Origin of the sequence: Massilia yuzhufengensis (genome assembly GCF_900112225.1) — a bacterium.
GTDB lineage: Bacteria > Pseudomonadota > Gammaproteobacteria > Burkholderiales > Burkholderiaceae_D > Telluria > Telluria yuzhufengensis.
This window is the reverse complement of the sequence record NZ_FOLD01000026.1, coordinates 1-56,839: the sequence shown is the minus strand read 5'-3', so window position 1 is coordinate 56,839 and position 56,839 is coordinate 1. Positions and strand designations below refer to the sequence as shown.

Sequence of the window (56,839 nt, the reverse complement as noted above, 5' to 3'; positions counted from 1 at the left end):
CCCGCGGCGATGACTCGAGCCAACGATGACGCAACGAACTTGGGTTCCGGCCTTCGCCAGAAGTCGTTGTCTCCAGTGGAGACAACGACGGTTTTCAGGCTGACTACTCCGGAAAAACCGCCATCTCAAAAACTGTCATACAAATCAAGGATGCGCATACCACGCCAGCACCTGTTCAACCGCTTCCGCAGCCGTCATTGCCGAGGTATCGAGCAAATGCGCATCCGCTGCCGGGACCAGCGGGGCGATCGCGCGCTTGGTGTCGCGCTCGTCTCGCTCCTTCAAATCCGACAGGAGATCGTCCATATTAGCAGAAATCCCTTTGTCAATCAATTGCTTATATCGGCGCCCAGCGCGTGCTTCCACGCTTGCGGTCAAGAAAACTTTTAATTTTGCGCCGGGAAAGATCACCGTGCCCATATCGCGTCCGTCGGCCACCAGGCCGGGGGTTTCGCGAAAGCCCAGCTGCAGGCCGTACAGCGCCTGGCGCACGGTCGGCAGCGCGGCGATCTTCGATGCCATATTGCCTACTTCCTCGGCCCGGATCGCCGCGGTGACGTTCTCGTTGTTCAGGAAAATATCGCCGCCCACGAAGCGGGCCGGCAGGTGCTCGGCCAGCTTGGCGATGCCGTGCTCGTCGCGCAATTCGAGCCCGCGGCGCAGCGCCTGCAGCGCCGTCAGGCGATACAGCGCGCCCGAATCGAGCAGGTGAAAGCCGAGGCGCTCGGCGACCTTGGCCGCGACCGTGCCCTTGCCGGAGGCGGTGGGTCCATCGATGGCAATGACGGGAATAGGATTGTTCGGCATAGCACCCTTCTTCTTAAAACAGCTCGTTCTTGGCAATACCGGCAAACGCCTCGAAGTACTCCGGGAAGGTCTTGGCCACGCACTTCGGGTCGTTGATGCGCATCGCGTTGCCGCGCCTTGCCTTGCCGTCCAGCGAAGCCAGCGAGAAGCACATCGCCATGCGGTGATCGTCGTAGGTGTCGATGGTGGCGGGTTTGAGCTGCTCGGGCGGGGTGATGCGGATGTAGTCCGGCCCCTCCTCCACCTCGGCGCCGACCTTGCGCAGTTCGGTCGCCATGGCGGCCAGGCGGTCGGTTTCCTTCACGCGCCAGCTGGCGATGTTGCGCAGCGTGCTCGGGCCGTCCGCATACAGCGCGGCCACCGCGATGGTCATCGCCGCATCGGGAATATGGTTGAAGTCCGCATCGATGGCTTTCAACACGCCATTCGAGCGCGCCTCGATCCAGTTGTCGCCGCGCGTGACGATGGCGCCCATGCGCTCCAATGCATCGGCAAAGCGCACGTCGCCCTGGATGCTGTTCTCGCCCACGCCCTCCACCCGCACCGGGCCGCCGGCAATCGCGCCGGCCGCCAGGAAGTAGGACGCCGATGAGGCGTCGCCCTCGACGTGGATGCTGCCTGGCGACGTATAGCGCTGGCCCGGCTGCACGGTAAACGACGCCCAGCCGTTCTGCTCCACCGTCACGCCGAAGCGGCGCATCAGGTTCAGGGTGATCTCGATATAGGGCTTGGAAATGAGTTCGCCGACCACGTCGATCGACACCGCGTGGCTCGTCGCCATCAGCGGCGCGGCCATCAGCAAGGCGGTGAGGAACTGGCTCGACACATTGCCGCGCACCGCCATGCGGCTGGCGGCGATGCGGCCTCGGCGGATGCGCAGCGGCGGGAAGCCCGGCTCGCCCGTGTAGTCGATTTGCGCGCCGACTTCATTGAGCGCCTCGACCAGGTCGCCGATCGGGCGCTCATGCATGCGCGAGACGCCATGCAGGGTGTAGTCGCCGCCGATCACGGCCAGCGCTGCGGTGAGCGGGCGGATCGCGGTGCCGGCGTTGCCCATGAAGAGGTCGGCCTCGTGCACCGGCAGCACGCCGCCGTTGCCGTGGACGACCACGGTGCGTTCGTCGATCTCGTCCCATTTGATGCCCAGCGAGCGCAGCGCGCCCAGCATCACCATGGTGTCGTCCGAGGCCAGCAGGTCGTGGATCGTGGTCGCGCCTTCGGACAGCGCTGCCAGCAGCAGCGTGCGGTTAGAGATGCTCTTGGAGCCCGGCAGGCGCACCGATCCTTCCACGTGGATCACGGGTTCGAGGTCGATGTGTTCGGGGTAGTGTGTAGACTGCGTCATTCTGTGTCCTGGTGGAGCTGGGGCGGCGAGCCGGCCTCGATGGCCTCGATCCATTCGCGCCGCGCGCGCTGCGCGTTCGCATAAACGGTTTCGAGGCCGTGGCCGTCGGCTGCGGCGAGCGTCGCCCGCAATGTCGTTAATTGTGCCAGATATGCATCGAGCTCGGTGAGCAGGGCATCGCGGTTGGCCAGGCTGATGTCGCGCCACATTTCGGGCGAGGAGCCGGCGATGCGCGTGAAGTCGCGAAAGCCGCTGGCGGCGTACTGGAACAGCAGGCCGGCGTGCGGCTTGGCGGCGATGTCGTCCACCAGCGCATAGGCCAGCAGGTGCGGCAGGTGGCTCACGGCCGCGAATACGCGGTCGTGGTCAGCTGGGCTCAGCTTGTGGATGAGCGAACCGCACAGGCGCCAGGCGGCGGCCACGCGCTCCACCGCGGCCGGGTCGTTTTCCGGCAGCGGGGTCAATACGGTCTTCTTGCCGCGGTACAGGCCGGCCATGGCGGCGTCCGGCCCGTTCGATTCGCTGCCCGCGATCGGGTGGCCGGGCACGAACTGCCCGATCCGCCCGCCCAGCGCCGCGCGCGCCGCGGCGACCACGTCGCTCTTGGTGCTGCCGGCGTCGGTGATGATGGTGTTTGACTCCAGGTGCGGCAGGAGCGACTCCAGGATGGCCCCGGTCTGGCCCACGGGCGCGGCCAGCAGCACCAGGTCGGCGCCGCACATCGCTTCTTGCGCGGAGGTGCAGATCTCGTCCACGATGCCCAGTTCGAGCGCCCTTTCCATCGCTTGCGCCGAACGGCCCAGGCCCGCCACGCTGCGTACCGCGCCGGCCTGCTTGAGCGCCAGCGCGAACGAGCCGCCGATCAGGCCGACGCCGACGATGACGAGGCGGCCGATCATCTAGCCGAGCACCTTTTTCAATGCCTCGATGAAGGTCGCGTTTTCCTGCGGCAGGCCGATCGAGATGCGCAGCCATTGCGGCAAGCCGTAGTTGCCAACCGGGCGCACGATCACGCCCTGCTTGAGCAGCGCCAGGTTGACGCGCGCGCCGGCCTGCTCGTCGTCGCCCACCTTGACCAGCACGAAGTTGCCGAACGAGGGCACGTACTGCAGGCCGAGTTCCTCGAAGGCCGCGATCATCTGGCGGTAGCCGGCGGCGTTGTTTTGCGCGCCCTTGTCCAGGAAGGCCTTGTCGTTCAGCGCAGCAATCGCCGCCGCCTGCGCCAGCGAATTGACGTTGAAGGGCTGGCGGATGCGGTTCATCAGGTCGGTCACCGCCGGCTGGGCGATGGCGAAGCCCACGCGCAGGCCGGCCAGGCCGTAGGCCTTGGAGAAGGTGCGCGAAACCACCAGGTTCGGGTACTTGCGCACCCACTGGCTCGACTCGAACTGGTGCTCCGGCGCCAGGTATTCGTTGTAGGCCTCGTCCAGCACCACGACCACGTTGGCCGGCACTTTCTGCAGGAAGGCTTCGATCTTCGCGGCCGGGATGAAGGTGCCGGTCGGGTTGTTCGGGTTGGCCACGAACACCAGGCGGGTATCCGCATCGATGGCGGCGGCCATGGCGTCGAGGTCGTGGCCGTAGTCCTGGGCCGGAACGACAATGGCGCGCCCGCCCACGCCCTGCGTGGCCAGCGCGTACACGGCGAACGAGTACTGCGAGTACACCACGGCTTCGCCGCGCTGCACGAAGGCGTGCGCGGCGATTTCCAGGATGTCGTTGCTGCCGTTGCCGAGCGTGATCCATTCGGCGGGTACGTCGTAGCGTGCGGACAGCGCGGCTTTCAGTTCGAAGCCGTTGGCGTCCGGGTAGCGGCCAAGGTCGGCGGCGGCCTGGGCCATGGCGGCGCGGCTCGATTCGGGCACCCCGAACGGGTTCTCGTTCGAGGCCAGCTTGACGATCTTGGCTTCGTCGAGGCCGAATTCGCGGGCGACTTCAGCGATGGGTTTGCCGGCCTGGTATGGGGCGATGGCGCGGACGTAATCTGGACCGAGTTGCGACATGGAGGTTCTCGAATAAAAGTGGAGGGAGTCAGAGGCTTTGCGGGTAGGAACCGAGCACCTTGAAGAAGGCGGCGTTGTCTTTCAGTTCCTCGAGGGCGCGCGCGACGTTGGCGTCGACCACATGGCCTTCGATATCGACATAGAAGTAGTATTCCCAGGTACCGATGCGGGCCGGGCGCGACTCGAAACGCGTCATCGACACGTCGTGCCTGGCCAGCGGCGCCAGCAGGTTGTAGACGGCGCCGGCCTTGTTCGGCACGGCCAGCACGATCGAGGTGTGGTCGCGCCCCGATGGCCCCGTATGCAGGCTGCCGATCACGGCAAAACGGGTGCGGTTGTGCGGGTCGTCCTGGATGTGGGCCTGGACCACGCCGAGCTGGTACTGCTCGCCCGCCATCTCGCTGGCGATCGCCGCCACCGTCGGATCCTGGCTGGCCAGCACGGCCGCTTCGGCGTTCGAGGCCACGGCGCGCCGTTCGACGCCCGGATGGTGCAGGTTGAGCCAGACCTGGCACTGGGCCAGCGCCTGCGAATGCGCGCACACCACCGTGACACCGTCCATCGAGCCGGTTTTCGTCATCAGGCTGTGGTGGACCGGGATCGAGATCTCGCCGCTGATGACGGTGGTGGTGGCCAGCATCAGGTCGAGGGTGCGGTTGATCGCGCCTTCTGACGAGTTTTCCACCGGGACCACGCCGAAGTCGGCGGTGCCGGCCTCGGTGGCGCGGAACACTTCGTCGATCGACACGCAGGGCAGCGCCTCGATGGCGGTGCCGAACTGCTGGAACACTGCCTGCTCGCTGAAGGTGCCGGACGGGCCCAGATAGGCCACCGTGACGCGCTTTTCCAGCGCGCGGCAGGACGACATGATCTCGCGGAAGATGGTCTGGACGTCGCGGTCTTTCAGCGGACCGGGATTGCGCTCGGCGACGCCGCGCAGCACCTGGGCTTCGCGCTCGGGGCGGAATACCGGGGCATTGGTTTCGGCTTTCACATGGCCGACCTGCTGGGCGACCTGGCCGCGCCGGCTCAGGAGGTCGAGGATTTGCGCGTCGATCGCATCGATCTGTTCGCGCAGGGGCTGGAGTTTGTCGGACATATTCTGTTAACCAAAAATCGGGCGTTGGCAAATTCGCGGTGGTGCATGCACCGGTTGGACGCGCGGTCGGCGGAGCCGACCACCCTACAAGAACCGGGCATCCCGGCGTTGCAAGTTTAACGTCCTGCGAATTCGTTCAAATAATCGACGAGGGCTTGCACACCCTCGAGCGGCATCGCGTTGTAGATCGATGCCCGCATGCCGCCGACGGACTTGTGGCCCTTCAGTTGCAGCAGCCCGCGCGCTTTCGCGCCGGCCAGGAATTTGTCGTTCTGGGATTCGTCGCGCAGGAAGAACGGTACGTTCATGCGCGAACGGTATTCATGCGCGACGCGGTTCTCGTAGAAGTCGTCGGCATCGAGCGCCGCGTACAGCAGGCGCGCTTTTTCAATATTGATCTTTTCCATCGCCGCCACGCCGCCCAGCTTCTTGAGGTGGGCGAACACCAGCCCGGCGATATAGATCGCATAGGTCGGCGGCGTGTTGTACATCGATTCGTGCTCGGCCACGGTCTTGAAGTGGAAGGCCGAGGGGCAGATCGGCAGCGCGTCGTCCAGCAGGGTGTCGCGCACGATCACCAAGGTCAGGCCCGCCGGGCCGATGTTCTTCTGGGCGCCGGCGAAGATCACGCCGTACTTCGACACGTCGATGGTGCGCGACAGGATGTGCGAGGACATGTCGGCCACGATCGGCACCCGCGCATCGATGTCGGGGACGAAGTTGTACTCGACCCCGTCGATGGTTTCGTTGGTGCAGATGTGCAGGTAGGCCGCGCCCGAACTGAGGTTCCACGAGGCCTGCTGCGGCACGGCGGTGAAGCCGCCCGCTTCGCCCGACGCCACCACGTTGACGTTGGCGTAGCGCTTGGCTTCCTTGATCGACTTGCCCGACCAGGAACCGGTGTGCACGAAGTCGATCGTGGCCGGCTGGGCGCAGCATCCGGCCAGGTTCATCGGGATGATGGCGTTCTGGCCCAGGCCCCCGCCCTGCATGAACAGGATCTTGTAGTTCGGCGGGACCGCCAGCAGCTCGCGCAGGTCGGCTTCGGCCTGCTGGTAGATCGAGATGAATTCCGGACCGCGGTGGCTCATCTCCATGACCGACATGCCGCTGCCATGCCAGTCGAGCATCTCGGCGGCTGCCTGCTCCAGCACTTCCTTCGGCAGGACGGCCGGGCCGGCCGAGAAATTGAAGATCGGTGTTGCTTGTGCCATCCGGCGGTCCTTTCTGTGTCCTTACGGTTTCTGCACGTCCTGCATCAGGTCCTGCATCAGCTTGCCGAGGCGCGGCGTGACGACGCGCTGGCCGATGGCCATGCCTTCGGCCGACAGCTTCGGCGACAGCGCCATCATCTTGCGGCCGATCGGGCTCTTGTAGAAAGCGGTGAGCTGCTTGATTTCGTCGACCGTGTAGTTGTTGGTATACAGCGGCACCATTTCGGTGATCATTTCATCGATCAGGGCCGGGTCGTTGAAGATCTTGCCGACGGTCTGGGCCACTTGCGGCAGCGCCTTCTCGGCCTTGGCGATGGCTTCCTTCTTCTGCTCGGCATTGAGCTTCGGGTCGGCCTGGATCAGGCCCACCATCTGCTGGCGCATGATCGACGGCATCGCCTTCTGCATTTCGGCGTACATGGCGAGCATGTTCTTGCGCATTTCCATCGCATCGAGCATGGCCTTGACGGCGGCCGTGGCCTGCGGGTCGGCTGCGGGCGCGGCCAGGGCGAACGAAGGCAGCACGGCAAAGGCGGCGGCAGCGGTAAGGGCGACGACAAACTTCTTCATTGGTTTTCCATGCGGGCCGGCAGGCCCGTTGACAGGTGATAAAAAACGGGCCGCATCGAGGCGGCCCGCTGTGCTTCTTACTCAGGCGCCTGTTCGAGCTCGACTTCTTCGAGGTCGGTCTCGACGATGCGCTGCAGGCCGGACAGCTTGGTGCCGTCTTCGACGGCGATCAGGGTCACGCCCTGGGTCGCGCGGCCCATCTCGCGGATCTCGGACACGCGGGTGCGGATCAACACGCCGCCGGTCGTGATCAGCATGATCTCGTCGGTCGTGTCGACCAGGGTCGCGGCCACCACCTTGCCGTTACGCTCGCTCGTCTGGATCGCGATCATGCCCTTGGTGCCGCGGCCGTGGCGGGTGTACTCCGTAATCGGGGTACGCTTGCCGAAGCCGTTCTCGGTGGCCGTGAGCACCGACTGCTGCTCGTTCTCGGCCACCAACAGTGCGATGACTTGCTGGCCCTCTTCCAGGTTCATGCCACGCACGCCGCGCGCGGTACGGCCCATCGGGCGCACGTCGTTCTCGTCGAAGCGCACCGCCTTGCCGCCGTCCGAGAACAGCATCACGTCATGCTGGCCATCGGTCAGTGCGGCGCCGATCAGGAAGTCGCCATCGTCCAGGTCGACCGCGATGATGCCCGCCTTGCGCGGGTTGCTGAAGTCCTTCAGCGGCGTCTTCTTCACGGTGCCGAGCGAAGTCGACATGAACACGTAGTGGTCTTCCGGGAAGGTCCGGTTCACGCCCGACAGCGGCAGGATGACGGTGATCTTCTCGTTATCCTGCAGCGGGAACATGTTGACGATTGGCTTACCGCGCGAGTTGCGCGAACCCTGCGGCACTTCCCACACCTTGAGCCAGTACATGCGGCCGCGGTTCGAGAAGCACAGCATGTAGTCGTGCGTATTGGCGATGAACAGCTGGTCGATCCAGTCTTCGTCCTTGGTCGCCATGGCCTGCTTGCCGCGGCCGCCGCGCTTCTGGGCGCGGTATTCGGCGATCGGCTGCGATTTCATGTAGCCGGTGTGCGACAGGGTGACCACCATGTCCTGCGGGGTGATCAGGTCTTCGGTATCGAGGTCGCTGGCATTGTGTTCGATGACCGAGCGGCGGGTGTCCTTGCCGTTGTCGGCGTAGTCGGTCTTGATCTGCACCATCTCGTCGCTGATGATGGTGGTCACGCGTTCCGGGCGCGACAGGATGTCGAGCAGGTCGGCGATGTGCGACATGACTTCTTTGTACTCGTTGACGATCTTGTCCTGCTCCAGGCCCGTGAGGCGCTGGAGGCGCATCTGCAGGATTTCCTGGGCCTGTTCGTCGGACAGCTTGTACAGGCCGTCGGCCTGCATGCCGTAGTGCTTCGGCAGGTGTTCCGGACGGAAGGCGTCGATGCCGCCGATGGTATTGCCTTCGGCGGTACGCAACAGCATCTCGCGGACCAGGGACGAATCCCAGGCCTTCTGCATCAGCTCCACTTTCGCGATCGGCGGCGTCGGCGCGGCCTTGATGATCGCGATGAAGTCGTCGATGTTCGCCAGCGCGACGGCCAGGCCTTCGAGCATGTGGCCGCGCTCGCGCGCCTTGCGCAGTTCGAACACGGTGCGGCGCGTGACCACTTCGCGGCGGTGCGACAGGAAGCACTCGAGCATCTGCTTGAGGTTCAGCAGCTTCGGCTGGCCATTGACCAGCGCCACCATGTTCATGCCGAAGGTGTCTTGCAGCTGGGTCTGCTTGTACAGGTTGTTCAGCACCACTTCCGGCACTTCACCGCGCTTGAGCTCGATGACCACGCGCATGCCGGACTTGTCCGACTCGTCGCGGATGTCGCTGATGCCTTCGAGCTTCTTGTCGCGCACGTTCTCGGCGATGCGCTCGAGCAGCGACTTCTTGTTGACCTGGTAGGGCAGCTCGTCGATGATGATCGCGATGCGGCCGCCGTCCTTGCCATACTCTTCGAAGTGGGTCTTGGCGCGCATCACCACGCGGCCGCGGCCGGTGCGGTAACCATCGCGCACGCCCGAGACACCATAGATGATGCCGGCGGTCGGGAAGTCCGGCGCCGGAATCAGCTCGATCAGTTCGTCGATCGTGCAGTCCGGGTTCTTCAGCAGGTGCTGGGCGCCGTTGATTACTTCCGAGATATTGTGCGGCGGGATGTTCGTCGCCATGCCCACCGCGATGCCGGACGAGCCGTTGATCAGCAGGTTGGGGATCTTGGTCGGCAGGACCGTCGGTTCTTTTTCCTTGCCATCATAGTTCGGCTGGAAGTCGACGGTGTCCTTGTCGATGTCGGCCAGCAGTTCACTGGCGATCTTGTCCAAGCGGCACTCGGTGTAACGCATCGCCGCGGCGCTGTCGCCGTCGATCGAGCCGAAGTTGCCCTGGCCATCGACCAGCGTGTAGCGCAGCGAGAAGTCCTGGGCCATGCGCACCAGCGTGTCGTAGATCGACGCGTCGCCGTGCGGGTGGTACTTACCCATGGTATCGCCGACCACGCGCGCGCATTTCACGTACGGGCGGTTGAAGTTGTAATTACTCTCGTGCATCGAGTACAGCACGCGGCGGTGCACCGGCTTGAGGCCGTCGCGCACGTCCGGCAGAGCACGGCCCACGATCACGCTCATCGCGTAGTCGAGGTAGCTCTTGCGCATTTCTTCTTCGAGGGAAATGGGAACTGTTTCTTTTGCGAATTGATCCATTGGGCGGGTCGACTGCTTTCAGGCTAATGGTTATGAGTTGCAACGGACGATTCTACCATGTGCCGTTATCGTCAGCACAATTCCTCGGCAGGGGCGGGACAGTTCCAGCATTGTCGATGCCGCACCAGTACGCTTGCCCAAATGTTGCGACAAAACAACGTTGCAAGAAATATGCATTGTGTTTGATTTAGGTGCAGTCGTGCGTTTTTGGTGCATGTGGCAAAATGGACAGGAAATTAATTGCTTGTTTCACAATGCGAAACTGACATCAGAGAACGCTGTGTTAGTATCTTGACCACAACACCCGGTGTCGGCTCGCGCGGTATTCACCCGAAAAGGAAAAAAGAACATGAATAAACTGGCTACCCTCCTGCTTGCTGCTTCGGCTGCTTTCGCCGGCAACGCATTTGCCCAGACCGATGCACCGTATGCGCCGCTGACCACGGACATCCAGGCACGCACCCCGTACAGCGCCTACGTGCAGGACAGCCGCGGCGTGATCGCCCGCAATCCTTTCGGCCTGTGCTGGCGCACCGGTTACTGGACCCCGGCTGACGCCGTCCCAGGCTGCGACGCGCCAATCTGCGTCGCACCAGAGAAACTGGAAAACGGCAAGTGCGTCGCCCCACCGCCACCACCGCCGCCACCGGTCGTCGAAGCCGCTCCGGCACCTGCACCAGCACCGGCGCCAGTGCCGACCTCGGAAAAAGTGTCGTACTCGGCTGACGCCTTCTTCGACTTCGACAAGGCCGTGCTCAAGCCAGCCGGCAAGGCAGCGCTGGACGACCTGAGCTCGAAACTGGGCGACATGAACCTGGAAGTCATCATCGCCGTCGGCCACACCGACTCGATCGGCACCGATGCCTACAACCAGAAACTGTCGATCCGCCGCGCCGAAGCCGTCAAGACCTACCTGAAGGGCAAGGGCGTGGAAGAAAACCGCATCTACACCGAAGGCAAGGGCGAGAAGCAGCCTGAAGCGGACAACAAGACTTCCGCCGGCCGCGCCAAGAACCGCCGCGTGGAAATCGAAGTCGTCGGTACCCGTACCGTCAACAAGTAATCCTCGCGATTGCTGATGAAACCCCGCTGCGGCGGGGTTTTTTTTCGGCTCTCGCAGGCGTGCGTCACCGGCGCGCTTGCAAAATTAGGCTCCGGCCTTCGCCGGAGCGACTTTGTTTGAGTTATCGACTCTTTAACCAAGGTCGCACCGGCGCAGGCCAGTGCCCGAGTGCAGCTCGCAAAACCCACACAAATTTTCCGTGCGGCACCCCGTCCGCCCCCCCATTTCCAGTATGATTCCGATTATGACTACGAACGCAGACCCATTAGAAATCCAGAAATTCAGCGAACTCGCCCACCGCTGGTGGGACCCGACGTCGGAATTCCGTCCGCTGCACGAAATCAACCCGCTGCGCCTCGAGTGGATCAACGCCCGCGCCCCGCTGCTGGGCAAGAACGTGATCGATATCGGCTGCGGCGGCGGCGTGCTGTCCGAATCCATGGCGCGCAAGGGGGCGAAAGTCACCGGCATCGACCTGTCCAAAAAGGCCCTGAAAGTGGCCGACCTGCACAGCCTGGAATCGGGCGTGGAAGTGCGCTACAAGCTCATCGCGGCCGAAGACATGGCCAATGAAGAAGCGGGCCAGTACGACGTGGTCACCTGCATGGAAATGCTCGAGCACGTGCCGGACCCGGCCTCGATCGTGCTGGCCGCCGCCAAGCTGGTGAAACCGGGCGGCCACGTATTCTTCTCCACGCTCAACCGCAACGCCAAGGCCTACCTGTTCGCCGTGATCGGCGCGGAATACCTGCTGCGCATGCTGCCGCGCGGGACCCACGACTATGGCAAATTCATCACCCCGGCCGAACTGTCGCAATTTGCGCGCCTCGCCGGCATGCAGGTCGACGGCCTCAAAGGCCTGACTTACAATCCGCTCACCAAGATTTACTCGCTCAACAACGACACCGATGTGAACTACATGGTTGCGTGCAGTAAACCGCTCTAATCCCGCCCTGACCTGAACGTTTCCATGACTCTCCCGACCGTCCTGCCGGCACCGCGTGCCATCCTGTTCGACCTCGATGGCACGCTGGCCGACACCGCGCCCGACCTCGCGGCTGCCGTCAACTGGCTGCGCACCGAGCGCGGCCTGCCGCCGACCCCGTATTCGGTGCTGCGCCCCACCGCTTCCGCCGGCGCGCGCGGCATGATCGGCGCCGCCTTCGGCCTGGCGCCGGGCGACGAAGGTTACGAAGAGCTGCGCCTGCAGTGGTTCGACCGCTACCAGGAAACCATGGCCGTGCACAGCTCGCTGTTCGGCGGCGTGACCGAACTGCTGCTGGGGATCGAACAGGCCGGCATGAGCTGGGGCATCGTCACCAACAAGCCGGCCCGCTTCACCGACCCGCTGATCCCGCAGATCGGCCTGTCGCATGCGGGCTGCGTGATCTCGGGCGACACCACCACCCACCCGAAGCCGCACCCGGAACCGCTGCTGGAAGGCGCGCGCCGCCTCGGCATCGACCCGGCCCAGTGCTGGTACGTGGGCGACGACAAGCGCGACGTCGAAGCCGGCCACGCGGCGGGCATGGTCACGGTGGCCTGCAACTGGGGCTATTGTGGCGCGATCGAACCGTCCACCTGGGGCGCCGAGTACCTGCTCGACACCCCGACCGACCTGCTGCAGACCCTGCGCGAGGTGGTGGAAGCGGCGCGCACGGCCGAACGCGCGGCCTGAGTTTCCCCGCAGGCGGGCCGCTCGGCCCGCTTGGTCTTCCTTACATCTCATTACGACTGATACAGGCTTCGGTCTAGCTCCCGGATGTGCCTGCGAGTAATCTACTCCCATACGACAACCACACGTCATCGGAGCAGATCATGGAAACCACCCAACGCCTCAACCGCATTCATCCCCTGATGGCCGCCGCCGCAGCATCGGTCGTGATCGTCAGCCTGACCGGCGCGGCCGCGATTACCGGCCTGCTGCCCACCTCGAAGAGCGCATCGGACCCGCTGGCCGCGGCTTCCCCTTACGGCCTGCAGCAGCCCGGCATGGTGCCGATGACCAATGCCCAGGGCCAGGTGGTGATGGTGCCCGCCGCCGCCGTGCAGGGCCAGGCCGGCATGATGCCGCTGTCGGCCACCCCGGTCACGCCGCAGATGGCGATGCAACTGGCCGCCGGCCCGCAGCAACTGGCCCAGCCGGTCGCCTATGCGCAACCCGCGGCCCAGCCGGCGCCGGTGGTGGTGAAGGAAATCATTCGTGAAAAGCCGGTGGTCCGCGTGGTCGAGAAGACCCGCGTGGTCTACCGCGACCGCAAGGTCAGCGAGCCGCGCCACTACGCGCATGCCCCGGCCCCGGCGCCGGCACAGCCGAACTATGTCGGCATCGGCACCGGCGCGGTGATCGGCGGCCTGCTCGGGAACCAGGTGGGCGGCGGCAACGGCAAGAAGCTCGCCACCGTGGCCGGCATCATCGGCGGCGGCATGCTCGGCAACGAGATCGCCAACCGCAACCGCTAAGCAGTCACAGCACGCTTCCCCGGAACCGCAGGCGCTGTCAGCCTGCGGTTTTTTTTAAAAAAATGCAGACGATGATGTCGCTCGGGAACACGCGCAGCACGGGAATCGCGCACATGATGGCGACGTACTGCACCCACAGCGACAGCAGCGGCACATTGCCGGCGCACTTGAGCCGCTCGCGCAAGCCCTTGGCGCGCAGGGCTGGCAACTCGGCGCTGTCGACCAGCTCGAAGCCGCGGTTGGCCACCAGCTTGGACAGGTTGTCGGGGCTGAAGTAATGCACGTGCGGCGACGGCAGGTCTTTCTGCCACAGGCGCTCGAAGGGCGTGCGCCAGCCCACCCGGGCGATGAGTTTGGACAGGCGGTAGAAGAAGCCGCGGCTGCTCGGCAGGTTGAGGATCAGGATGCCGTCGGGATTGAGGCGCTGGCGGCATGCTTCCAGCGCGCTGCCGATGTCGGGAATGTGTTCGATCACGTCGTTGAAGACGATGACGTCGAAGCACTCGCCTTCCTTGAGCACGTCGGGGAAGAAGCCGGCCCGCACCGGCAGGCCGCGCGCCGCGGCGCGCGAGCCGACCACGGCGTCTGGCTCGACCCCGAGCACGTCGAAATCGTCGCGCGCCGTCTCCAGGAACCAGCCATGGGCGCTGCCCACGTCGAGCAGGCTGCGCCCACCGGGCCGCGCATGCCGCTTGGCATACTGGACGATGGCGCGGAAGTTCTCGAGCCGCAGGGCCTTGAGGCCGGCTTCGCGCTCGGCCTCGTTGACGGCCGGCCCGGTGTGTTCGTTGATGGCGACGGACAGCGCCGCGCTTTCATAGTGGCATGCAGGACAGGTCGCGTGCCACGATGCGAGCCCCGCCGTTTTAGTATTACCGCAGACGATACAGACCATTGCCATTCCTTGTCGAGAAGCCGGGTTGCAGAGACTGTAACGGGCCATCATATTGTAGTTTCGTCATCCTGTGAGCATAAATCCGGACGACTTGACACCGGGCGCAAACTGCGCTGCGCCGCCTGCACGCGGCAGCGAATTGGAGTACAATAAAACCGCTGGGGGCGACCTGGTTTCGACGTGGGTTGCAAAGCAGCGCAGGGCATACCGAGGACTGGTTACCTCGTAAATACATCCAGAAACACATAACTGCAAACGATAACTCGTACGCACTCGCAGCTTAATTGCTGCTAGCTCTACAACACCTCGCCCCTGGGGTGGCCGCAAGGCAGTAGAGTCATTTACAGGGGCTCGCAGTAGGCCGGGTTACTTGGTCGACTGTTAAATAATAGGTAACTCGCTTGGTCAAAGGGTGCACATCCCCGTTGGCTTGGTTAAATTAATTGATAGTGCTAAGTATGTAGAACTGTCTGTAGAGTGCTTGCGGACGAGGGTTCGATTCCCTCCGCCTCCACCAGTATTCAAAAACAAAGCCCTCCAGGCGCAAGCCTGGAGGGCTTTGTTTTTGAATACTGTGTTGGGCTCCGGGAATCGTGTCCTCGTCCGGTACGGACGAGGGGCGGAGCCGGGGTTTCGCGCCGCACCGCGGCGCGCCGGCGTAGCGGCCTTGCGCTTGCAAGCGCAAGGCCTCTCCGATTCGCCCATTCAAGCAAGCGCGCAGCGCTTGTGCTTGCCTCTGCGGACCCGGACGCCAGGCGCAAGCCTAGAGGGCTTTGTTTTTGAATACTGTGTTGGGCTCCGGGAATCGTGTCCTCGTCCGGTACGGACGAGGGGCGGAGCCGGGGTTTCGCGCCGCACCGCGGCGCGCCGGCGTAGCGGCCTTGCGCTTGCAAGCGCAAGGCCTCTCCGATTCGCCCATTCAAGCAAGCGCGCAGCGCTTGTGCTTGCCTCTGCGGACCCGGACGCCAGGCGCAAGCTTGGAGGGCTTTGTTTTTGAATACTGTGTTGGGCTCCGGGAATCGTGTCCTCGTCCGGTACGGACGAGGGGCGGAGCCGGGGTTTCGCGCTGCACCGCGGCGCGCCGGCGTAGCGGCCTTGCGCTTGCAAGCGCAAGGCCTCTCCGATTCACCCATTCAAGCAAGCGCGCAGCGCTTGTGCATGCAAGTCACCCAGGCAGCGTAGAACGCAGCATTCGTGGAAAATCCGGAGTTCCTTGTCGCCTTTGAGCAAACGCCTTGGTATCAGTTCACCGCTGCATCGCGTTGCTCACGGAGTATCGGTCCGTCGACCCAGGGGTCGCCTCGGATCCCGTGAAAATGTAAGCACGCTTTGTACCCCTGTTCCATGTCAAGTAACGGCCGTGCCCAGCAAGGAGCACTTGCCTCGCCATCGCGCCACAATATATACTTCATATACGTAACATATACGGAGTATAAAATGGGCATTGTAAACATCGAAGACGACCTCCACGACCAGCTGCGCAAGGCAAGCACGGTCTCCTACCGCTCGATCAACGGCCAGGCCGCGTTCTGGATCAAGATCGGCCTGCTGTGCGAACTCAATCCAAAGCTCAGCTACAGCGAGCTCATCGCACAAGAACTGCGGGAGGCCGGAGTCGAAGCCAAGGCACTTCGGACGGCAGCCTAGCCATGACCAAGCGCCCCGAAGAAATCGTCCTCATGGCCGAGGCCGGCAAGCTGCTGGCCGACGTATTCGGCCACCTGGATAAACAGCCCCTCATCGGCATGTCGACCATGGCGGTCAACAACCTGGTCGACCGCTTCATCGTCGACGCGCTCGAGGCACGCCCGGCCAGCAAGGGGCAATACGGCTACGCCTACGCCCTGAACTCTTCGCGCAACAGCGTGGTATGCCACGGCGTTCCGTCCGATGCCGAACTGCTGCAAGACGGCGACATCGTCAACTTCGATATCACGCTGGAAAAGAACGGCTACATCGCCGACTCCAGCAAGACCTATCTGGTTGGCGCAGTGTCGACCGAGGCCAAGCGGCTGGTGCAAGTCACCTACGAAGCCATGTGGAAAGGCATCAAGGCCGTGCGCCCGGGTGCGAGGCTGGGCGACGTCGGCCACGCGATCGAACGGCATGCGCGCAAGAATGGCTACTCGGTCGTCAGGGAATACTGCGGCCACGGCATTGGCCGTGAAATGCACGAGCCGCCGCAAGTGCTCCACTGGGGCAAGCCGCAAACCGGCCTGATGCTGCGCGAAGGCATGGTGTTTACGATCGAACCGATGCTCAACCAGGGCCGCAACGCGGTCGAGACCCAGGACGATGGCTGGACCGTCGTCACCTGCGACGGCAAGCTTTCCGCCCAGTTCGAGCACACGGTGGCCGTGACCCGGCACGGCGTGCGCGTACTGACCCTGCGTCCTGACGAAAAAATGCCGGCCTGAGCCGGCGCGCCATCTGTCAGGACGTCGGCCCCGGATCCGCCCCCGCCTGCTGCATCACCTGCAACTCCTTCAGCAGCGCGTCATTGAACGCGGGGATATCGTCCGGCGTGCGGCTCGTGATCAGCTTGCCGTCGACCACCACCTCGTCGTCGGTCCATTCCGCCCCCGCATCGACCAGGTCGTCCTTGATCGCCGGGTAGCTGGTGAGATGTTTCGATTCCGCGATGCCGGCGTCGATCAGCGGCCATGGCCCGTGGCAGATCGCGGCGATCGGCTTGTCGGCCTCGTCGAATTTCCTGATGAAAGCGATGGCTTCCGGGATCTGGCGCAGGCGCTTGGGATTCTCCTCGCCGCCCGGCAGCAGCAACGCGTCGAAATCGGCCTCGTTCGCCTGCGACAGGCTCAGTTCGACCTTGAACCTGTCCCCGGGCTGGTCGTGGTTCATGCCCTGCACTTCCTCCCCTGCCCCCTTGGGCGACACCAGCGTCACCTGCACCCCGTTCTGTTCGAGAAAACGGCGCGGCGCGGTGTACTCGACCTGTTCGACGCCATCGGTCATCAGGACGGCCACGCGCTTCCCGCGCACGTCGTCTTCGCTCAGCAGATCATCTTGGTTGCCCATACGCCCTCCATCCGGATTGTTCGGTTGTCGGGATCGATTGTAGGTCGCCCACGGCGCGGGCGTCGCGCGGATCGCCTTGTCTCAGGCCAGCAGGTAGCAGACGTCGTCGCGGTCGCGCCGGTCGGCGCGGGTGCACAGGAAGCCGTCCAGCCCGAGCCGCATGCTGCCGTCCAGGCAGGCGCCGTCGACTTCGTCGCCGCGCAGCACGACCTGCAGCTCGCGGTGGGGCAGTTCGATAGAGAAACGGTCGAGCAGCGCAGCCAGGGCGCGCGCGCCGCTGGCTCCCGGCAGGAAGCGCTCGAACACGGCCAGCGACAGCGGCCCCACGCGGATGCGGATGCCCAGTTCCGGCCGCAGCAGGCGCGCACCGAGCGTGGCGCCCAGGCCAATATCGCAATTGTTCTCGCCAAGCCGGCTGCGGTCGCGCAAACCCAGCGCGTCCCAGCGACCGGCGAACTGCTGCACGCTGACGGGCACCTGCAGGTACTCGGCCAGCACGCCCTCGACCAGCCCGGCCGATACCACCCGGCTGCGCAGTTGCGCTGCGAAATAGGCCAGGCTCTCGAAGGACAGGCCGGCGTCGAGCTGGCCCTGGCCCGCCACCCCGCCGATCGCGGCCAGCTGGGCCAGGAAGCGGTCGCGGTTGTGCTCGTCCGGGCCGCCGCGCACGCGGTACTTGCGCCAGGCGCGGTAAAACAAGGCCACCTGGCGGCTCGAAAAAGCATCGTAGAAGGCGCGCGGGCCGGTGTCGCGGGTGGCGTGTTCCCACTCGGCGACGCGTTCGGTGTAATGGTGGGGCAGCGCGCCGTTCACGCCCAGCAGGCCCATGACGGCGGTGCGCACGCGCAGGCGCAGGCCCTCGCCCGCCGGGTCCAGTGCCAGGGCCTCGATCTCGCCCGCGGGGAACGCCAGCGACAGGCTGTTCTCGAAGCGGATCGCCATCTCCGGCCGCGCGCCATGGCGGCGCAGCCAGCGCGACAGCAGGCGGATCGCCTGGAACAGCTCGTAGCGCCAGGGTTCCTTCAGCAGCTGGTCGATCACACCAGCGTCAGCTTGCCGTTGCGTGGCTCGCATCGCAGGAGCTCCCGGTCGGTCTGGGCCGAGCGCAGGCTCAGGCGCGTGAAACTGTTGATGTGCACGTAGAGGCCGAAGAAGCGGTTCACGACCTCGGCGAACACATACAGGCTGGTGCCGGCGAAGGCTTCTTCATCCACCGTCATGCGCACCTCGGTGCCATGCACCAGCGTGGCGCCGATCGCGTTGCGCATCCAGGCCGTGGACGGCAGCGCCTGCATCGCGGTGATGCCGGCGATCTGGCGCTGGGTCGCGGCCGAGCGCGACACGTCGTACAGGGTCAGCACTTCGCGGAAGGCGTCGAGGTCGCCCAGCGAGCGGTGGTTGAGCGCCAGTTGCGCCACCAGGCGCCAGTGGGTCCCGCCGGACGAGGGGAAGCGGTGCGGCAGGGTGGGCTTTCTCAGCAGGTGCACCGGCAGTCCGTTGGTGGCGGTCTCGCTCACCAGGTCGCCGCCTGGCGCGCCGAAGCCGCAGCTGGCCGCGTGCGCGCCATTGGTGCAGGTCAGGTCGATCGAGGCCACGCACTGCTCGTCCGCGCTCAGCGAGAAGCCGGCATCGGTGAAGCCGATCTTCATGCGGTGGCGGTGCACGCCGCGGTCGTCGCGGCGCGCGAACCAGTAGCGCTCGCGCAGCTCGGCCCCTTCGCCGTGGCGCAGGCCGTAATACGGCCGGTAGGCGACCGACTGCACCCTGCCCTCCGCCGTGCGCAGCACGTTGACGCTGTCGATGCTGTACACCTCCACGTCGTCTTCGTGGCGACCCGGGGCGACGTCGTACATCGCGGTGCGGTGCGTGATGCGCACCGGCATCGCGGCCTGGTGGAACAGGTTGACCACCGGCGCGCAGCCCGGCACCAGGTGCCCGGCATGCAGGGTGCCGAGCAGGCGCGCCGCGCCGCTGTCGCCATGCAGGCCGCCGACGATCAGGTGCAGCGTAAAGCGGTGGGCGGCGGCGGGCAGCATGGGCGCGAGCTTGCCCAGGTCGATGTCGATGAAGTGGAACTTTTCCGGGAAGGCAAAGTATTCGCTCAGCAGCCGATAGGCGCCGTGCTCGCTGGGCCGCAGCGGCACCAGCGCGTCGTCGTCGGCGAAGCCGCCCAGCGCGATCGGCATGCGTTCCACCTGGCGCCACGGGCCACCGTCGCCGATCTCCAGGTAGCTGGCGCCGACCTGCATGAAGAGGGTGTCGAGCAGGCTTGCGGCCAGCAGCGGATCGGCGTCGACATACAGGCGCAGGCGCGGCATGCCGAGCTGGCGCAGCAGCCGCGCCGGCGCCGCGCTCTCGATGGTGATCGCGATCTGGCCGCTGGCCCGGGCCGGCAGCCGCACATGCGCCGGCGCATGCACCACCGGCTCGTAGCGGGCGCGCAGCACGCCTACCGGCGCCAGCAGCAAGGGGCTGGTGGTGCGGAAGCGGCAGGCCGTGCCCTTGCCGTGCAGCGCGCTCATCTCGGCGCCGCGCGGCACCGACTGCACCTGCTCGAGCTTGGCTGGGGCCGGCTGCCCGGGTCCGGCGCCGACGCGCGCGATCGAGCAGGATGGGATCCCTTGCAGGAAGTACGGATAGAGGCTGCCCAGCAGGGCCTCGGTGAACTCAGGGTAGTCGTCGTCGAGCTTGCGCGCAGTGCGGGCGTTGAGCAGCGCGCAGGCCTGGACCAGGCGGCGGATGTGCGGGTCTTCGGTGCCGTCGGCGCTGATGCCCAGCTCGCTCGCCAGGCGCGGGTACTGGTTGGCCAGCTCGCGGCCGACCGTGTTCAGGTAAACCAGTTCACGCTCGTAGTACGGTAACAGCTCTTCCATGGTGGGTCCTCGTAGGGTGGGCGGCGCTGCCGGCCACGCGTTCAACGAACATGGCCAAACCACGCAGCGTGTCGTCCCGCGTGGTTTGAACGCGCGGGCGGCGAAGCCGCCCACCCTACAAGTTCAGCCAGTTTTGCGTATGGGACCTTGTGGCGGCGCAAGAACGGATGAGCTCGGCAGCAATGATCCGAACTTGTCGTTTAGTCAGTAGAATGGAGGGCTTTCCCGCATCGCCCGCCGCTCCATGACCACTGCCACCGCTCCTTCCCCCGTCCGCACCGAGATCTCGACCCTGTGGCGCCTGTCCTGGCCGATGCTGGTGGGCCAGCTGGCCACCGTGGGCATGGGCGTGGCCGACGTCGCCATGACCGGCCACGTCAGCGCCGAGGAGCTGGCCGCGGTGTCGCTGGGCACCTCGGTGTGGTCGATCGTGCTGGTCACCGTGATGGGCACCATGATGGCGATCAACACCGTGGTGGCCCACGAGATCGGCGCGGCGCGCTACGACCAGATCCCGCACTCGGTGCGCCAGTCGCTGTGGAAGGGCTTGCTCGTCGGCCTGCTGGCCTGCCTGTTCGCCAACCTGTGCACGCTGCTGTTCGACCATGTCGGGCTGGAGCAGCACGTGGCCGACCGCGCGTCGCTGTTCCTGCACGTGATCAGCGTCGGCATGCCGGCCTTCGCCTGCTACCGCGCGCTGTACGGCTACACGACCAGTATCAACCAGACCATGCCGATCATGTGGATCGCCATCTTCGGCCTGGTCTTCAATATTCTTTCGAACTGGCTGCTGGTGTATGGCAACTGGGGCTTTCCGGCGCTGGGCGCGGTCGGCTGCGCGGTATCGACCGCGGTGGGCATGTGGCTGATGCTCGGCGCCATGGTGTGGTGGGTCAAGGTGTCGCCGGCCTACCGCCTGACTTACCCGTTCACCGGCTGGGAAGGTCCGGACTGGAAGGAAATCGGCCACATGCTGCGGCTCGGGGTGCCGATCGGCATTACCTACTTTGCGGAAGTGAGCGCCTTCGGCCTGATCAGCCTGCTGGTGGCGCGCTTCGGCGTGGTGGCCGTGTCCGCGCACCAGGTCGCGCTCAATTTTTCCTCGCTGGTGTTCATGGTGCCGCTCAGTTTTTCCATCGGCATGATGACCCGCGTCGGCCAGGCCATGGGCGAAGGCAGCCCCGAGCGCGCCCGCTTCGTCGGCTGGGTGGGCGTGGGCATGTCGGTGGCTTTCGGCGCGCTGTCGGCGCTGTTCATCGCCATCTTCCGCTGGGAGATCGCGACCGCCTACACCTCCGACCCCGCGGTGCAGGCCGCCTGCGCCCACCTGCTGCTGTTCGCGGCCCTGTTCCAGCTGTCCGACGCCACGCAAGTGGCCACCGCCTCGGCCATCCGCGGCTACCAGGTGACGCGCGCGCCGATGATCATCCAGCTGCTGGCCTTCTGGGGCGTGTCGCTGCCGCTGGGCTGCATCCTGGGGCTGGCGCCGCAGTGGTTCCCGTGGGTGCCGAGCGCGCCGATGGAAACCACCGGCTTCTGGATCGGCCTGGTGGTAGCGCTGACGGTGGCGGCCGTGCTGCTGACCTGGTCGTTCGAAAAGCTGGCGCGCCAGCGTATCCGCGATGCCAAATCAGCCGTGTAATTACAGCTTTTCGAGAGGGACTCTGGTATCGTTCCGCAGTTGTAGAAAATTAACTTACACCAGAGACATTTCATGCGCCCTCTCCTGCTCCTCTCGACCGCCCTCGCGGTCGCCCTCGCGGCCGCTCCCGCATTGGCCGAACGCCTGACGCTGGACCGTATCTACGGCGATCCAGCGCTGGCCGGCGCCAGCGTCAAGAACCTGCGCGTGTCGCCCGACGGCGAGCGCGTCACCTTCCTGCGCGGCCGTGCCGACAACCAGTACCAGCTGGACCTGTGGGAATACAACATGAAGACCAAGACCACCCAGCGTCTGGTCGATTCGAAGAGCCTGGTGCCGAACGAGGAACTGTCGCTGGAAGAGAAGGCGCGCCGCGAACGTGCCCGTACCGCCGGCCTGTCGGGCATCCTCACCTATAACTGGTCGCCGGACGGCAAGCAGCTCCTGGTGCCGATCGGTGGCGACCTGTACCTGGTCAATGCCGCCAAGCCGGACGCGCCGCGCAAGGTCGCGTCGGGCAATGTGATCGACCCGAAGATTTCGCCCAAGGGCCGCTACGTGTCCTTCGTGCGCAACCAGAACCTGGTGGTGATCGACCTCCAGACCGGCGCCGAGCGCCAGCTGACCACCGACGGCAAGGGCACCATCCACAACGGCGAAGCCGAATTCGTCGCGCAGGAAGAAATGGACCAGCACACCGGCTACTACTGGGCGCCGGACGATTCCGCGATCGCCTACCGCCGCTACGACGAAGCCCCGGTGCCGGTGGTGCGCCGCTTCGAGATCTTCGCCGACCGTACCGAAGTGATCGACCAGCACTACCCGGCCGCGGGCGACCCGAACGTGCTGATCGAGCTGATGGTCGTCAACCCGGCCACTGGCCAGCAGCGCAAGGTCGACCTGGGCCCTGAAAAAGACATCTACCTGGTGCGCGCCGACTTCAGCGCCGACGCCAAGACCCTCGTGTACCAGCGCCAGACCCGCGACCAGAAGCGCCTGGACCTGGTGGCAGTCGATGTCGACACCCTGGCCCAGCGCCCGCTGCTGTCGGAAACCTCGAAGACCTGGGTCAGCATCCACAACGACCTGCGCTTCCTGAAGAACAAGAAGGCCTTCATCTGGGCCTCGGAGCGCGACGGCCGCAACCACCTCTACCTGGTTGGCCTGGACGGCAAGCTGATGCATCCGCTGTCGAAAGGCGACTGGGGCGTGGACAATATCCTGGCGGTCGATGAAGCCGGTGGAAAGGTCTATATCTCGTCGAACAAGGATGCGGTCATCGACAAGCAGACCTATGCGCTGAACCTGGACGGCAGCAACGCCGCCAAGCCGGTGCGCATCACCAGCGGCGACGGCTGGCACGACGCCTCGTTCGCAGGCAATGGCAAGATCTTCGTCGACACCTACTCGAACCCGACCACCCCACCGCAAGTGTCGATCCGCCGCGCCGACGGCAGCATGGTGGAATGGCTGGAGAAGAACGAGCTGAACGCGAACCATCCTTACGGCAAGTACATTGCCGATCACCTGCCGACCGAGTTCGGCACGATCAAGGCCAAGGATGGCCAGACTCTCCACTATTCGATGATCAAGCCGGCCAACTTCGACGCTACCAAGCGCTATCCGGTGTTCCTGTTCACCTACGGCGGCCCGCACTCGCAGCGCGTGACCCGCAACTGGGGCAGCTACTTCAACCAGTACATGGCGCAGCAGGGCTTCGTGGTGTTCACCCTGGACAACCGTGGCTCGAGCCGCCGCGAGCGCGTCTTCACCGATGCCCTCTACAACAACCTGGGCAAGGTCGAAGTCGAAGACCAGCTGACCGGCATCGACTGGCTGGCCAAGCAGAGCTTCGTCGATGCCAAGCGCGTCGGCGTGTTCGGCTGGAGCTACGGCGGCTACATGACGCTGCGCCTGCTGTCGGCAGCCTCAAGCAAGATCGCGATGGGAGTGTCGGTGGCGCCGGTGACCGACTGGGCGCTGTACGACACCCACTACACCGAGCAGTTCGTGGGCGGTACGCCGAAGTCGGATCCGGAAGCCTACAAGCGCAGTGGCGTGTTCGCGCACCTGGATGGCATGAAGTCGCCACTGCTGCTGGTGCATGGCATGGCGGACGACAACGTGCTGTTCACCAACACTACGCGCCTGATCGACGAGCTGGTCAAGCGTAACGTGCAGTTCGAACTGATGACCTATCCAGGGGCCAAGCACGGGATTTCGGGCAAGGTCAACCAGCGGCACGTGTATGGGATGATTGAAGGCTTCTTCAAGAAGAATTTGGGCGGGACGCAGCCGAAGTGATTGATTGGGTTTGTTAGTGGAAACAGCCGCGTTTGCGGCTGTTTTCTTTTGTAGGGGCTGTTCGGGGAAAATTGGGTCCCGGCCTGCGCCGGGACGACGGTCTCTAGACTAACGATAGAATTGATGCGGCTCGATCAGTACCACTACACTTGAGACCGTCGTTCCGGCGAAGGCCGGAACCTAATTTCGCAACACACCCCCTAAACAACAACAGCCGCCCTCAGGCGGCTGTCCCTCATCACAAAACCGCAGTCTTACGGACGGCGAGTCGTGGTGGTCGTGGTGGTGGTGGTGCCATCGGTGGCATCATCCAGCGCTTCGCGCACATCACCCAGTTTCTTCTGGGTCTTGCCCTCAACCTGTTTTGCCAGGCCTTTTGCTTCTTGCTCTGGGCTGTCGATCGCATCGCCGAACTCTTCCTGAATCTTGCCGCCGATGTCTTTCAGTTTGCCTTCGACTTGGTCCTTGTTCATGGTCTTCTCCTTAAGAAAACATGTCCGGATGGCCATGCATGAAGCTCAGAATAAACGAAGCTTCGGCCGCTTTCTGTACGTCCCCGCACATAGCACGGCAGCTCGCTGGCGCGCGACATTTTGCTTGCGTGAATGCTAATCTTTTGTCAACGCGGCACTTGCCGTTCAACGGGGACACCACCATGACCGAACAACACCAAGAACAAGCGGCCGACCCGCCACACACCCAGCGCCGTGTCGCCAAGCGCACGACGATGATCAGCGGGATCGCCATCCTGTTCCTGTTCCTGGCCGCCGCCATCGTGCTGGCGGCCGACGCGCTGCTGCTGGTCTTCGCCTGCATCCTGTGCGCCATCCTGCTGTACAAACTGAGCGAGATCCTGGCGCGGCGCCTGCACGTCAAGCGCAAGGTGGCGCTGGTGGCCGTGGTGCTGGCGCTGGCCGCCATCATCGGCTTTGGCGGCTGGGGCATGGCGCCGCAGATTTCCGAGCAGTCCAGCAAGCTGGCAAAGGAAATCCCCGCCGCCGTCGAGCGCCTGCAGGGCGAGGTCAAGCAGCACCCGATCCTCAAGCGCATCGCGGCCGAACTGCCGCCGCCCGAGCAGATCGTCAAGCAGATGGGCAACATGGTGCCGAACGCCGGCCTGTTCTTCGGGGGCGTGATCGGGGCGCTGGGCAACGTGGTCATCATCCTGTTCGTCGGCATCTACTTCGCCGCCACGCCCCAGCTGTATACGAACGGCGTGATCCGCCTGGTGCCGCAGGACCATCGGCCACGGGCCCGCGAAGTCCAGAAGGAACTCGGCCAGACCTTGTCCAGCTGGCTGCTCGGCAAGGCGGCCTCGATGCTGATCGTCGGCGTCGTCACCTCGGTGGGCCTGGGCATGCTGGGCGTGCCGCTGGCGCTCATCTTGGGCATCATCGCCGGGCTGCTCGACTTCATCCCCTACCTTGGCCCGATCATGGCCGGCATCCCGGCGGTGCTGCTGGCGCTGTCGATCAGCCAGGACCTGGCGCTGTACACGATCCTGCTGTTCGTCGGCATCCAGCTGGTGGAAGGCTATGTGCTGCAGCCGCTGATCGAAGCCAAGGCGGTGGACCTGCCGCCGGCGCTGGTGATCGTGATGCAGCTGGTCTTCGGCACCCTGTTCGGCTTTGCCGGCGTAGCGCTGGCGACGCCGCTGGCGGCCGGCCTCGCGGTGCTGGTGAAGATGTTGTATATCGAAGACGTGCTGGGCGACCGCTCGGACAAGGTGGGAAAACCGGGCTGAGTCGGCGACAATTGGTGAACCTTTGTCCAGGTATCGGCAGTATGATGCCTGGGCATATGTACGTTCTATAAAGCCAATGATGCCGACCGCCATGCAGAACCCCCACTACCCGACCTCCGGCGACCCGATCGTCTTCTTTGACGTCGAGACTTCCGGCCTGTGCGCCAGGAAGGATTCGATCATCGAGCTCGCCGCGGTCAAGTTCATCCCGGGCGCCGATACGCATCCGCACATCCAGCACCTGATCGCGACCGAGCGCCCGCTGTCGCCATTCATCACGAAGCTCACCGGCATCAACGACGACATGCTGATGACGCAGGGGCGCCCGATGCAGGACGTGCTGGACGAGTTCATCGACTTCATCGAAGACCACCCGCTGGTCGCGTTCAACATCAATGCCGATGCGCGTTTCCTGAACGCCGTCGTCGAGCGCCACGGCCGCCCGCCCCTGCGCAACATCGGGCACTGCGCGCTGGCGCGCGCCCGGCTGGCGTGGCCCGAGCTCGGCAGCCACAAGCTCGTCAAGCTGGCCAAACACCTCGAGCTCGAGGTCGGCACGGCGCATCGCGCGCTGGACCACACCCGCCTTGCGCTGGAGGTCTATTTCCGCGCCCTGCAGGTCGAGGGCGTGCGCGAGCCTGCCCGTGCGGCGGACCGCTCCATCGCCGCCGGCGCGCCGTCCATCATCCCGGTCATTACCGGCCCGCGCCAGTTCAGGATCGAAGTGCTGGGCACACGCCGCTACCAGGACATCTTCGAAGCGGTGTGCGGACCGCGCACCGGGAAGGGCGCGGCGCTCGACATCCCTGTCCAGCTGCGGATCGAAACGGGCTCGAACGCCGTCAAGGTGATGCTGCAGGAAGAGGTGGTCGGCAACCTGGCGCCGCGCGTGGCGATCGACTTCCGGCGCGCGCTGGTCGAACGCGACCTTGCCGGGTTCAGGCATTTCGAATGCGCGGCCACGATCCGTGGTGGACGGATCAGCAAGGTCCCGGCCGAGGGCGACTATGTGATGTGGCTCGACCTGCCTCAGGACGACGATGAAGGCCCACGATGAAAAAGCCGCGCACTGCGCGGCTTTTTTCCAGGCGAGGACAAACTTACCTGTTGCCCTTCAAGACATCCTTCACGTCGCCTGCTTTTTCCTGCACCTTGCCTTCGACCTGCTTGGACACGCCTTCGCGCTGGGTCTGGCGGTTACCGGTGGCTTCGCCTACTTTCTCCTGGATCTTGCCGCCGATATCCTTGGCCTTGCCTTTGACTTGGTCCTCGTTCATGTGGCACCTCATCGTGCTGTGGTTCGGATGCCCACGATAGGTCTAAACGTGTCCTGGCTCTGTTCGTCATTTAACATAGTGGCTTGCGCCAGACGCTGGCCAGCCAGGGCTGCTGTTCGCGCGGCAGGCCCGGTGGACGATAGTAATGGTGCAGGGGAATGAAACCGGCATCGGTCAGGTAGCGCTCCCAGGCCGGGTAGTCGTGGTAGCTGCCGTAGCGCGGGCCGTTCCAGCCTTCGCGGTTGTCGCCGCGCGGGTTGGAACTGAACAGGACGCCGCCGGGCTTGAGCGTGTTGAAAAGCTTGCGCAAGACCTGCGGCAGCTCGGCGCTGGGGACGTGGAACAGCGAGGCATTGGCGAAGATGCCGTCGAACATGTCTGGCGGCAAGTCGAGGTGGAGGAAATCCTGATGCCAGGTGTCGCAGCCGCTGTAGGCATGCGCCATCTCGGCGAAGCGGGCACTGCCGTCAAGGCCGATGGCTTTGTGGCCGAGTTCGGTGAAGGTTTTCAGGTCGCGTCCGGGGCCGCAGCCGAGGTCGAGGATGGTGTACGGCGCAGGTGCTTCGATGGCGCCGAGCAGCGCGTCGATGTTCTGGCTGACGTCGTGGTCGATGGTGCCGGCGAAGAAGGACTCGGCGTTGTGGTCGTAGTGGGCCAGGGTGCGGCGGGAGATGTCGTCGGGGGTCATGGGGGCATTATCGGGCTAAACGCGGCGCGATGGCACGCACGCGCCGCTAGTCCGCAACACCAGCACGTCGCACCGGCGCAGGCCGGTGCCTAATTTTGTGTGCGTCATGGTGAACGCGGGCGTTTCGACGGGGCGAACGAACTTGGGTTCCGGCCTGCGCCGGAACGACGGTCTTTGGATCAGGGCCGGGAATCAGGCTAGTCCATGATCCCGCTCCCAACCCAAAATTACCACACCCTGACCCGCTGCTCCGGCGCCAAATACATCGCCTGCCCCGGCTGCACATCGAAGGCCTTGTACCACGCATCCAGGTTGCGCACGGTAGAGGTGCGGTACTGGCCTGGGGCGTGGCCGTCGGTCAGGACGGTGCGGCGCAGCGAGGCTTCGCGCATCTTGGTGCGCCAGGCATGGGCGAAGCCGGTGAAGAAGGCGCGGTCGGCTTCCACGCCGGTGCCCTTGCCGCTTGGCGAGACCTTGAACGCGTCGTAGGCCGCGGCCAGGCCGGCCAGGTCGGACAGGTTTTCGCTCAGGGTCAGCTGGCCGTTCACGGCCAGGTCGTCGAAGGGTTTATAGGTGTTGTACTGCTCCACCAGCTTGTGCGAGGCCTGCTTGAAGTGGGCCAGGTCTTCCTTGGTCCACCAGTCGCGCAGGCGGCCCTGGGCGTCGAACTGGGCGCCCATGTCGTCGAAGCTGTGGCTGATCTCGTGGCCGATCACCGCGCCGATGGCGCCGTAGTTCTGCGCGTCGGACGCCTTGGCGTCGTAGAACGGCGCCTGCAGGATCGCGGCCGGGAAGTTCAGGGCGTTCTGCAGCGGCAGGTTGACGGCATTGACCAATTGCGGCGGCATCGACCAGTCGGTCTTCTTCGGTTTCTGCTTGAGCTTGGCAAGCTGCTGGCCATAGTGGAATTCCTGGGCGCGCAGCACATTGCCCAGCGCGTCGGTCGACGAGACCTGCAGGCCGCCATAGGTCTTCCATTCATCCGGGTAGCCCACGCCCACGTACATGGTGCGGACCTTTTCCTTGGCCTGGGCGCGGGTCGACGGCGCCATCCAGTCGAGCTTGTCGATGCGGCGCTCGAAGGCGAGCTTGATGTCGGCGACCATCTTCTGGATTCGCGCCTTGTCCGCTGCCGAGAAATGCTTGGCGACGTACATCTTGCCCACGGCTTCATCCATCGCGCCATTGGTGGCGGCCAGCGCGCGCTTCCAGCGGACCGACTGCTGCGGCGAACCGGTCAGGGTCTTGCCGTAGAACTCGAAGCGCAGGTCCACATAGGCCTTCGGCAGCGTGCCGGAGAACTGGTTCAGGGTATGGAAGGCCAGGTAGTCTTTCCAGGTCGCCAGGTCGGTGGCCCGCACCTGTTCGGCCGCGCCCTTGATCGCGCCCGGATGGTAGGCGATGAAACGGTCCTGGCCGCCCAGGCGCGCGCCCTTCATGAAGGCTTTCCAATCCATGCCCGGCGCCTTGGCCGAAAAGTCCTTCATGCTCCAGGTATTGTTGGCCTTGAGGATATCGGACGATTCTTCACGCGAGGCGTGGCTTTCGGCGAGTTCCGATTCGAGCGCGAAGATCCTGGCGGCGCGCGTCTCGGCGTTGTCATAGCCAGCCAGCTTGAGCACGCCGGCGATGTATTGCTGGTACTTGGTGCGCAGCTCGGCCATCTTCGGGCTGTTGTCGAGGTAGTAGGCGCGGTCCGGCAAGCCGATGCCGCCCTGCAGCAGGTAAGGCACGTTGCGCGACGGGTCGGTCAGGCTCTGGTTGAACCACACGCCGAACAAATTCGGGGTATTGAAGTTGGTGGAGTTGAGCGGGTCGACGTCGGCGCGCAGGAATTCGCCCAGCAGCTGCGACAGTTGGGCGCGGTCCTTGACGCCGTCGATCTTCGCCAGGCGCGGCTTGAGCGCTGCCAGCCCGGCCGTTTCGATCGCCGCTTCGTTCATGTAGGCGGTGTAGAAGTCGGCCACCTTGCGTGCTTCGCCGGTCGCGGCCTTGTTGGCGGCGGCTTCCTCGATCAGCTTGACGATGCGGGCGTTGCTTTCTTCAGCCAGCGCGGCCATCGCGCCCCAGGAACCGCGGTCGGCCGGGATCTCGGTCTGCGCCATCCACTGGCCGTTGGCCCAGGCATAGAAATCGTCGCCCGGGAGCATGGTGGCGGCGGCGGGCCTGGCCGGCGTGGCGGCGGCCCCCTGCCCCGCGGCCTGGGCCGGGGCGAAGGCGATGGCGGCGCTGCACAGCGCCAGGGTCACGGCGGTCTTGATCGGAGTCCAGCTGGTGTTCATGGTGTCCCTTCTCTTGTGGTGTTCTGGTAAGAACTTACTGTAAAGCGGCGCGGACCTGCGGTAGCAGGCGTGCCTTCTGGGCGGCGCGGATACGCACGCCATTGCCGACGCGCTCGGCTTCGACAACGCCATCGGGGCCGAAGTTCTTGCGCATATAGTTTTCCATCATGTCGGCATGGACCGGGTTGGCGGACGCGCCGACGATGCTGGCGAACATGGCGTTGCGGCCGAGCGCTTCCATATTGGCCAGCAGCGCCTCGCGGTTGGCGACCGCGAAATTCCAGGTCTGGTCGAGGTGCTCGCTGGCGACGCCGCCCAGGATGTAGGGCGTCAGGTCCGGCGGCGTGGTGGGCGAGAGCAGCATCTGCAAGGTGCGGGCGGCCAGTGCCGGGTCCTGGGCGCTGGTGAGCGCGCGGCCGAAGCGGTTGCGCTCTTCGCTGTTGGGAGCGTTCGCGGCGCGCGCGGCCAGCGCGTCGTAGGTGGCGGCGTCGGCATAGCGGCCGGCGGTGCCGGTGACGAAGTCGATCATCGAGGGCGGCACCGTGGACGGGTCGCTCAGGTAGCGCGCGAAGCGGGCCCGGCCCTCGTCGATGGCGCGGGCGTCGCCGGCACGCGCCAGCGCGGTGGCCAGCATGCCGCGCAGCTGGCTGTCTTCGGCGGTTTCGCCCGGCTTTTCGTCCCAGCCGAGCTGGTCGAACTTCGGGTGCGCGAAATCGATCAGGAAGCGGCGGATCAGGGCCTGCTCCGGCTCGCCGCGCGCCAGCGAATCGAGGGTGCGCAGGTTGCCCAATATCGCATCCCACACCGCCACGCGCGGCTCGTTACCGTAGGTGCGCACCAGGTCCAGGTAGCCGCGCAGGTCCATGCGGCCATTGGAAGCGAAGCTCCAGGTGTCGGCCAGCAGTTTCAGGCGGGTGCTGTCCGGCAGGTGCGGCGCCTGCTCGGCCAGCGCGCGGAAACTGGCCGGATCGTACTGCACGCGGAAGTAGCCCACGCTGTGCGGATCCACCACCAGCGCCCCGTCACAGCTGGCCTGGGTGACCGTGGTGCTGGCTCCCGACAGCAGCGTGTACCAGGCCTTGCCGTTCACGGTGCCGACCTGCAGCGGCACGTTCCACAGGCGCTTGACGCTGGGCGGCTCGTCGAGGCGATATTGTTCCTGCGACAGCGTGACCTTGCGCTTGCCGTCCTCGCACACCTGCTCGACCTTCACCAGGGGGAAACCGGGCTGCGTGGTCCAGTCGGAGGCGAGCTTTTCCACAGGCTTGCCGGACGCCTTTTCCAGCGCCGTCCACAGGTCGTTCGAGGTGGTATTCGAGTACTGGTGTTTTTTCATGTAGGCGCGGATGCCCTTGCGGAAGGGTTCTTCGCCCAGGTAGGCCTCGAGCATGCGCAGGAAGGCCTGGCCCTTCATGTAGGTGATCGCATCGAAGGCGGCGGCAGCCTGCTCTTCGGTGTCGATGCGGGTCTGGATCGGGTGCGTGGTCTTGCGCGCGTCGAGGTTCATCACGTACTCGCGCTCGGCCATGCCTTCCAGGTAGGGACGCCACTCGGGGTGGAAATGGTGGGTCGCCTTGGCCGCCATCCACGAGGCAAAGCCCTCGTTGAGCCACAGGTTGTCCCACCAGGCCATCGTCACCAGGTTGCCGAACCACTGGTGCGCCACTTCGTGGGCGTTGATGTTGAAGGTGAACTTCTTGACCTTCTCGGGACTCTTCTTCGGGTCGTACAGCAGGGTCGGCTCGTTGTAGACCACCGCGCCCCAGTTTTCCATGGCGCCGTTGAAGCCGCCCGGGATCGCGATCTGGTCCAGCTTGGGCAGCGGGTAGGGAATACCGAAATAATTATTAAAGTAGCGCAGCAGGTCGCGCGAGGCGGCCAGCGGGAAGACCGCCGAGCCGAGCTTGCCTTCGGTGGTGACGATGCCGATGTCCACGCCGTCCTGTTTCGCCGCCAGGCGTTCCAGCTCGCCGGCCACCAGCACCACCAGGTAGGACGGCATCTTGGGCGTATTGCCGAAGCTGATGCGCTGCATGCCGCCGGCCAGCTCTTCGCGCTTTTCGATCGGGGTGGTGGAATAGGCCTTGAAGTTGCCCGGCACATCGACGGTCAGCTTGAAACGGGCGCGGAAGGCCGGTTCGTCCCAGGTCGGCAGCATGCGGCGCGCGTCGCTTGGCGCCATGGTGGTCGCAATCAGTTTCTTGTCGACGCCGCCGGCCTTGTAGTTCACGTAGAACAGGCCGCGCCCTTCGCGGTTGATCTGGCCGCGAAACTGCAGCGCCAGCTCGTATTTACCGGGCGCCAGCGGCTGCGCCAGCTGGAAGCGCAAGGTCTGCTGCTCCTTGTCGAGCACCGGCTCGAGCGCGAGCTTGCCGATTCCGCGGCCGGACAGGCTGGCGGCGTCGATCTGCATATTGTCGGCATTGAGCATGATGGTCGAGGTCGGGGACAGGACTTCGATCTCGACCGTTTGCGTGCCGCGGAAGCTGTTGCCGGCCACGTCCGGCATGATATGGGCAGCGTACTGCAGCGGGATCACGTCCTTCGGCAGCTTGCCGGGCGTGGCGGCGAATGAAAACGGCGCTTCGGCCTGCGCCGTGGCGGCCGTCAGCGCGAACGCAAGCGCAGCGGCGGCTCTGGTAGCCCGGGCGACTGGCATCTCTCTCATAAGTCTCTCTCTCGAATCTGTTTTTATTGGTCGCGGCCCTGCGCTCTCCGGCGCAAAAACCCAGCCTGCACTGTAGGCAAGCCGGGAGTCACCTGCGCCGGGATTGCGACAGACTGCAGAAAACGCGGCCAAACTGCTGAATGTGGGGAATGGCGGAAGCATTCTGGACCATGCGCCGTGGATTTAACATGCTTGAGTGACAACACTGGCTCGTCGCGAAAATAATTCGAAAATATTTTCATCAAGCCCTAAAGTTCTCGCCAGCCCATCCGTAAATGGGTAGACACCCGGCAATCCGGCCGGCGTGACCTTGCCTTGGTGCTAACATGACCTCGAACGATGTCCTCTCGATGTACGAAAACCTCGCTGGCCTGACCGGTCAGATGAAGGGCGCCGCAGAGGCGGGCAACTGGACCGGATTCGACAAATTGAACGTGCAGGCCAGCGTGGCCGCAGGCGCCGCGATCGGTGGCGTGCCGGCCCTGGACGGCGCCCAGCGCCAGCGCAAGATCGACCTGCTCAAGCAGCTGATGGCCAACGACCGCGCAATCCGCGACGTGACCGAACCGTGGATGGGGCAGCTCGATCGCGCGATGTGCGCGCACTAAATTCGCTGCAATCGAAACGAAGGCGCCCGAGGGCGCCTTTTTTCATGGGCGGAGGCTTCGCCGGCCGCCCTACTCTTCCAGGTTGGCCAGCTTGCCCAGGCAACGGCGCTGGAAGCTGTTCAAGCCTTCGGTGACCAGCGCGTCTTCTTCCAACAACATCCCGCTGTCGATCAGCAGCCGCAGTTTCGCAATCCGGTCCCCCTGCGCCAGGGCCTGGGCCAGGCTGGAGCCATTCGCCTCGCCAGCCTGCGCAATCGCATCCGCGACATTGTTCGGGAAATCCCAGTGCGTCGCAATTACCGCCGACAGGTGGCGGCTGCGCGCCAGCAGTTCGACCCCGAAGGCGCTGGAGGCCGGCACCCGGCCGTTCTGGCAGACGCGGTCCGCCAGCCGCAAGGCCACGATCAGGCCCACGTCCTGCATCAGCCCGGCCAGGCAGGACTCGAAGATGTCGGCCGTCACGCCCGGCGCCATCAGGCTGGCCGCGACCGCGCATTTCTCGGAGTGGTTCCACACCAGCGGCGCCGCGCGGCGGGCGAACCCGGCCTCGTGCAGCTTGATGATCGGCCGGAAAGCGACCCGGGCCAGCAGCATGCGCAGCCCGTTCTGCCCCAGCAGCATGATCGCGGCGTCCAGCGTCTTGATGGGGGTCATGGGCCGGTAGTAAGCGCTGTTCGCCTCGCGCAGCACTTCGGCGACCAGCACCACGTCTTCGGCCACCTGGCCGGCCAGTTCGTTGGTCGACACGTTTTCGTCGCGCATGCTGCGCAGCAGCCGGGGGATCAGTTCCGGCACCCGCGGCACCAGCTCGGCCGCCACGGCCGGGTTCTGCGTCATGGCGCGGACCTGCTCGAGCACCATGCGCTCGGTGTCTGGCGGGGCGTCGAAGGTGGCCGGCCCGGCCAGCCAGCGGTAGTAGAGGGCGTCGATACCGGGATCGCCGCCGCTCTCCGCCTCTGCACCGGGCTCGGCCTGCACGGCGCCGTCCGCGGGCGTGGCGGCCTGGCTCTCTGTACTGCTCAATAATCGATTGATCCAATTTTTCATCGTACGCCCGGGTCTGTGCTGCTCCCGGATTGTAGCCTGTCCAGCGCCCGGCCGCAGAGCGGAATATGCCCGGCGCATGGACTCATTAACGAGCCCTGGAAAGACAAAAGCGCCCGCAGGCGCTTTTGCAATGTGCCCGAGCGGAAGGCTCGGCCACGGAATGGGGAGAGCGACATCCAGGTATCTCCTGGCGTCGCCTCTTGCCGGTTGCATCCGGCGTTCGCTGCCGCGGTTGGCTGGCGAACTGCTTCCGACACAGGCGTTTCTTCAACGTCACCTGCTTTCCGCGCCACGCTATCGGTGGTGGCTGCGCCAGGTCTCTGTGCCGTTCATGATCTTGCGACCACGAAATGATTATATAGCAAAAATTACAATTGTGTAGACAAGTCGTGCGCGCCCTCGTCCAGGGTCGGTTCGGCCGTCCTTGCCGGCGCGCTCTTGCGTCCCAGCCGCGCTTTCAGGCGCGTGCCGAGACTCACTTTCGGCTCCACGACCCGCTTCGGTGCCTTCCTGCGGCGCAGGAAGAACAGCAGGCCGGCCAGCAGCGCCAGCACGCCGGCTGCGGCGCCGCCAAGCAGGGGCCAGGGCCAGCCCGGCTCCGGCACGGGCACGGGCTTTTTCTTCCTCGGCTGGTGCGTCTTGACCGGCGGCAGCACCGAGGCCGGCGCGGCGCCCATCGCCACCTGCAGCACCTTGACCTTGTCTTCGAGCTGGCCCAGTTGCTCGCGCAGCATCGCGTTCTTCGCGCCCAGCGCCACGCAGGCGCTTTCCTGCTTCGTCACTTGCGGGACGCAGGCCGCGCCGGCGGGAACCGGTTCCGCCTTGGGCGGCGGCGCGGCGACTGCCGGCTTGGGGCGGGCCGCCGGCGCAACCGGCCTGGGCACTGGCTTGGGCTCGGGCGCGGCCTGCTTCACCACGGCGGGCGCAGGCGCAGACGCGGGCGCCGGCACCGGAGCTGCCACGGGAGCCGGCGCCGGCGCCGGATTCGGGTCCGGCGACAGCCACACGGTGGCCAGCCGCACGCTGCGCTGGCCGCCATCGAGCAGTTCCAGGTACAGGTGCAGGTGGGCCGCGTCGACTGGCTTGAGCGAAGTCACATGCAGGAACTGCCGCCCGTCGCGCCGCATCACCGACAGCTTGAGGCTGGAAAGCACCGCCGGCATGCCGATATTGGCAACCTTGTACACATTGGCATCGGCCAGGCGCACCTGGACCGGCGTGGCGGCATCTTCCAGCAGGGTGAGCTCGATGTCGGCCACCAGCGGCTGGCCGAGCCAGGAGCTCACCCGCGGTTCACCGAGTTCGGCCGCCTGGGCCGCGCCGGCAAGCAGCGCGCAAGACACTAACAGTGGAAGGCGGCAAGCCATATAGGAAGGAACGAAAATGAGGCTCAAGCGTAATTAACGGACAATCGGCTAAACTCTTTAATCAACGCTCCCATTCGACAGGACAGCCATGGAAAACAGGATTGAAAAAGACAGTTTCGGCCCGATCGAGGTCGCGGCCGAGCGCCTCTGGGGCGCCCAGACCCAGCGTTCGCTCCACCACTTCCATATCTCGAGCGAGCGCATGGCGCCGGAACTGGTCGCGGCCCTGGCCCAGGTCAAGCGCGCCGCCGCCGCCGTCAACCGCTCGCTCGGAAAGCTGCCCGCCGACAAGGCCGACGCCATCATCCGCGCCGCCGACGAGGTGCTGGACGGCCGCCACCCCGACGAATTCCCGCTCGCGGTCTGGCAAACCGGTTCCGGCACCCAGAGCAACATGAACATGAACGAGGTGCTGGCCAACCGCGGTTCCGAGCTGCTCGGGGGCGAGCGCGGCGAACAGCGCCTGATCCACCCCAACGACCACGTCAACATGGGCCAGTCGTCCAATGACATCTTCCCCACCGCCATGCACGTGGCAGCGGCAGTGGCGGTGGCCAAGGATGTGCTGCCCGCGCTGATGCAGCTGCGTTCCACCCTGCTGCGCAAGTCGCGCGACTTCGAGGACATCGTCAAGATCGGCCGCACCCACCTGCAGGACGCCACGCCGCTCACGCTGGGGCAGGAGTTTTCCGGCTACGTGGCCCAGCTGGAATTTGCGGAAAGCGCGATCCGCTCTACCCTGCCCGGCCTGCTGGCGCTGGCCGCCGGCGGCACGGCGGTGGGCACCGGCCTGAACGCGCACCCCGATTTCGCGCCGCGCATCGCGGCCGAACTGGGTTCACGCGCGGGGCTGGCCTTCAAGACCGCGCCCAACAAGTTCATGGCGCTGGCTGGCCACGACGCCCTGGTGTCCAGCCACGGCGCCCTCAAGACCCTGGCCACGGCCCTCATGAAGATCGCCAACGACGTGCGCTGGATGGCGTCCGGCCCGCGTTCCGGGCTGGGCGAAATCACCATTCCCGAGAACGAACCGGGCAGCTCGATCATGCCGGGCAAGGTCAACCCGACCCAGTGCGAGGCGCTCACCATGCTGTGCTGCCAGGTATTCGGCAACGACGTGGCGATCACCGTGGGCGGCTCGCAGGGCAACTTCGAGCTCAATGTGTTCAAGCCCATGATCGCGCACAACTTCCTGCAAAGCGCGCGCCTGCTGGCCGACGGCATGCGTTCCTTCGACACCCACTGCGCCCAAGGCATCGAGCCGAACCATGCGCGCATCGCCGAGCTGATGGAAAAATCGCTGATGCTGGTGACCGCGCTGGCGCCGCACATCGGGTATGATCGCGCCGCGCAGATTGCCAAGACGGCGTCGCACGAGGGCCTGACCCTGCGCCAGGCCGCGCTCCAGTCCGGTTTCGTCGACGCCCAGCAGTTCGACCAGTGGATCGTCCCGATCGACATGACCCGGCCCGACCCGGTCGACTGACACCCCTGAATGAGGATAGCATGCAAAAAATAGTGTTCGATTTGACATCGGAATTTATCGAGGTCAACCAGCTCCTGAAGCTGGTCGGCCTGGTCGACAGCGGCGGCGCCGGCAAGAACCTGGTCGCCAGCGGCGTGGTGTCGGTCGACGGCAAGAAAGAGCTGCGCAAGACCGCGAAAATCCGTACCGGCCAGCTGGTTACGCTGGGCGACGTGGAGATCCGGGTGCAATAAACGCGCGAAAAAACGGCGGGCTTATGTTTGCGCGCTAACAAACAGAACGGTGCTTCCTTGTTTATATTTTAAGTCGTCAGGTAACGACCAATATCAACGGCCAAAGGTGAAGCGATGGAAACCCCGAACCGCTGCGCGCAATCGCAGGAACAGCTGATCGGAGACCTGCGTCTCGTGATCGAGAATGCGGAAGAGCTGCTCAAGAACACCGATCACTACAGCAGCTTGCTGTACCAGAACGCGCGCGCCAAGCTGTCGCTGGCGCTGGAAGCGGCCAACGAAGAGCTGGCGCGCTTCGAAGACGCCCAGCTCGAGCGCATGATGGCCGCCACCCGCGCCGCCAGCGAGCGCTGCTGTGACCGCACCGGGGAACAGCGCATCCTGCGCGCCTTCCTGCACTGATCGTCTCTAGCGGCCGGCGTTTGGCGCCAGCGCGGCCACCAGGCCGAGCCTGAACCAGCGCTGCAGCATGGCGCCGACATCCGGCGCCGCGTCGACCGCCAGCGCGGCGTCGAGCGCCTCGCCAAAAGTCGCGCCAGCCGCCAGCCTGGCCAAGGCCGCCGCGTCCGGCGCGCTGAGCTCCACCACCTCCACCTGCCAGCCGCGCCGCACCACCAGGGCCGTGCATGGCGTGTCCACGCTCGCGGGCAGCGCCGGTGCGCCCGGCTGGTGCGCCTGCCACAGGGCCACGCTCGCCCACGGACTGGCCAGCATGGCTACTGATGAATGCAGGGTGAAGCGGGCCGCGTCGAGTGCCGCCGGGTTGACGCCGGCCAGCGCATCGAGTCCGAGCGGCGCGCTATCGGGCGCCAGGTGGGCGCGGTGGACCGCCCATTCGAGGCGCGCCACGTCCGCCAGGTAGGGAAAGGGCGCGGCCGGCCCGAAGCGCTCAAGGAATCCGGCGAAGCGCTCGCCGAAGCTGGCCAGGTCCGGGTCTTGCGAGGGGAAGGCCTTGCCATAGGCGCGCGCCAGGCCCGCGAAGAAATCCTCGCCCACGAGCTGGCGCACGACCGGACAGGCCTCGCCCAGCGCGCGCTCCCAGCCGCTGACCAGGTTGCCACGGTAGAGCGCCAGCCGCTCTAGCCCGCCTTCGGCGAGCAAAGGCTGCAGGGCCGCGTCGCGGCTGCGGTCGAACAGCGCGTCGCCGAACCGCTGCTGGACGGCGGCCAGGCCATCCTCATGCGCTGCGGGCCCGCCCGCAACCTGGCGCAGCGGCGCGGCGCCGGGCGCCGGCCGGTATTCCAGGGCGATGGCCGTGGCCTTGGCGGCTTCGGCCAGCAGAGCGTCGAGCGGCGGCAGCGCGGTATCCCATTCGACCAGCGCCGGCACGCGGCCGAAGCGCTGGAGGGCGGCACGGTACAGCGCCCACACCGGTTCGGCCACGGCCGCGCCGTGGTGGTCGACCAGCGCCAGCGGCGTCTGCAGGTGGCCGGCCAGGTGGATCTCGCCCACGCTTCCGACCGGCAGTGCGGCGATGGCGGCCAGCGCGTCTTCGCCGTGGTTGTGCTGGTTGACATACAGGTTGTTCACGTCGAGCAGGATGCCGCAGCCGCTGCGGCGCGCCAGTTCGGCCAGGAACTCGGCCTCGCCCATGGTGTCGGCGCGAAAGCGCACGTAGCTCGAGACATTCTCTACCAGCAAGCGGCGCCCCAGCAGCGATTGCACCCGGTCGACCCGCTCGCACAGCAGGGCCAGCATGGCCTGGTCGAGCGTCACGGGCAGCAGGTCATTGAGCTGGCGATCGGCCAACGCGCTCCAGCTCAGGTGTTCGGAGACGAGGAAGGGATCGACCGCATCGACCAGGTCGCGCACCCGCGCGAGGTGGGCATCGGAAAACCCGCGCGCCGAACCGAGGCCCAGGCCCACGCCATGCAGGCTGAGCGGATAGTCGCACCGCAGGCTGGCGAGGACGTGCCAGTCCCAGCCGGCGCGGGCGAGGTAGTTTTCACTATGGACTTCGAGGAAGCCGACCGCCGGGCGCTGTGCCAGGAAAGCGCGGTAGTGCGGGGCGCGCAGCCCCACGCCGGCGGCGAGGGCCGCGTGCATGGGATTATTTCTTGGTGTCGGCGTCGGCCGGCGTAGTCTTGGCGACGGCCTTGCCGGCTTCCAGCGAACCGCCGAGCTTGGTGCAAGTGCCCTTGGCGACGAACTTCCACTCGTTCGGGTCGTTGTCGACCTTGGCCGCGGCGGAGCAGCCGTGGGTCGCCGTGCCACAGTCGTTCTGGCCGGCCTTGGCAACGCCGTAGCAGGCTTCCTGGTCCGCCTTCGGCGCCCCCATCTGGTCCTGGGCGGCGGCGTTGGCGCATACGGTGGCAAGGGCGGCGGCGATCAGGGCGTGGCGGTGGGTCATGCGGGTGCTCCGGGGCTGGTGTGGAAGGCACCAGTATTTATCAGGTGCGGAGGAAATGCAAGGTGGGGGGGGAGCGTATCACATGGGTTCCCGCGCAGGCGGGAACCCTATTTTGCAAGAACCGTCGAAACGCCGGCCTTACGCCGTCGTATTGATCTTGTTTCCCAAATGCGCCGGCAAATTCGACGGCTGTACCGCCGGCAGCGCGTCGAGCAGCTGGGTGGCGGTGGAAGCCTGGAGTTGCTGGGCTTTTTTCAACACCGCGAGCCCCACTTCCTGGCGGTTGCCGGTTTCGGCGATGCTGGTTGACAGCTTGGCAATGCTTGACACATCCATGTCATTCTCCCATTGAGGCGTATCCACCATTATCGGCGGCCCCAACCAAAACTTTAGGCCCTCAGCGCAGCCATTTTTCCAGCCAGGCCAGCACCTGACCCGGATCATTCAGGTCCAGCCACGCCGGCCCGCCCTCCCCTGGCGCGCGCGGCACGTCCGTGACCACCGCGACAATATCGGCGTCGTCCGGATACAGGGCCGGCTTGCCCAGCGCCGGACGGAACACTTCCAGCTTCGGAATCCGCTCCCATTTATAACCTTCCACCAGCGTGATGTCCGCCGGCGCCAGCCGCGCCAGGTGTTCGGCCAGCGACGGTTCCGGCGCGCCGCGCAATTCGCGCAGGATGGCCACGCGGTAGGGCGACGCGATCATGACCTCGGCCGCGCCCGCCATGCGCAGGCGCGCGCTGTCCTTGCGCGGCGGTTCGAGCTCGATGTCGTGGTGGCTGTGCTTGATGACGTTGACGCGCAAGCCCTGCCCCGCCAGCTGGCCCACCAGGTATTCCAGCAGCGAAGTCTTGCCGCTGCCGGACCAGCCAACCACGCCCAGCACCGGGCCGTGCGGCTCAGTAGCCGACACGGTAGCGGTAGCCACGGAAGTTCATGATCGCCGCCTTCGGCAGCAGGCGCTCCAGCACCAGGCCGGGCGCGACTTCCTCGCCCTCGCGGCGCAGCGTCTTGTCGACCAGCAGCAGGCGCTCGGACGGGTTGGGCGAATAGATGTAGCCGCCGACGGTCACTTTCGGGACATCGCGCTGGATGGCCTCGGGCAGCGACTGCAGCGCACCGACGTTGTCGTCAAGCACAGGCGCAGGACGCGGCGCTTCCGGCGCGGCCTCGGCCGGTTCGATGCGCGGCGCCGGCTCGGCCATCGGTGCCGGAACTGCCGGCCTGGCTGCCGCTTCCTTCGGCTTGGCGGGCGCGGCCGGTTCCGGCGGCGCGGCCGTGACCGGCGTTGGCGGCGGCGCGGCGGGAACCGCCACCGGGACCGGGGCCGGGACCGGAGCAGCGACACTGGCCACCTGCAGCGCCGGGGCCGGTGCCGGCTGGCGCAGCAGGAACAGCGCGCCCAGCGCCACCACGAGCGCGCCGGCGCCCAGGCCGACGATCAGCGCCTTGCGGTTGGCGCCGGCGGCCGGCGCCGCATAGCTGGGCGCCGGGGCGTGGATGGTCGGGGCGCTGCCGAGCTGGCGCTCCGCCTGTGCCTTCTTGAGGGCTTCGAGGATATAGGACATGGCTTATTTTCCTGTACCGGCCACGGCCAGCAGGCGCGGCTCGGGCACGCTTGAAAGCTGGTTCAGGCGCATGTAGGTGCGCGGGCCGGCCACGCCGTCCGCCTTCAAGTGTTGCGCGGCCTGGAAGCGGCGCAGCCATTCGCGCGTGGTGGTGTCGAGCGCGCGCCCGGGCGCCGGCGCCGGCGTCCGGTTCAGCTGGGCCAGGCGCGTGCCCAGCCAGTCGACGTCCGGCCCGCGGTCGCCCTCGGCGAGCTGGTCGCGAAAACCGCGCGGCATGCGCCAGAAGGTGGTGAACTCGCCGCCGAAACGGGCCACGAAGGTGGCCAGATCGATGCGTTCGCGGCGCGCGCCGGCGCTGAGGGTGACGCTGTTGCCGTCCATGTGGGACAGCACCGCATAGCCGGTGCGCGGCCCATCGTGCAGGGTGACCACGGCCGGCCGGTCCAGCAGGCGCAGTTCATACAGGCCGCCGCGGCCCTGGTGGCAGCGCAGGTCCAGGCGCGGCGCTGCCTCGCAGGGATTCTCGCCCGCCAGCGGCTGGCCCCACAGGGCCGCCAGTTCGCGCAGCGCGTTCGCCTCGACCGCCTGCACCGGCGGCACGGCGGACGCGGGCGGCAACGCGGCAGCCGCCGCGGACACCTGCATCGCAGGCGCCGGCGCCGGCGCGCGCGCCGGCAGGGCCTGCCAGGCGGCGGCGCTCAGCGCCACGGCCGCCAGTACGCCGCCGGCCACCAGCGGCGCGCGCAGCCGGCGCGGCGCGGCCGGTTCGCCGGCGAAGACCTCGTCGGCCGCTTTCTTCAGGATCTGGCGCGTGACCTGGGGGCTGTTCTCGACATAGGCGCCGAGCAGCGCGCGGTCGCACAGCAGGTTGATCCGGCGCGGCACGCCATGGGTCAGCGCGTGGATCTGCGGCGTGAGCGCGGGCGGAAACGGCGTGCCCTCGGCGCCCGCCACGGCCAGCCGGTGCGCCACGTAGGCGCCCGTTTCCGGCGCCGACAGGGGTCCCAGGTGGTAGCGTGCAATGACGCGCTGGGCCAGCTGCTCCAGTTCCGGGCGGGCCAGCATGCTGCGCAGCTCGGGCTGGCCGATCAGGATGATCTGCAGCAGCTTGCGCTCGCTGGTCTCGAGGTTGGTCAGCAGGCGCAGCTGCTCCAGCACCTCGGCCGACAGGTTCTGGGCCTCGTCGATCACCAGCACGCTGTTCAGGCCCTGCGCGTGCGCATCGAGCAGGTAGCGGTTGATCGCATCCACATAGCCCTTGAGACCGAACGGCGTGTGGCTGGCGGCGGGCAGTTCGATGCCCAGCTCGTCGCACACGCTCAGCAGCAATTCCTCGACGCTCAGGCGCGGGTTGAAGATATAGGCCAGCCGGCAATGCGCGGGCACCTGCTCGATGAAACTGCGGCACACCGTGGTCTTGCCGGCCCCGATCTCGCCGGTGAGCAGGACGAAGCCTCCGCCGCTGCCGATGCCATACAGCAGGTGCGCGAGCGCCTCGCGATGGCGCTCGCTCATGTACAGGTAGCGCGGATCGGGGGCGATCGAGAACGGCGCCCCCTTCAGGTGGAAGTAATTGGTATACATGAGCAGCGGTGCAAGGGCGGGTACTTAGCGGACCGGCAGCGATTTGAACTTCGAGCAATATATCTTGCTTTTGTCATTCATGTAAGCGATGGTGCTGCCCCGGTTTGACACGCGCAAAGGAAAGCGCGATGCGTCGGCCACCTTGAAGGCGCCGCCGGAAGCCGCGCGGATGGCCGCTTCCAGCTCTTCCGGCGTGCTTTCGGTGAGCGCGCCGATGAACACGCGCTCGCTGCTGTCGTCGCTGACCATCACTTCCTTCACCTCGGCGCCCCACAGGGTGGCGTCGACCTTGAACCAGTAGGCCCCGCCCTCGCGCTTGTAGGCGGGGGCGAAGTTGGTGGTGAGGTAATCGTGGAAATAGCGGTTGTCGAGGTGGCTGCGGCACAGCAGCGCATTGCCGATGACGGGGCCGAAGGTCGATGGCATGGCGCGGGCCGGCAGGCAGCCGGATGCGAGCGCAGTGGCAAGCGCGATGGTGGCCAGGCGCACGTCGGCCTACAGCCTGGACAGCCAGTCGCGGTTGGCCGCGATCTTGGCCTTGACCGAGGCCGGCAAGGCGTCATAGCAGCCAGGATGCTGCTTGAGCGCATGCTCACGCACTTCCTTCTGCATGCCGTTAACGAGGAACACATAGACGGCCGCGCCGTCGTCGTTCTTGCGGGTACCCATATAGCGGATCAAGGGGATTCTCCTTCCATACCCTGCATTATGACACTGCAGGGCCCCGCCAGGCCACGCGCCAGGCAGGATGCCCTTCACGGCGCCGTGCTGCGCACCGGTCGCCAGGCCTCGCTGTTGCGCTCGAGCCACGCGCCCAGCAGGGCGCGGTTGTCATGCTGCCAAGGATGGAAGCGGGGAGAAAAATACTGGAGAACCGGCCCGGCCATGTGCCAGGCCAGGCCGCGCCGGCCGCACCACATGCGCGCCGCACTGAGCCACGTGGCGGGCCGCCACAGGGCGCCGTCGCGGTACAGGTTGTGCAGGGTCTGGCGGTGCACGTCGATCCAGAACACCAGGCTCGCATGCGCGAACCACAGCACGCGGCGCCAGTAGCCGCCGCCGGCCGCGCGGTAGGCGTCGAAGGCCACCGCCTTGTGCTCGAGTTCTTCGACGGCATGCCATTCCCACAGGCGGCGCAGCGCCGGCTCCGCGTCCTCGATCCACTCGGGCTTGCGCAGCACGCCGTCGGCCAGGATGGCCGTGTAGTGCTCCAGCGCGCAGGTGATCGCCACCCGGCTGCGCACGCCGAGGCGACCGATCCGCGCGACCCGCCGGGCGATGCCCTTGCCGGTGACGAAGGACAGGCCCTGCCGCTCGAGCTCGGCGTTGTACTGCAGGTGCATGTGGCGGTGGGTCGCTTCCTGGCCGACGAAATCCTTTACTTCGGCGCGCAGGTCCGGGTCGCGCAGCTGCTCTTCCGGGATCGCGCGCAGGCTGTCGATGAACATCTGCTCGCCGATCGGGAAGGTCATCGACAGCGCATTGAAGAACTGGGTGCGGTAGGCGTCGCCGCCCAGCCAGCGGCGGCCGAAGCCGCCGGACAGGTCGACGTCGAGCTTGCGGACGGTGAGCGAGGACATGGCGGTCGCGGAACTGGCGGGCTAGCGCCGTCCGTCCCTGGCCTGCGCCAGGTAGCTGCGCAGGTCGTCGAACGTCACATGGCCGCGGCGGCGGCTGTCGATGGCGTCGAAATGGCGGGCGACGAAGCCGAAGTTCTTTGCCTCGTCGGCCGACAGGCTGCCGTTGCCATCGAGGTCGGCCGCGCGGAACTGCGCCTCCAGCTTGGCCAGCGCCTGCGCGCGCAGCGCCGCCCCGGCCGCGGGCGGCGCTTCGGCCGGACGGTTGCGCAGCGCCGGCGGCACCGTGCCGTCGACGCCGACCGGCGCCTGGGCCTGGGCGGCCGCCGCGCCCGCCGCACTCACGAGCAGGAGGAAGAGCGTCATGGTCTTCATTGTGCCACCGATACGCTGTTGTAGAAGGCGCGCAGGTCGGCCTTCTGGAGGCGGCGCACGCTGTCGTCGAGATAGCTCATGTGCCCGCTGTTGTAGTTGCGGACCTGGATGCCCGCGCTCGGACCGAGCCGCGCCAGGTCCAGCTCGGTCTGGTAGAACGGCGTCGCCAGGTCATGGTAGCCGCCCATGGCGAGCACCTTCATCGCCGGATTCAGGGTAAGCGCCGCGGCCAGGTCCGGGATCGTATCGGGCAGCGCCTTGCCGTCGTGGCTGAAGTTCCAGAGCTCGAGCACGTTGTTGGAATTGATGTAGGGGGTGGGCGCCGTATAGCGCAGTTCGGTCTCGAGGTAGGTGCGGATGGTGTTGTTGAAGGCGCTGCCGACCAGCGTGAGCGAGGGGTCGCCGCCGGCGGCCAGCGCGCTGCCCACCGGCGCGATCACCCGGGCATCGTAGCGCCCCATCACCTGCCCCGGCAAGCGGCGCGCGCGGTAGGCGCCCGGCACCATCGAAAAATCCTGGCGCCAGGTCAGCGCCGGCAGCCCGGTGTAGTTGACCAGCTGGTTGATGGTGGCGTCGGTCGGCGGGGTGCCGCCGCCGAGGAAGGCGGCCACTTCACTGCGGTAGCTGCCCGCGGCAAAGGCGCGCGCCTGCTGCAGCACCGACGAGAAATCGGTCGGCAGGCTGCCGTTCTGGTGATACGCGGAGACCGCCGCGTAGCTCGGGATGTAGCCTTCGCAGCTGAGCTGGCCGGGATTGAACACGCCGCAGTTGGCGTTGTAGTTCATGGCCGGCGACTGCAGCATCACGCCGGTCACGCGCACCCCGGCGCTCTCGAGCAGGTTGGCCATCACGGCCGCGCGCGGCCCGCCGTAGGATTCGCCGAACAGGTAGACCGGCGAGGCCTGCCGGTTGTTGGCCACCAGGTAGCGCCGCACAAAGTCGCGGAACGCCGCCGCGTCCTTGTCGACGCCCCAGAACTGGGCATTGGTATTGGGCGCGACCGCCTGCGAATAGCCGGTGCCGATGGCGTCCACGAACACCAGGTCGGAATGGTCGAGCAGGGTTTCCTGGTTGTCGACCAGCTGGATCGGCGTGCCGGCCGGCTGGGCCAGCGGGAAGCTGGTGGCCAGCCGGCGCGGCCCGAACGCGCCCAGGTGCAGCCAGATCGACGCCGAGCCCGGACCGCCGTTATAGAAGAAGGTCAGCGGCCGCTGCGCCGCCGGCTGGGCCCCGGCCGTGTAGGCGATATAGAAGAACGACGCCGCCGGCTGGCCGGTCTGCAGGTCGGTGGCCGTCAGGTGCCCGGCCCGGGCGGTGTAGTCGAAAGGCTTGCCGTCCAGGGTGATGCGCGGCTGCACCGTCGACGCCGCCTCGGTGGCGCCCGCCAGCGAGGCCGCCGCCGCCCCCGAATACGTCACCGGATCGGCATACGTGCCCGGCAGCGCCGCCACCGGCGGCGGCTGCTGCACCGGCGGCGCCGGCGCCGGCGAGCTGCCCCCGCCGCCGCCGCACGCAGCCAGGATCGCCGCAAGCAAGGCGCTCGCCAGCGTGCTTGTCGGGACGATGCGGCGCGGCTGCCGCGCAGAGCGTTGAGTGGCCAAGATCGTCCTCGTCGAAAACTGTCGGGTCTGCCGCCGATGATGCGCCGACTGAAAAAAAAACTCAACCGCAATCCCACTTCCCACTTCGGGGTCAGGTCTGACATTTGGACACGAGCTCGACGGTAGGGCACCAGACGGCCATGTCCACGCAAAAACCGCCCTCCAAACATTGCTGTCGCAGTAACGTAGTCAAGGCCAAGGCTGAGGCCGTGTCCAAATGTCAGACCTGACCCCGAAGTTGAAGTTTACAAAGGTAATGGGTGCTAGCGGCTCATCCACGCGATATGCATTCTGGTCGCCGTTTTCGCGCGTTTGTCGGTTTGCGGATGCGGGGCGCGGGGACTTGCCTTAATGTCCAGTCTCCGAAGCTCACCATGACGACCCGCACATGAAAACCGTCCTCAAGCCCGCCCTCCTCGCCCTTGCCGCCAGCCTGTTTGCCGCCCAGGCCAGCCACGCCGAAGCGCCGGCGGTCGCGGTCGCGCAGCGCAGCGTGCAGCCCTTCAGCGCCATCGAACTGTCCGGTCCTTATGATGTCGTGGTGCGTGCCCAGGGCCGCCAGCAGGTGGAACTGACGGGCGAGCGCAAGCTGCTCGACGAGATCGAAACCTTCGTGCGCGGCGATACGCTGGTGGTGCGGCCGGTCCAGCGCAATGGCTTCCACTTCAGCTGGGGCAAGCGCGAGACGCCGACCATCAGCATCACCGCGGCCCAACTGAAGAGCCTGAAGATGTCGGGCAGCGGCGACGTCGAGCTGACGCAGGTGGCGGGCGAGCGCTTCAGCGTCAGCGTGGACGGCCCCGGCGACCTGCAGGCGGCGGGCGCGGTGCGCGAGCTGGCGGTGCGCGCCAGCGGCAGCGGCGACGTCGACCTGCACCGGATCAAGGCGGCCAATGTCGACCTGGCCATGTCGGGCCCGGGCGACGTGCGCCTGGCCGGCGTGGGCAACGAGCTGGCCGTCACGCTCAGCGGCTCGGGCGACCTGCAGGCCGACGAGCTGCGCCTGGCGCGCCTGAACGCCCGCATCAGCGGGCCGGGTGGCATGACCCTGTCGGGCAGCGCGCGCGAGCTGCGCGCAGAGCTCAGCGGTTCGGGCGACTTCGAAGCCTGTGCGCTGGCGGTGGAGGCGGTGTCCACGGTCCAGCGCGGGCCGGGCAACGCCTGCGTGGCCGGCACGATCCGGAAATTCGATGCCGAAGTCAGCGGCTCGGGCGGGCTGGAAGCCCGCGGCCTGCAGGCGGCCGTGGCCATGGTGCGCCTCGGCGGCCCCGGCAACGCCACGCTGAGCGGCAGCATCGGCGACCTGACCGCCGAAGTAAGCGGTTCGGGCGAGCTCGACGCGGGCAGCCTCAATGTGAAACGGGCGGCCGTGAAGGCGCGCGGCGCGGGCGGCATTGAACTTGCCACCGTGTCCGATACGCTCGACGCCGAACTGCACGGCTCGGGCGGGCTGGATGCGACCATGGACGGCAAGCGCCTGCTGCTCAAATCGAGCGGCCCGGGCAGCGCCCATATCGCCGGCAAGGTGGAACTGGTCAAGGCCAGCCTGAGCGGGTCGGGCGGGCTCGATGGACGGCGCCTGACGGCGGGCCGCGCTGACATCGCGGTGACCGGGTCCGGCAACGCGGCGGTGCATGTCACCGGGCGCGATGACCGCACGACCGACCGCCGCGAACGGCGCAAGGCGGCAGGCGACGACCAGCACGCCCAGCTGCTGGTGGTGGACCGCCGCGGCAGCCGCAACGCCGAATAGTCGCCTCCCCCGCTGGTATGGACCACCATACCAGCCGTTTTTCGATGCCCGACAATACCAGTTGAAGTACCACTAAAAACATTTGCAAAATCAACGGGTTATGCAAATAACCTATGGCCATCACGGCATTCTTGCACAGGAAATTTGCATACCAGTTAAATACCTGTTGACATCGCTGTACCGCCTGCCTATAGTGCGCTGACCTCCCCGGCAGAACACTTCATACCATGACCGACTATCTCATCGGCGTCGATGGCGGCGGCACCGGCACCCGCGTGCGCCTGGCGCGCGCGGACGGCGCCGACATCGCCCAGGCCAGCGGCGGCCCCTCGGCCCTGTCGCGCGGCATCGACAATGCCTGGACCACCATCAACGGCGCCATCGCCGAAGCCTTCGCCGCCATCGGCATCGACCACATTCCCATGCATGCGTGCGCCATCGGCCTCGGCCTGGCGGGCGTGCACAACAAGGAATGGGCGGCCCAGTTCGTCGCCGCCAATCCCGGCTACGCCGCGCTGGCGCTCGACACCGACGGTTTCACCACCCTGATGGGCGCCCACGGCGGCCAGCCCGGCGCGATCGTCGCGATCGGCACCGGCAGCGTCGGCGAAGCCATGCTGGCCGACGGCGCCAAGGTGGAAGTGGGCGGCTGGGGCTTCCCGGCCGGCGACGAAGCCAGCGGCGCCTGGATGGGCCTGCGGGCCCTGAACCACATCGAACAGGTCCTGGACGGCCGCGTCGAAGGCCGCGCCTTCGCGCGCGAGGTCGTCGCCTTCTGCGGCGGCTCGCGCGACGCGGTGCAGGTCTGGCTCGGCAAGGCCAATCCGGCCGCCTACGCCGGCCTGGCGCGCTTCGTGGTGGCGCATGGCGTCACCGACCCGGTGGCGCGCACCATCCTCGAACACGCCGGCCGCGAAGTGGCCAGCATCGCCGATGCGCTCGACCGCAGCCACAGCCTGCCGCTGGCCCTGTGCGGCGGCCTGGGCGACGCGCTGCGCGCCTGGCTGCCGCCCGAGACCCTGGCGCGCTGCGTCCCGGCGCAGGGCGATTCCGCCGCCGGCGCACTGCGCATGATTCAGCGCCACCTACAAGGAGCAGCACAATGAAGGGCAACATCCTCACCCCCGGTGGCTGGATCCACGGCGAACTGCGCCATGGCGCGCGCATCGACAGCATCGAAGGCCACGACGTCGACCCGTCGGCCAACAGCGACGACTACATCCTGCCCGGCTTCATCGACGTGCACGTGCACGGCGGCGCCGGCCGCGACATGATGGAAGGCGGCGACGCGCCGCACGTCATCGCCGCCCTGCACGCGAAGCACGGCACCACCGCCCTGCTGGCCACCACCATGACGGCGCCGGTCGAAGACATCGACCGGGCCCTGGTCGCCATCGGCGCCGCCTGCAAGCAGCGCGGCAAGGACGAGGCGCGCATCCTCGGCGTCCACCTGGAAGGCCCCTACATCAACTCGGGCAAGCTGGGCGCGCAGCCGCCGTTCGCACGCGAAGCGACGCTGGATGAGGTGAACCGCTTCAACGCCCAGGCCCCGATGCGCCTGATCACGGTGGCGCCCGAAGTCGACGGCCACATGGACCTGCTGCGCGCGATGGCCGATGCCGGCATCCGCGTGCAGATTGGCCACACCAACGGCTCGTATGAAGTGGGCGTGCAGGCGCTGGCGCACGGCGCGGTGGGCTTTACCCACCTGTTCAACGCCATGCCCGGCCTGCATCACCGCGACCCCGGCATGGTGGGCGCAGCGCTGGCGCATGCCGAATACGCCGAGATCATCCCGGATCTGCTGCACGTGCACCCGGGCGCGATCAAGACCGCGCTGCGCTGCATCCCGAAGCTGTTCTGCGTGACCGACTCCACCGCCGCCGCCGGCATGCCGGACGGCGAATACATGCTGGGCCGCCAGGTGGTCCACAAGTGCATGGGCGGCGTGCGCCTGTCGGACGGCACGCTGGCCGGCAGCACGCTGACGATGGACCAGGCGCTGCGCAACCTGGTGGGCATCGGCCTGTCGCTGGAAGACGCCAGCCGCCGGGTGTCCACCAACGCCGCCGACTACCTCGGCGAAACCCAGCGCGGCCGCCTGGCGCCGGGCTGCCACGCCGACTTCGTGGTCCTCGACCGCGACCTGCAAATCAAAGCCGTCTATATCGAAGGAGAAGTACTGTGAGCCCAAGCACCTCGTTGATGTACCAGGAAGCCCTGTCCGCCGGCGACTGCGTCGCCCAGCAACTGGCGCAAGACGCCGATCGCTACGCGGAACTGGGACGCGCCCTGCGCGCCACCCGGTTCCACAGCGCGGTGACGGTGGCGCGCGGCAGCTCCGACCACGCGTCGAGCTACCTGGCCTACCTGATCATGGCGCGCATGGGCCGCCTGGTGACTTCGCTGCCGATGTCGCTGGTGACGCTCTACAAGTCCCCGCTGGTCACGCGCGACACCCTGGCCGTGTCGATCTCGCAATCCGGCCAGAGCCCGGACGTGGTGGAACCGATCCAGTACTTCCGCGCCGGCGGCGCCACCACCGTGGCGCTGGTCAACGACGCCACTTCTCCGCTGGCGCAGGCCGCCGAATGGACCATGCCGCTGCACGCCGGTAAAGAGCAGAGCGTGGCCGCCACCAAGAGCTTCATCGCCAGCATGGTCGCCGGCGCGCGCCTTGTCAGCGAATGGCAGGACGACGCCGAACTGCGCGATGGGCTGGCCGCCCTGCCCGACGCCCTGCGCGCCGCCGCGCAGGCCGACTGGTCGGCCGCGATCGAGGTGCTGGCCCCGGCCCGCAACATCATGGTGGTCGGCCGCGGCATCAGCTTCCCGGTGGCGCTGGAGTCGGCCCTGAAATTCAAGGAAACCTCGGCCCTGCAGGCCGAAGCCTTCAGCGGCGCCGAGATCAAGCACGGCCCGATGGCCCTGATCGACGAAGGCTATCCGCTGCTGATCTTCGCCACCCGCGGCCCGGCGCAAGCGGGCCTGGTGGCGCTGGCCGACGAGATGCGCGGCCGCGGCGCACGCGTGCTGCTGGCCGCGCCGCAAGACGTCGCCAGCCGCGACCTGACCTTGCCCACCGCCGCCATCCCCGACCTCGACCCGATCGCCGCGATCCAGGCCTTCTACATGATGGCCGCCAACTTGTCGAAAGCGCGCGGCCTCGATCCGGACCGCCCGCGCCACCTGAGCAAAGTCACCAAGACCAACTAAGCGCTTTCCCATGACCGACTACCTTCAACTCGCCGGCCAGCTGATGATGGTGCGGCTGTTCGGCACCGAGCTCGATGCCGATACCGAGGCCTTCCTGCGCCAGTACACCGTGCGCGGCGCCTGCCTGTTCCGCCAGAACATGCTGGACGCCGCCCAGCTCGCCCACTTCACCGGCGCGCTGCGCGAGGCGATGGGCCCGCAGGCCCTGATTGCCCTGGACCAGGAAGGCGGCGCCGTGGTGCGCTCGACCTGGGTGCCGGCGCCGCCGAGCGCGATGGCGCTGGGCGCGGCGAACGACCCGCAGCTGGCGCGCGACGTCGGCGCGGCGGTGGCGCGCGCGGTGCGCTCGCTCGGCTTCAACTGGAACTTCGCGCCGGTGCTGGACCTGAACAACAACCCGCACAACCCGGTGATTGCCGAGCGCTCCTTCGGCGCCGACCCGATCGCCGCCACCCGCATCGCCATGGCCTGGATGGAGGGCAGCGAAAGCGAAGGCGTGGCCTGCTGCGTCAAGCACTTCCCCGGCCACGGCGACACCCACGTCGATTCGCACCGCGACCTGCCCACCGTCGACAAGCCGTTGGCGGAACTGGAGCGCTTCGAGTTCGCCCCCTTCCGCATCGCGGCCAAGGCCGCGCCGGCCATGATGACGGCCCACATCCTGTACCCGGCGCTGGACCCGGACTTCCCGGCCACGATGTCGCGCCCGATCCTCACGGGCATCCTGCGCGAAGGCTTCGGCTACCAGGGCGTGATCATCACCGACGGCATGGACATGCACGCCATCGCCCACCGCTACGGCGCCGGAGAAGCGGCCGTCAACGCGCTGGTGGCCGGCGCCGACATGGTGATGGCGATCGGCGCGCGCGAGACGCAGGAGGAGACCGTGCAGGCGATCGCCGCGGCGATCCGCGACGGCGTACTGCCGATGGACGACGTGCAGGCGCGCCTGCAACGCCTGGCGGCCCTGGCCGCGGCCCATCCGGCCGGAGCTGCAAGCTACCTGGTCGAAGCCGACGACCGCGCCCTGATGGCGCGCGCCTGGCGCGCCGGCCTGACGGCGCTCGGCCAGCCGCAGGGCCCGGCGAAGGGCAGCAAGATCCGCCTGGTCGCGCGCGCCGACGTGGTCAGCGACGGGGTATCCGAAGCCGGCGTGCCGGCCGCCAGCGTCGCCGCCGCCCTGGGCCGCCTGTACGAGGTCGAGCTGGTCACCTTCGCCGACGCGGAAGGCTTCGACTGGGCCGCCCTGCCCCAGGACGGCCGCTTCACCATCCTGGCCTCCACCGCGCGCCGCCGCTATGGCCCGCATGCGCGCGCCAGCTGGCGCCCTGACCTGCACCTGGCGCTGTGGAACCCCTACCAGGCACTGGACTTCCCCGCCCCCGCCCTGATGACCTATGGCTTCGCGGCGCCGGCAGTGGACGCCGTGGTCGACTGGCTGGCGGGCGAAGCCGATGCGCCGGGACAATGCCCGGTGCCGGGCTTCGACGGTGCCGAACAGAAAATCGGTAACGCTATGTAAGCACACGGGCGCGCCGGCGCGCCGTGCGGCACAATTGCCGAGCCTGAGAAAGGCACTTTATGGGACAATGCCCACTTTGTCCGGATTGGCATTTGCGTCATATTGCCGCATATGCACGTCTCATCATTACCGACCTGATTGAAGGATACTCCATGGCCCAATTCCGTCTTGCCCGCCTCTGCCTGATGCTCGCCGCGATCGGCGTCTCCGCCCCGGCGCTGGTAAGCAGCGTCCACGCGCAGCAGAAGAGCGACGCGCCGGCCCCTGCTGCCGCCGCCGCACCGGCAAAGGACACCGTCCGTCCTGAAATCTTCAAGCTGCTCGACCCGGCCGCCATCAAGCCGCTGATGGACGCCAAGAACTACACCGAAGTGCAGAACCGCATCACCCAGGCCGACGCCTTCCCCAACCGCACGCCCTACGAAGACTACGTCATCAACCGCATGAAGCTGTCGCTCGGTTCGACCACCGACAACAATGCGATGGCGATGCCGGCGCTGGAAGCGGTGATCAACTCCAATCGCCTGCAGGGCGAGGAGCAGGCCAACTTCATGCAGGCGCTGGGCAACATGTACTACAACGCCAAGAACTACCCGAAAGCCATCGAGTGGTTCAACCGCTACGAGAAAGAAAGCCCGACGCCTGAAAAAGTGCGTTCGTCCAAGGTCCGCGCCCAGTACCTGAGCGGCGACTTCGCGGCCGCCAAGGGCGCCCTGCTGCCGATGGTCACGGAGATGGAAAAAACCGGCCAGAAGCCAAGCGAGGAAGACCTGCGCCTGCTGTCGTCGGCCGCGGTCAAGGTCAAGGACGATGCCGCCTACCTGGTGGGCCTCGAGAAGCTGGCGCGCTACTACCCGACCGATGACTTCTGGACCGACCTGCTCAACCGCGGCGTGGCACGCCAGAAGGGCTTCGACGCCCAGACCAACATGGTCAACGTGTACCGCCTGGAATTCGCGGCCGTGAAGCAGATGGCGGCGGAAGAGTACACCGACCTGGCCGAACTGGCCATGCGCGACGGTTTCCCGACCGAAGCCAAGAAGGTCATGGATGCGGGCTTCGCGGCCGGCGTGCTGGGCAAGGGCAGCAATGCCAAGGCCCACGCGGCACTGCGCGACAAGGCCGGCAAGGGCGCGGCGGACGACGCCAAGAACATCGCCGCCGGCGAAGCGGGCGCGGCCAAGGCCAAGACCGGCGCCGGCCTCGTCAACCTGGGCTGGGCCTACGCCACCATGGACCAGGCCGACAAGGGCATCGGCTTCATCCAGCAAGGTATCGCCAAGGGCGGCCTGAAGAACGTCGAAGAAGCCAAGCTGCGCCTCGGCATGGCGCAAGTGCGCGCCGGCAAGAAAGCCGAAGCGCTGCAGACCTTCCAGGGCGTCAAGGGCGGCGCCGGCGCCGGCGACCTCGCCAAGTACTGGACCATGCTGCTGGAGCAGCAAGGCGGCGCAGTCGCTGCCGCCAAGTAAGCTTTAGGCGGCACAAGAAACCGGACAATTGTCCGGTTTTTTTTCGCCCGCACATTTGCAGCTTTCACAAGCTTATGTGCGCGCGCGAACATTCGTCCCACATTGTCGGATCGATAATTCCTGCATACATCGGGAGACGGCATGACATCGGTACGCACAGGACAGGCCCCAGCCAAGCTGGGCCGCAACGAATTCCACCTCCGCTTCCGGCAAGCCTTTGTCGACCCCGCCTACGACAACGTGGCGCAGGAACTCGAAGCGGTGGAACAGGTCGCCTGGGAAGCCTACGACGAAGGCCGCAAGGCGCCGCGCACCGTCAAGGCCGGCCCCGGCTTCGCCGACCCCGACTACGACCTGTCCATCGAATGGAAGCAAACCCGCGACCGCCTGCTGGCGGCCGAACTGCGCCAGAAGGACCCGTCCACCCGCAGCCGCGTCCTGCTCATCAACGGCTCGGCCCGCAACGACGGCACCTGCCCCGGCGAGATCTCGAAAAGCTGGCGCATGACCGAACTGGCGCGCGAAGTCCTGGTGGCCGAGGGCATCGAAGCCGACGTGCTCGACCTGAGCCTGCTCAATTCCGACTACGACCGCCACATCCATCCCTGCAAGGGCTGCGTCTCGACCGCCATGCCGCTGTGCCACTGGCCCTGCAGCTGCTACCCGAACCATGCCGAGCGCCAGGTCAACGACTGGATGAACGAACTCTACGAGCGCTGGGTGCTGGCGCATGGCGTCATCATCGTCACGCCGGTCTACTGGTACCAGGCGCCGGCCGTGCTCAAGCTGATGATCGACCGCCTGGTCTGCGCCGACGGCGGCAACCCCGACCCAACCGCGACCCAGGGCAAGAAGGCGGAGCTGGCCAAGGACATCGAACTGGCCGGCTGGGACTACCCCAAGCACCTGGCCGGGCGCGCCTACGGCATGGTGGTGCATGGCGACGTCGCCGGCATCGAGGGCACGCGCCGCTCGCTGGGCGACTGGCTCGGCTGGATGGGCCTGGTCGATTCCGGCACCTTCGCCCAGCTCGACCGCTACGTCGGCTACTACGAGTCCTATGCCGAGAGCCACGAGGTGATGGACCGCGACACCGCGCTGCAGGAAGAAGTGCGCAACGTGGCGCGCGCGGTGGGCGCGGCCGTGCAGGAGATCCGCGCCGGCCGCGTGGCCGTGGTCGAGCATCGGCTGAAGAACCCACGGCCGAAGTGAGGCAGGTGCTAACCCGCTAGAATGCCGGCATGAACCCACTCGCCGAATTCATGCAGTCGGCCGCCGGCGGCGGCGCCAAGCTTCCGCTGTACCAGCAACTCGAGCACGCGCTGCGCCGCGCGATCGACGAGGGCGCGCTGGCGTCGAGCTCCGCCCTGCCTGCCGAGCGCCAGCTGGCCCAGGAGCTGGGCATCTCCCGCATCACCGTGCGCAAGGCGATCGACGCGCTGGTGGACGAAGGCCTGCTGGTGCGCCGCGCCGGCGCGGGCAACTTCATCAACACCCGCATCGAAAAGAACTTCGCCAAGCTGACCTCGTTTTCCGAAGACATGCGCGCGCGCGGGCGGGTGCCGCGCAACGAGTGGCTCAAGCGCTCGGAAGGCCTGGTGACGCCTGAAGAGGCGCTGCGCCTGCGGCTCTCGCCTGGCACCGCGGTATACCGCTTCAACCGCATCCGCTACGCCGACGAGGTGCCGATGTGCCTGGAGTACGCCACCATCGCCGCGTTTGCCCTGCCCTCGCTCGGTGCGGTGGGCGATTCGATGTACGAGGCGCTGGGCGCGGCCGACAACCGGCCGGTGCGGGCGCTGCAGCGGCTGTCGGCGCTGCTGCTCAATGCGGAGCAGGCCAGGCTGCTGCAGACGCGCGAGGGCGATGCGGGGCTGTGCGTGGAAAGGCTGGGGTTCGTGCGGGATGGAAGGGCGGTGGAGTTTTGCAGGTCGTATTTCAGGGGGGATATGTACGACTTCGTGGCGGAGTTGAATGCGGGGTAAGTGCAAGCCGCGCAGGTGGAGCGGGATTGACGACCCGCGCCCTTTGAACCGTCATTCCCGCGCAGGCGCACTGCTGTCCGGAATAATTTGCTTGACTTAGCAAGGAGGGGTTGCAGGCATTGGTTTACGAGGGTTAACCTCGGTTTGCCGACTTAAAAACCAAACCTGCAACCATGTACAGCATAACGACATTTCAAGAATTAATGAAGGGGCTGCCCCGCGCTGCCTTCGATCAGGCAGTCGCCCGCCACAATGCCGCCAAATATACCAAGCACTTCAAGCCTTGGAATCACATGACGGCGATGGTGTATGCGCAGGCCAGCGGAGCGCCGAGTTTGCGCGCCCTCGAAACTGGCTTCAATGCGCACGCATCGCATCACTACCATCTCGGCGCCTCAATGCTCAAGCGTTCGACGCTGGAAG

53 protein-coding genes and 1 other RNA gene are annotated in these 56,839 nt (G+C 66.4%); 24 read left to right on the top strand and 30 right to left on the bottom strand.

Going from position 1 to position 56,839, the window contains the following annotated elements:
- Positions 1-144 precede the first annotated feature (144 nt).
- The 8 genes from cmk to gyrA all read right to left on the bottom strand — a co-directional run bounded on the left by cmk (position 145) and on the right by gyrA (position 9,734).
- The gene (cmk, locus tag BM031_RS19025; RefSeq protein ID WP_091876134.1) at positions 145-807 is read right to left on the bottom strand and encodes a (d)CMP kinase; all 663 of its coding nucleotides are present in this window, start codon (positions 805-807) and stop codon (positions 145-147) included.
- A gap of 13 nt (positions 808-820) precedes the next feature.
- Positions 821-2,152 carry a 3-phosphoshikimate 1-carboxyvinyltransferase gene (aroA, locus tag BM031_RS19020; protein ID WP_091876133.1) on the bottom strand — a complete coding sequence of 444 codons (1,332 nt, stop codon included), beginning with the start codon at positions 2,150-2,152 and terminating at the stop codon, positions 821-823.
- Positions 2,149-3,051 (bottom strand): prephenate dehydrogenase, encoded by a 903-nt coding sequence (locus BM031_RS19015; RefSeq protein ID WP_091876132.1) that lies wholly within the window; start codon positions 3,049-3,051, stop codon positions 2,149-2,151. The genes aroA and BM031_RS19015 overlap by 4 nt, the downstream gene beginning before the upstream one ends.
- Positions 3,052-4,155 (bottom strand): histidinol-phosphate transaminase, encoded by a 1,104-nt coding sequence (gene hisC / locus BM031_RS19010; RefSeq protein ID WP_091876131.1) that lies wholly within the window; start codon positions 4,153-4,155, stop codon positions 3,052-3,054. It abuts the gene before it with no gap.
- A 28-nt stretch (positions 4,156-4,183) separates the two neighbouring features.
- On the bottom strand, positions 4,184-5,254 hold the full coding sequence (gene pheA, locus BM031_RS19005) for a prephenate dehydratase (protein ID WP_091876130.1): 1,071 nt from the start codon (positions 5,252-5,254) through the stop codon (positions 4,184-4,186).
- A gap of 116 nt (positions 5,255-5,370) precedes the next feature.
- Complete coding sequence (gene serC, locus BM031_RS19000) at positions 5,371-6,468, bottom strand: 3-phosphoserine/phosphohydroxythreonine transaminase (protein ID WP_091876129.1); 1,098 nt, start codon at positions 6,466-6,468, stop codon at positions 5,371-5,373.
- Between the two features lie 21 nt (positions 6,469-6,489).
- On the bottom strand, positions 6,490-7,038 hold the full coding sequence (locus BM031_RS18995) for a DUF2059 domain-containing protein (RefSeq protein ID WP_091876128.1): 549 nt from the start codon (positions 7,036-7,038) through the stop codon (positions 6,490-6,492).
- 77 nt (positions 7,039-7,115) lie between these two features.
- Positions 7,116-9,734 (bottom strand): DNA gyrase subunit A, encoded by a 2,619-nt coding sequence (gene gyrA, locus BM031_RS18990; protein ID WP_091876127.1) that lies wholly within the window; start codon positions 9,732-9,734, stop codon positions 7,116-7,118.
- 349 nt (positions 9,735-10,083) lie between these two features.
- Between gyrA and ompA the strand changes: the two genes are divergently transcribed.
- The 4 genes from ompA (at position 10,084) to BM031_RS18970 (ending at position 13,260) form a co-directional block, all read left to right on the top strand.
- Entirely contained in the window at positions 10,084-10,797 is a 714-nt protein-coding gene (ompA, locus tag BM031_RS18985) for an outer membrane protein OmpA (RefSeq protein WP_091876126.1), read from the top strand.
- A gap of 244 nt (positions 10,798-11,041) precedes the next feature.
- Positions 11,042-11,743 (top strand): bifunctional 2-polyprenyl-6-hydroxyphenol methylase/3-demethylubiquinol 3-O-methyltransferase UbiG, encoded by a 702-nt coding sequence (gene ubiG, locus BM031_RS18980; protein ID WP_091876125.1) that lies wholly within the window; start codon positions 11,042-11,044, stop codon positions 11,741-11,743.
- 24 nt (positions 11,744-11,767) lie between these two features.
- Positions 11,768-12,475: an HAD family hydrolase gene (locus BM031_RS18975; protein ID WP_091876124.1), complete on the top strand. Its 708-nt coding sequence runs from the start codon at positions 11,768-11,770 to the stop codon at positions 12,473-12,475.
- A 140-nt stretch (positions 12,476-12,615) separates the two neighbouring features.
- Entirely contained in the window at positions 12,616-13,260 is a 645-nt protein-coding gene (locus BM031_RS18970) for a glycine zipper 2TM domain-containing protein (protein WP_091876123.1), read from the top strand.
- Positions 13,261-13,297: 37 nt separating this feature from the next.
- Here the strand turns inward: BM031_RS18970 and BM031_RS18965 are convergent, their stop codons facing one another.
- Entirely contained in the window at positions 13,298-14,155 is an 858-nt protein-coding gene (locus BM031_RS18965) for a class I SAM-dependent methyltransferase (RefSeq protein ID WP_091876122.1), read from the bottom strand.
- Between the two features lie 160 nt (positions 14,156-14,315).
- Here BM031_RS18965 and ssrA point away from each other — a divergent pair.
- The 3 genes from ssrA to map all read left to right on the top strand — a co-directional run bounded on the left by ssrA (position 14,316) and on the right by map (position 16,572).
- Positions 14,316-14,672: a transfer-messenger RNA gene (gene ssrA, locus BM031_RS18960) on the top strand.
- A gap of 920 nt (positions 14,673-15,592) precedes the next feature.
- Positions 15,593-15,802, top strand: coding sequence for a ParD-like family protein (locus BM031_RS18955; protein WP_091876121.1), 210 nt, complete (start codon positions 15,593-15,595; stop codon positions 15,800-15,802).
- Positions 15,803-15,804: 2 nt separating this feature from the next.
- Positions 15,805-16,572, top strand: a complete 768-nt coding sequence (gene map / locus BM031_RS18950; protein WP_091876120.1) for a type I methionyl aminopeptidase — start codon at positions 15,805-15,807, stop codon at positions 16,570-16,572.
- 16 nt (positions 16,573-16,588) lie between these two features.
- Here map and BM031_RS18945 read toward each other — a convergent pair whose 3' ends face one another.
- The 3 genes from BM031_RS18945 to tssF form a co-directional block, all read right to left on the bottom strand.
- A complete protein-coding gene (locus BM031_RS18945) occupies positions 16,589-17,194 on the bottom strand; it encodes a type 1 glutamine amidotransferase domain-containing protein (protein WP_091876119.1) in 606 nt (201 codons plus the stop codon).
- 81 nt (positions 17,195-17,275) lie between these two features.
- Entirely contained in the window at positions 17,276-18,235 is a 960-nt protein-coding gene (tssG, locus tag BM031_RS18940) for a type VI secretion system baseplate subunit TssG (RefSeq protein ID WP_229409036.1), read from the bottom strand.
- Positions 18,232-20,067, bottom strand: coding sequence for a type VI secretion system baseplate subunit TssF (tssF, locus tag BM031_RS18935; RefSeq protein WP_091876117.1), 1,836 nt, complete (start codon positions 20,065-20,067; stop codon positions 18,232-18,234). The genes tssG and tssF overlap by 4 nt, the downstream gene beginning before the upstream one ends.
- 244 nt (positions 20,068-20,311) lie before the next feature.
- Between tssF and BM031_RS18930 the strand changes: the two genes are divergently transcribed.
- Complete coding sequence (locus BM031_RS18930; protein WP_091876116.1) at positions 20,312-21,709, top strand: MATE family efflux transporter; 1,398 nt, start codon at positions 20,312-20,314, stop codon at positions 21,707-21,709.
- 72 nt (positions 21,710-21,781) lie between these two features.
- Positions 21,782-24,013: a S9 family peptidase gene (locus BM031_RS18925; RefSeq protein ID WP_091876115.1), complete on the top strand. Its 2,232-nt coding sequence runs from the start codon at positions 21,782-21,784 to the stop codon at positions 24,011-24,013.
- Positions 24,014-24,267: 254 nt separating this feature from the next.
- On the opposite strand, the gene BM031_RS18920 is transcribed toward BM031_RS18925, so the two are convergent.
- Positions 24,268-24,486 carry a CsbD family protein gene (locus BM031_RS18920; protein WP_091876114.1) on the bottom strand — a complete coding sequence of 73 codons (219 nt, stop codon included), beginning with the start codon at positions 24,484-24,486 and terminating at the stop codon, positions 24,268-24,270.
- 182 nt (positions 24,487-24,668) lie between these two features.
- Between BM031_RS18920 and BM031_RS18915 the strand changes: the two genes are divergently transcribed.
- On the top strand, positions 24,669-25,757 hold the full coding sequence (locus BM031_RS18915) for an AI-2E family transporter (protein ID WP_091876154.1): 1,089 nt from the start codon (positions 24,669-24,671) through the stop codon (positions 25,755-25,757).
- Between the two features lie 91 nt (positions 25,758-25,848).
- Positions 25,849-26,814, top strand: a complete 966-nt coding sequence (locus tag BM031_RS18910; RefSeq protein WP_177207817.1) for a 3'-5' exonuclease — start codon at positions 25,849-25,851, stop codon at positions 26,812-26,814.
- 43 nt (positions 26,815-26,857) lie between these two features.
- Here BM031_RS18910 and BM031_RS18905 read toward each other — a convergent pair whose 3' ends face one another.
- The 4 genes from BM031_RS18905 to BM031_RS18890 form a co-directional block, all read right to left on the bottom strand.
- A complete protein-coding gene (locus tag BM031_RS18905; protein WP_091876112.1) occupies positions 26,858-27,034 on the bottom strand; it encodes a CsbD family protein in 177 nt (58 codons plus the stop codon).
- A 70-nt stretch (positions 27,035-27,104) separates the two neighbouring features.
- Complete coding sequence (locus tag BM031_RS18900; protein WP_091876111.1) at positions 27,105-27,722, bottom strand: class I SAM-dependent methyltransferase; 618 nt, start codon at positions 27,720-27,722, stop codon at positions 27,105-27,107.
- Positions 27,723-27,949: 227 nt separating this feature from the next.
- Entirely contained in the window at positions 27,950-30,004 is a 2,055-nt protein-coding gene (locus BM031_RS18895) for a M13 family metallopeptidase (protein ID WP_091876110.1), read from the bottom strand.
- A 34-nt stretch (positions 30,005-30,038) separates the two neighbouring features.
- Positions 30,039-32,672 (bottom strand): M1 family metallopeptidase, encoded by a 2,634-nt coding sequence (locus BM031_RS18890; protein ID WP_177207816.1) that lies wholly within the window; start codon positions 32,670-32,672, stop codon positions 30,039-30,041.
- Between the two features lie 326 nt (positions 32,673-32,998).
- Between BM031_RS18890 and BM031_RS18885 the strand changes: the two genes are divergently transcribed.
- The gene (locus BM031_RS18885) at positions 32,999-33,280 is read left to right on the top strand and encodes a flagellar protein FliT (protein WP_091876108.1); all 282 of its coding nucleotides are present in this window, start codon (positions 32,999-33,001) and stop codon (positions 33,278-33,280) included.
- 69 nt (positions 33,281-33,349) lie between these two features.
- Here the strand turns inward: BM031_RS18885 and BM031_RS18880 are convergent, their stop codons facing one another.
- Together BM031_RS18880 and BM031_RS18875 are read right to left on the bottom strand one after the other, a co-directional pair.
- Positions 33,350-34,303, bottom strand: a complete 954-nt coding sequence (locus BM031_RS18880; protein WP_229409034.1) for an HDOD domain-containing protein — start codon at positions 34,301-34,303, stop codon at positions 33,350-33,352.
- Between the two features lie 392 nt (positions 34,304-34,695).
- The gene (locus BM031_RS18875; RefSeq protein WP_502501243.1) at positions 34,696-35,694 is read right to left on the bottom strand and encodes a type IV pilus assembly protein FimV; all 999 of its coding nucleotides are present in this window, start codon (positions 35,692-35,694) and stop codon (positions 34,696-34,698) included.
- An 88-nt stretch (positions 35,695-35,782) separates the two neighbouring features.
- On the opposite strand from BM031_RS18875, the gene fumC reads away from it, so the two are divergent.
- From fumC to BM031_RS18860, 3 genes are all read left to right on the top strand, one after another.
- Complete coding sequence (fumC, locus tag BM031_RS18870) at positions 35,783-37,180, top strand: class II fumarate hydratase (RefSeq protein ID WP_091876105.1); 1,398 nt, start codon at positions 35,783-35,785, stop codon at positions 37,178-37,180.
- 20 nt (positions 37,181-37,200) lie between these two features.
- On the top strand, positions 37,201-37,413 hold the full coding sequence (locus BM031_RS18865; protein WP_091876104.1) for an RNA-binding S4 domain-containing protein: 213 nt from the start codon (positions 37,201-37,203) through the stop codon (positions 37,411-37,413).
- A 114-nt stretch (positions 37,414-37,527) separates the two neighbouring features.
- A complete protein-coding gene (locus BM031_RS18860) occupies positions 37,528-37,815 on the top strand; it encodes a DUF883 family protein (RefSeq protein WP_091876103.1) in 288 nt (95 codons plus the stop codon).
- 6 nt (positions 37,816-37,821) lie between these two features.
- Here the strand turns inward: BM031_RS18860 and bufB are convergent, their stop codons facing one another.
- The 11 genes from bufB to BM031_RS18805 form a co-directional block, all read right to left on the bottom strand.
- Positions 37,822-39,459, bottom strand: coding sequence for an MNIO family bufferin maturase (bufB, locus tag BM031_RS18855; protein WP_091876102.1), 1,638 nt, complete (start codon positions 39,457-39,459; stop codon positions 37,822-37,824).
- A gap of 4 nt (positions 39,460-39,463) precedes the next feature.
- Positions 39,464-39,763: a BufA1 family periplasmic bufferin-type metallophore gene (locus BM031_RS18850; protein WP_091876101.1), complete on the bottom strand. Its 300-nt coding sequence runs from the start codon at positions 39,761-39,763 to the stop codon at positions 39,464-39,466.
- Positions 39,764-39,901: 138 nt separating this feature from the next.
- Positions 39,902-40,099 (bottom strand): YjfB family protein, encoded by a 198-nt coding sequence (locus BM031_RS18845; RefSeq protein WP_091876100.1) that lies wholly within the window; start codon positions 40,097-40,099, stop codon positions 39,902-39,904.
- A 61-nt stretch (positions 40,100-40,160) separates the two neighbouring features.
- Entirely contained in the window at positions 40,161-40,694 is a 534-nt protein-coding gene (gene mobB / locus BM031_RS18840) for a molybdopterin-guanine dinucleotide biosynthesis protein B (protein WP_229409030.1), read from the bottom strand.
- Positions 40,666-41,334, bottom strand: a complete 669-nt coding sequence (locus BM031_RS18835; protein WP_091876099.1) for a general secretion pathway protein GspB — start codon at positions 41,332-41,334, stop codon at positions 40,666-40,668. The genes mobB and BM031_RS18835 overlap by 29 nt, the downstream gene beginning before the upstream one ends.
- Before the next feature lie 3 nt (positions 41,335-41,337).
- On the bottom strand, positions 41,338-42,918 hold the full coding sequence (locus BM031_RS18830) for an ExeA family protein (protein WP_091876098.1): 1,581 nt from the start codon (positions 42,916-42,918) through the stop codon (positions 41,338-41,340).
- Between the two features lie 24 nt (positions 42,919-42,942).
- A complete protein-coding gene (locus BM031_RS18825; RefSeq protein WP_091876097.1) occupies positions 42,943-43,407 on the bottom strand; it encodes a hypothetical protein in 465 nt (154 codons plus the stop codon).
- 6 nt (positions 43,408-43,413) lie between these two features.
- Entirely contained in the window at positions 43,414-43,599 is a 186-nt protein-coding gene (locus tag BM031_RS18820; protein WP_091876096.1) for a hypothetical protein, read from the bottom strand.
- A 74-nt stretch (positions 43,600-43,673) separates the two neighbouring features.
- Positions 43,674-44,498 carry a metal-dependent hydrolase gene (locus BM031_RS18815; RefSeq protein WP_091876095.1) on the bottom strand — a complete coding sequence of 275 codons (825 nt, stop codon included), beginning with the start codon at positions 44,496-44,498 and terminating at the stop codon, positions 43,674-43,676.
- Positions 44,499-44,519: 21 nt separating this feature from the next.
- On the bottom strand, positions 44,520-44,861 hold the full coding sequence (locus BM031_RS18810; RefSeq protein ID WP_091876094.1) for an EF-hand domain-containing protein: 342 nt from the start codon (positions 44,859-44,861) through the stop codon (positions 44,520-44,522).
- A 5-nt stretch (positions 44,862-44,866) separates the two neighbouring features.
- Positions 44,867-46,435 (bottom strand): S10 family peptidase, encoded by a 1,569-nt coding sequence (locus BM031_RS18805; RefSeq protein WP_370660062.1) that lies wholly within the window; start codon positions 46,433-46,435, stop codon positions 44,867-44,869.
- A gap of 424 nt (positions 46,436-46,859) precedes the next feature.
- Here BM031_RS18805 and BM031_RS18800 point away from each other — a divergent pair, with 424 nt between their 5' ends.
- From BM031_RS18800 to BM031_RS18760, 9 genes are all read left to right on the top strand, one after another.
- Positions 46,860-48,224: a head GIN domain-containing protein gene (locus BM031_RS18800; RefSeq protein ID WP_091876092.1), complete on the top strand. Its 1,365-nt coding sequence runs from the start codon at positions 46,860-46,862 to the stop codon at positions 48,222-48,224.
- Positions 48,225-48,451: 227 nt separating this feature from the next.
- On the top strand, positions 48,452-49,330 hold the full coding sequence (locus BM031_RS18795; RefSeq protein WP_091876091.1) for a glucosamine kinase nucleotide-binding domain-containing protein: 879 nt from the start codon (positions 48,452-48,454) through the stop codon (positions 49,328-49,330).
- Positions 49,327-50,412, top strand: a complete 1,086-nt coding sequence (gene nagA / locus BM031_RS18790) for an N-acetylglucosamine-6-phosphate deacetylase (protein WP_091876090.1) — start codon at positions 49,327-49,329, stop codon at positions 50,410-50,412. The genes BM031_RS18795 and nagA overlap by 4 nt, the downstream gene beginning before the upstream one ends.
- A 17-nt stretch (positions 50,413-50,429) precedes the next feature.
- Positions 50,430-51,440 carry an SIS domain-containing protein gene (locus BM031_RS18785; RefSeq protein WP_177207820.1) on the top strand — a complete coding sequence of 337 codons (1,011 nt, stop codon included), beginning with the start codon at positions 50,430-50,432 and terminating at the stop codon, positions 51,438-51,440.
- Positions 51,441-51,450: 10 nt separating this feature from the next.
- The gene (locus BM031_RS18780; protein WP_091876088.1) at positions 51,451-52,962 is read left to right on the top strand and encodes a glycoside hydrolase family 3 protein; all 1,512 of its coding nucleotides are present in this window, start codon (positions 51,451-51,453) and stop codon (positions 52,960-52,962) included.
- Positions 52,963-53,114: 152 nt separating this feature from the next.
- A complete protein-coding gene (locus tag BM031_RS18775; RefSeq protein ID WP_091876087.1) occupies positions 53,115-54,431 on the top strand; it encodes a tetratricopeptide repeat protein in 1,317 nt (438 codons plus the stop codon).
- A gap of 141 nt (positions 54,432-54,572) precedes the next feature.
- A complete protein-coding gene (locus BM031_RS18770; RefSeq protein WP_091876086.1) occupies positions 54,573-55,643 on the top strand; it encodes a flavodoxin family protein in 1,071 nt (356 codons plus the stop codon).
- Positions 55,644-55,672: 29 nt separating this feature from the next.
- Positions 55,673-56,416, top strand: a complete 744-nt coding sequence (locus BM031_RS18765) for a GntR family transcriptional regulator (RefSeq protein WP_091876085.1) — start codon at positions 55,673-55,675, stop codon at positions 56,414-56,416.
- A gap of 203 nt (positions 56,417-56,619) precedes the next feature.
- The coding region (locus BM031_RS18760) for a DUF4372 domain-containing protein (protein ID WP_177207815.1) at positions 56,620-56,839 on the top strand (220 nt) is incomplete at its 3' end.

Bases quoted from the DNA above. Each gene is read 5' to 3' on its own strand.
- cmk (WP_091876134.1), bottom strand. From the start codon at position 807: ATGCCGAACAATCCTATTCCCGTCATTGCCATCGATGGACCCACCGCC.
- aroA (WP_091876133.1), bottom strand. From the start codon at position 2,152: ATGACGCAGTCTACACACTACCCCGAACACATCGACCTCGAACCCGTG.
- BM031_RS19015 (WP_091876132.1), bottom strand. From the start codon at position 3,051: ATGATCGGCCGCCTCGTCATCGTCGGCGTCGGCCTGATCGGCGGCTCG.
- hisC (WP_091876131.1), bottom strand. From the start codon at position 4,155: ATGTCGCAACTCGGTCCAGATTACGTCCGCGCCATCGCCCCATACCAG.
- pheA (WP_091876130.1), bottom strand. From the start codon at position 5,254: ATGTCCGACAAACTCCAGCCCCTGCGCGAACAGATCGATGCGATCGAC.
- serC (WP_091876129.1), bottom strand. From the start codon at position 6,468: ATGGCACAAGCAACACCGATCTTCAATTTCTCGGCCGGCCCGGCCGTC.
- BM031_RS18995 (WP_091876128.1), bottom strand. From the start codon at position 7,038: ATGAAGAAGTTTGTCGTCGCCCTTACCGCTGCCGCCGCCTTTGCCGTG.
- gyrA (WP_091876127.1), bottom strand. From the start codon at position 9,734: ATGGATCAATTCGCAAAAGAAACAGTTCCCATTTCCCTCGAAGAAGAA.
- ompA (WP_091876126.1), top strand. From the start codon at position 10,084: ATGAATAAACTGGCTACCCTCCTGCTTGCTGCTTCGGCTGCTTTCGCC.
- ubiG (WP_091876125.1), top strand. From the start codon at position 11,042: ATGACTACGAACGCAGACCCATTAGAAATCCAGAAATTCAGCGAACTC.
- BM031_RS18975 (WP_091876124.1), top strand. From the start codon at position 11,768: ATGACTCTCCCGACCGTCCTGCCGGCACCGCGTGCCATCCTGTTCGAC.
- BM031_RS18970 (WP_091876123.1), top strand. From the start codon at position 12,616: ATGGAAACCACCCAACGCCTCAACCGCATTCATCCCCTGATGGCCGCC.
- BM031_RS18965 (WP_091876122.1), bottom strand. From the start codon at position 14,155: ATGGTCTGTATCGTCTGCGGTAATACTAAAACGGCGGGGCTCGCATCG.
- BM031_RS18955 (WP_091876121.1), top strand. From the start codon at position 15,593: ATGGGCATTGTAAACATCGAAGACGACCTCCACGACCAGCTGCGCAAG.
- map (WP_091876120.1), top strand. From the start codon at position 15,805: ATGACCAAGCGCCCCGAAGAAATCGTCCTCATGGCCGAGGCCGGCAAG.
- BM031_RS18945 (WP_091876119.1), bottom strand. From the start codon at position 17,194: ATGGGCAACCAAGATGATCTGCTGAGCGAAGACGACGTGCGCGGGAAG.
- tssF (WP_091876117.1), bottom strand. From the start codon at position 20,067: ATGGAAGAGCTGTTACCGTACTACGAGCGTGAACTGGTTTACCTGAAC.
- BM031_RS18930 (WP_091876116.1), top strand. From the start codon at position 20,312: ATGACCACTGCCACCGCTCCTTCCCCCGTCCGCACCGAGATCTCGACC.
- BM031_RS18925 (WP_091876115.1), top strand. From the start codon at position 21,782: ATGCGCCCTCTCCTGCTCCTCTCGACCGCCCTCGCGGTCGCCCTCGCG.
- BM031_RS18920 (WP_091876114.1), bottom strand. From the start codon at position 24,486: ATGAACAAGGACCAAGTCGAAGGCAAACTGAAAGACATCGGCGGCAAG.
- BM031_RS18915 (WP_091876154.1), top strand. From the start codon at position 24,669: ATGACCGAACAACACCAAGAACAAGCGGCCGACCCGCCACACACCCAG.
- BM031_RS18910 (WP_177207817.1), top strand. From the start codon at position 25,849: ATGCAGAACCCCCACTACCCGACCTCCGGCGACCCGATCGTCTTCTTT.
- BM031_RS18905 (WP_091876112.1), bottom strand. From the start codon at position 27,034: ATGAACGAGGACCAAGTCAAAGGCAAGGCCAAGGATATCGGCGGCAAG.
- BM031_RS18900 (WP_091876111.1), bottom strand. From the start codon at position 27,722: ATGACCCCCGACGACATCTCCCGCCGCACCCTGGCCCACTACGACCAC.
- BM031_RS18895 (WP_091876110.1), bottom strand. From the start codon at position 30,004: ATGAACACCAGCTGGACTCCGATCAAGACCGCCGTGACCCTGGCGCTG.
- BM031_RS18890 (WP_177207816.1), bottom strand. From the start codon at position 32,672: ATGAGAGAGATGCCAGTCGCCCGGGCTACCAGAGCCGCCGCTGCGCTT.
- BM031_RS18885 (WP_091876108.1), top strand. From the start codon at position 32,999: ATGACCTCGAACGATGTCCTCTCGATGTACGAAAACCTCGCTGGCCTG.
- BM031_RS18875 (WP_502501243.1), bottom strand. From the start codon at position 35,694: ATGGCTTGCCGCCTTCCACTGTTAGTGTCTTGCGCGCTGCTTGCCGGC.
- fumC (WP_091876105.1), top strand. From the start codon at position 35,783: ATGGAAAACAGGATTGAAAAAGACAGTTTCGGCCCGATCGAGGTCGCG.
- BM031_RS18865 (WP_091876104.1), top strand. From the start codon at position 37,201: ATGCAAAAAATAGTGTTCGATTTGACATCGGAATTTATCGAGGTCAAC.
- BM031_RS18860 (WP_091876103.1), top strand. From the start codon at position 37,528: ATGGAAACCCCGAACCGCTGCGCGCAATCGCAGGAACAGCTGATCGGA.
- bufB (WP_091876102.1), bottom strand. From the start codon at position 39,459: ATGCACGCGGCCCTCGCCGCCGGCGTGGGGCTGCGCGCCCCGCACTAC.
- BM031_RS18850 (WP_091876101.1), bottom strand. From the start codon at position 39,763: ATGACCCACCGCCACGCCCTGATCGCCGCCGCCCTTGCCACCGTATGC.
- BM031_RS18845 (WP_091876100.1), bottom strand. From the start codon at position 40,099: ATGGATGTGTCAAGCATTGCCAAGCTGTCAACCAGCATCGCCGAAACC.
- BM031_RS18835 (WP_091876099.1), bottom strand. From the start codon at position 41,334: ATGTCCTATATCCTCGAAGCCCTCAAGAAGGCACAGGCGGAGCGCCAG.
- BM031_RS18830 (WP_091876098.1), bottom strand. From the start codon at position 42,918: ATGTATACCAATTACTTCCACCTGAAGGGGGCGCCGTTCTCGATCGCC.
- BM031_RS18815 (WP_091876095.1), bottom strand. From the start codon at position 44,498: ATGTCCTCGCTCACCGTCCGCAAGCTCGACGTCGACCTGTCCGGCGGC.
- BM031_RS18810 (WP_091876094.1), bottom strand. From the start codon at position 44,861: ATGACGCTCTTCCTCCTGCTCGTGAGTGCGGCGGGCGCGGCGGCCGCC.
- BM031_RS18800 (WP_091876092.1), top strand. From the start codon at position 46,860: ATGAAAACCGTCCTCAAGCCCGCCCTCCTCGCCCTTGCCGCCAGCCTG.
- BM031_RS18795 (WP_091876091.1), top strand. From the start codon at position 48,452: ATGACCGACTATCTCATCGGCGTCGATGGCGGCGGCACCGGCACCCGC.
- nagA (WP_091876090.1), top strand. From the start codon at position 49,327: ATGAAGGGCAACATCCTCACCCCCGGTGGCTGGATCCACGGCGAACTG.
- BM031_RS18785 (WP_177207820.1), top strand. From the start codon at position 50,430: ATGTACCAGGAAGCCCTGTCCGCCGGCGACTGCGTCGCCCAGCAACTG.
- BM031_RS18780 (WP_091876088.1), top strand. From the start codon at position 51,451: ATGACCGACTACCTTCAACTCGCCGGCCAGCTGATGATGGTGCGGCTG.
- BM031_RS18775 (WP_091876087.1), top strand. From the start codon at position 53,115: ATGGCCCAATTCCGTCTTGCCCGCCTCTGCCTGATGCTCGCCGCGATC.
- BM031_RS18770 (WP_091876086.1), top strand. From the start codon at position 54,573: ATGACATCGGTACGCACAGGACAGGCCCCAGCCAAGCTGGGCCGCAAC.
- BM031_RS18765 (WP_091876085.1), top strand. From the start codon at position 55,673: ATGAACCCACTCGCCGAATTCATGCAGTCGGCCGCCGGCGGCGGCGCC.